The 57,671-nt window shown below is 45.2% G+C and carries 49 protein-coding genes, 6 tRNA genes, 1 other RNA gene and 1 pseudogene (2 of these 57 cut by a window edge); 34 read left to right on the plus strand and 23 right to left on the minus strand.

The features are described from left to right. From hbs to DYB02_RS05935, 3 genes are all read left to right on the plus strand, one after another. Nucleotides 1-16, plus strand: the end of a protein-coding gene (gene hbs, locus DYB02_RS05925) for a non-specific DNA-binding protein Hbs (protein ID WP_005382341.1). 257 nt of this gene lie to the left of the window's left edge; the window shows 16 of its 273 coding nt (coding positions 258-273); its start codon lies off the left edge, out of view; its stop codon occupies nt 14-16. A 199-nt stretch (nt 17-215) separates the two neighbouring features. Further along, on the plus strand, nt 216-2,075 hold the full coding sequence (ppiD, locus tag DYB02_RS05930) for a peptidylprolyl isomerase (protein ID WP_005482527.1): 1,860 nt from the start codon (nt 216-218) through the stop codon (nt 2,073-2,075). 150 nt (nt 2,076-2,225) lie between these two features. Further along, a complete protein-coding gene (locus DYB02_RS05935; protein ID WP_021449594.1) occupies nt 2,226-2,510 on the plus strand; it encodes a ComEA family DNA-binding protein in 285 nt (94 codons plus the stop codon). A gap of 90 nt (nt 2,511-2,600) precedes the next feature. Here DYB02_RS05935 and rrtA read toward each other — a convergent pair whose 3' ends face one another. After that, the gene (rrtA, locus tag DYB02_RS05940) at nt 2,601-3,152 is read right to left on the minus strand and encodes a rhombosortase (RefSeq protein WP_005482515.1); all 552 of its coding nucleotides are present in this window, start codon (nt 3,150-3,152) and stop codon (nt 2,601-2,603) included. 3 nt (nt 3,153-3,155) lie between these two features. Here rrtA and DYB02_RS05945 point away from each other — a divergent pair, with 3 nt between their 5' ends. Further along, nucleotides 3,156-3,770, plus strand: a complete 615-nt coding sequence (locus DYB02_RS05945) for a tRNA-uridine aminocarboxypropyltransferase (RefSeq protein ID WP_005482520.1) — start codon at nt 3,156-3,158, stop codon at nt 3,768-3,770. 9 nt (nt 3,771-3,779) lie between these two features. Here DYB02_RS05945 and DYB02_RS05950 read toward each other — a convergent pair whose 3' ends face one another. From DYB02_RS05950 to DYB02_RS05960, 3 genes are all read right to left on the minus strand, one after another. Then, nucleotides 3,780-5,114, minus strand: coding sequence for an anti-phage deoxyguanosine triphosphatase (locus DYB02_RS05950; RefSeq protein WP_041954079.1), 1,335 nt, complete (start codon nt 5,112-5,114; stop codon nt 3,780-3,782). A gap of 12 nt (nt 5,115-5,126) precedes the next feature. Next, nucleotides 5,127-5,711: a 5'-deoxynucleotidase gene (yfbR, locus tag DYB02_RS05955; protein WP_005482513.1), complete on the minus strand. Its 585-nt coding sequence runs from the start codon at nt 5,709-5,711 to the stop codon at nt 5,127-5,129. 91 nt (nt 5,712-5,802) lie between these two features. Further along, nucleotides 5,803-7,017 carry a pyridoxal phosphate-dependent aminotransferase gene (locus DYB02_RS05960; RefSeq protein WP_005456922.1) on the minus strand — a complete coding sequence of 405 codons (1,215 nt, stop codon included), beginning with the start codon at nt 7,015-7,017 and terminating at the stop codon, nt 5,803-5,805. 216 nt (nt 7,018-7,233) lie between these two features. Between DYB02_RS05960 and DYB02_RS05965 the strand changes: the two genes are divergently transcribed. From DYB02_RS05965 to DYB02_RS25640, 7 genes and pseudogenes are all read left to right on the plus strand, one after another. Then, on the plus strand, nt 7,234-8,541 hold the full coding sequence (locus tag DYB02_RS05965) for an isochorismate synthase (RefSeq protein ID WP_017448699.1): 1,308 nt from the start codon (nt 7,234-7,236) through the stop codon (nt 8,539-8,541). Continuing rightward, nucleotides 8,538-10,254 (plus strand): annotated as a pseudogene (menD, locus tag DYB02_RS05970) (2-succinyl-5-enolpyruvyl-6-hydroxy-3-cyclohexene-1-carboxylic-acid synthase). Before DYB02_RS05965 ends, menD begins: the two are co-directional and overlap by 4 nt. Beyond that, nucleotides 10,241-11,035 carry a 2-succinyl-6-hydroxy-2,4-cyclohexadiene-1-carboxylate synthase gene (gene menH, locus DYB02_RS05975; protein WP_020904047.1) on the plus strand — a complete coding sequence of 265 codons (795 nt, stop codon included), beginning with the start codon at nt 10,241-10,243 and terminating at the stop codon, nt 11,033-11,035. Before menD ends, menH begins: the two are co-directional and overlap by 14 nt. Before the next feature lie 26 nt (nt 11,036-11,061). Continuing rightward, nucleotides 11,062-11,928 (plus strand): 1,4-dihydroxy-2-naphthoyl-CoA synthase, encoded by an 867-nt coding sequence (menB, locus tag DYB02_RS05980; protein WP_005482536.1) that lies wholly within the window; start codon nt 11,062-11,064, stop codon nt 11,926-11,928. Nucleotides 11,929-12,054: 126 nt separating this feature from the next. Next, a complete protein-coding gene (gene menC / locus DYB02_RS05985) occupies nt 12,055-13,044 on the plus strand; it encodes an o-succinylbenzoate synthase (protein ID WP_005456942.1) in 990 nt (329 codons plus the stop codon). Then, nucleotides 13,029-14,471 carry an o-succinylbenzoate--CoA ligase gene (gene menE / locus DYB02_RS05990; RefSeq protein WP_029804603.1) on the plus strand — a complete coding sequence of 481 codons (1,443 nt, stop codon included), beginning with the start codon at nt 13,029-13,031 and terminating at the stop codon, nt 14,469-14,471. Before menC ends, menE begins: the two co-directional genes overlap by 16 nt. Before the next feature lie 144 nt (nt 14,472-14,615). Further along, entirely contained in the window at nt 14,616-14,804 is a 189-nt protein-coding gene (locus DYB02_RS25640) for a hypothetical protein (protein ID WP_020904044.1), read from the plus strand. On the opposite strand, the gene DYB02_RS06000 is transcribed toward DYB02_RS25640, so the two are convergent. From DYB02_RS06000 to DYB02_RS06010, 3 genes are all read right to left on the minus strand, one after another. After that, nucleotides 14,797-15,729 carry a YeiH family protein gene (locus tag DYB02_RS06000; RefSeq protein ID WP_005486366.1) on the minus strand — a complete coding sequence of 311 codons (933 nt, stop codon included), beginning with the start codon at nt 15,727-15,729 and terminating at the stop codon, nt 14,797-14,799. The two genes, DYB02_RS25640 and DYB02_RS06000, sit on opposite strands and share 8 nt — an antisense overlap. 128 nt (nt 15,730-15,857) lie before the next feature. Next, nucleotides 15,858-17,732, minus strand: a complete 1,875-nt coding sequence (locus DYB02_RS06005; protein WP_029804604.1) for an MFS transporter — start codon at nt 17,730-17,732, stop codon at nt 15,858-15,860. A 17-nt stretch (nt 17,733-17,749) separates the two neighbouring features. Next, complete coding sequence (locus tag DYB02_RS06010) at nt 17,750-18,340, minus strand: TetR/AcrR family transcriptional regulator (RefSeq protein WP_005456899.1); 591 nt, start codon at nt 18,338-18,340, stop codon at nt 17,750-17,752. 289 nt (nt 18,341-18,629) lie between these two features. Here DYB02_RS06010 and DYB02_RS06015 point away from each other — a divergent pair, with 289 nt between their 5' ends. Next, nucleotides 18,630-19,502, plus strand: coding sequence for a Tim44 domain-containing protein (locus DYB02_RS06015; RefSeq protein ID WP_005495957.1), 873 nt, complete (start codon nt 18,630-18,632; stop codon nt 19,500-19,502). A gap of 473 nt (nt 19,503-19,975) precedes the next feature. Here the strand turns inward: DYB02_RS06015 and DYB02_RS06020 are convergent. The 6 genes from DYB02_RS06020 to DYB02_RS06045 form a co-directional block, all read right to left on the minus strand. Beyond that, nucleotides 19,976-20,060, minus strand: a tRNA-Tyr gene (locus DYB02_RS06020). 81 nt (nt 20,061-20,141) lie between these two features. Beyond that, nucleotides 20,142-20,226 (minus strand) — tRNA-Tyr (locus tag DYB02_RS06025). A gap of 81 nt (nt 20,227-20,307) precedes the next feature. After that, nucleotides 20,308-20,392 (minus strand) — tRNA-Tyr (locus tag DYB02_RS06030). An 81-nt stretch (nt 20,393-20,473) separates the two neighbouring features. After that, nucleotides 20,474-20,558: transfer RNA gene (locus tag DYB02_RS06035), tRNA-Tyr, on the minus strand. An 81-nt stretch (nt 20,559-20,639) separates the two neighbouring features. Then, nucleotides 20,640-20,724, minus strand: a tRNA-Tyr gene (locus DYB02_RS06040). An 81-nt stretch (nt 20,725-20,805) separates the two neighbouring features. Further along, nucleotides 20,806-20,890: transfer RNA gene (locus tag DYB02_RS06045), tRNA-Tyr, on the minus strand. A 282-nt stretch (nt 20,891-21,172) separates the two neighbouring features. Here DYB02_RS06045 and vmeE point away from each other — a divergent pair. The 3 genes from vmeE (at nt 21,173) to DYB02_RS06060 (ending at nt 25,799) form a co-directional block, all read left to right on the plus strand. Next, complete coding sequence (gene vmeE / locus DYB02_RS06050) at nt 21,173-22,267, plus strand: multidrug efflux RND transporter periplasmic adaptor subunit VmeE (protein ID WP_021453753.1); 1,095 nt, start codon at nt 21,173-21,175, stop codon at nt 22,265-22,267. Next, nucleotides 22,267-25,380, plus strand: a complete 3,114-nt coding sequence (vmeF, locus tag DYB02_RS06055; protein WP_025526759.1) for a multidrug efflux RND transporter permease subunit VmeF — start codon at nt 22,267-22,269, stop codon at nt 25,378-25,380. Before vmeE ends, vmeF begins: the two co-directional genes overlap by 1 nt. 221 nt (nt 25,381-25,601) lie before the next feature. Further along, nucleotides 25,602-25,799, plus strand: coding sequence for a type II secretion system protein (locus DYB02_RS06060; RefSeq protein ID WP_005461161.1), 198 nt, complete (start codon nt 25,602-25,604; stop codon nt 25,797-25,799). A gap of 90 nt (nt 25,800-25,889) precedes the next feature. Here DYB02_RS06060 and DYB02_RS06070 read toward each other — a convergent pair whose 3' ends face one another. After that, a complete protein-coding gene (locus DYB02_RS06070) occupies nt 25,890-26,465 on the minus strand; it encodes a porin family protein (RefSeq protein WP_005495951.1) in 576 nt (191 codons plus the stop codon). 215 nt (nt 26,466-26,680) lie between these two features. Here DYB02_RS06070 and DYB02_RS06075 point away from each other — a divergent pair, with 215 nt between their 5' ends. Further along, nucleotides 26,681-26,998: a DUF1244 domain-containing protein gene (locus tag DYB02_RS06075; protein WP_021449582.1), complete on the plus strand. Its 318-nt coding sequence runs from the start codon at nt 26,681-26,683 to the stop codon at nt 26,996-26,998. Between the two features lie 63 nt (nt 26,999-27,061). Here DYB02_RS06075 and DYB02_RS06080 read toward each other — a convergent pair whose 3' ends face one another. Further along, on the minus strand, nt 27,062-28,156 hold the full coding sequence (locus DYB02_RS06080; protein ID WP_021823471.1) for a PLP-dependent cysteine synthase family protein: 1,095 nt from the start codon (nt 28,154-28,156) through the stop codon (nt 27,062-27,064). 139 nt (nt 28,157-28,295) lie between these two features. On the opposite strand from DYB02_RS06080, the gene DYB02_RS06085 reads away from it, so the two are divergent. Beyond that, a complete protein-coding gene (locus DYB02_RS06085; protein WP_005481879.1) occupies nt 28,296-28,760 on the plus strand; it encodes an Lrp/AsnC family transcriptional regulator in 465 nt (154 codons plus the stop codon). 456 nt (nt 28,761-29,216) lie between these two features. Next, the gene (locus DYB02_RS06090) at nt 29,217-32,261 is read left to right on the plus strand and encodes a hypothetical protein (RefSeq protein WP_029806186.1); all 3,045 of its coding nucleotides are present in this window, start codon (nt 29,217-29,219) and stop codon (nt 32,259-32,261) included. 64 nt (nt 32,262-32,325) lie between these two features. Here DYB02_RS06090 and tesB read toward each other — a convergent pair whose 3' ends face one another. After that, nucleotides 32,326-33,186, minus strand: coding sequence for an acyl-CoA thioesterase II (gene tesB / locus DYB02_RS06095; RefSeq protein ID WP_005461165.1), 861 nt, complete (start codon nt 33,184-33,186; stop codon nt 32,326-32,328). Between the two features lie 310 nt (nt 33,187-33,496). On the opposite strand from tesB, the gene DYB02_RS06100 reads away from it, so the two are divergent. After that, complete coding sequence (locus tag DYB02_RS06100) at nt 33,497-33,931, plus strand: YbaY family lipoprotein (RefSeq protein ID WP_005461146.1); 435 nt, start codon at nt 33,497-33,499, stop codon at nt 33,929-33,931. Nucleotides 33,932-33,960: 29 nt separating this feature from the next. Here DYB02_RS06100 and DYB02_RS06105 read toward each other — a convergent pair whose 3' ends face one another. After that, nucleotides 33,961-34,263, minus strand: coding sequence for a DNA base-flipping protein (locus DYB02_RS06105; RefSeq protein ID WP_005461131.1), 303 nt, complete (start codon nt 34,261-34,263; stop codon nt 33,961-33,963). A gap of 280 nt (nt 34,264-34,543) precedes the next feature. Between DYB02_RS06105 and DYB02_RS06110 the strand changes: the two genes are divergently transcribed. From DYB02_RS06110 to DYB02_RS06125, 4 genes are all read left to right on the plus strand, one after another. Then, nucleotides 34,544-35,287, plus strand: a complete 744-nt coding sequence (locus DYB02_RS06110; RefSeq protein WP_005461144.1) for a VP0952 family biofilm-associated protein — start codon at nt 34,544-34,546, stop codon at nt 35,285-35,287. Nucleotides 35,288-35,447: 160 nt separating this feature from the next. Then, complete coding sequence (locus tag DYB02_RS06115) at nt 35,448-37,451, plus strand: GGDEF domain-containing protein (RefSeq protein ID WP_023624111.1); 2,004 nt, start codon at nt 35,448-35,450, stop codon at nt 37,449-37,451. A 137-nt stretch (nt 37,452-37,588) separates the two neighbouring features. After that, nucleotides 37,589-37,685, plus strand: an RNA gene (ffs, locus tag DYB02_RS06120) — signal recognition particle sRNA small type. Nucleotides 37,686-37,817: 132 nt separating this feature from the next. Then, complete coding sequence (locus DYB02_RS06125; protein ID WP_005495942.1) at nt 37,818-38,552, plus strand: RNA methyltransferase; 735 nt, start codon at nt 37,818-37,820, stop codon at nt 38,550-38,552. 94 nt (nt 38,553-38,646) lie between these two features. Here DYB02_RS06125 and fdxA read toward each other — a convergent pair whose 3' ends face one another. Continuing rightward, nucleotides 38,647-38,970 (minus strand): ferredoxin FdxA, encoded by a 324-nt coding sequence (gene fdxA / locus DYB02_RS06130; protein ID WP_005461160.1) that lies wholly within the window; start codon nt 38,968-38,970, stop codon nt 38,647-38,649. Between the two features lie 205 nt (nt 38,971-39,175). Here fdxA and DYB02_RS06135 point away from each other — a divergent pair, with 205 nt between their 5' ends. From DYB02_RS06135 to udp, 4 genes are all read left to right on the plus strand, one after another. Beyond that, entirely contained in the window at nt 39,176-40,795 is a 1,620-nt protein-coding gene (locus DYB02_RS06135; RefSeq protein WP_005461132.1) for an NAD(P)/FAD-dependent oxidoreductase, read from the plus strand. A gap of 343 nt (nt 40,796-41,138) precedes the next feature. Then, on the plus strand, nt 41,139-41,558 hold the full coding sequence (locus DYB02_RS06145; RefSeq protein ID WP_005461138.1) for a CBS domain-containing protein: 420 nt from the start codon (nt 41,139-41,141) through the stop codon (nt 41,556-41,558). Between the two features lie 182 nt (nt 41,559-41,740). Continuing rightward, nucleotides 41,741-44,047, plus strand: coding sequence for a zinc/cadmium/mercury/lead-transporting ATPase (locus DYB02_RS06150; RefSeq protein WP_029806678.1), 2,307 nt, complete (start codon nt 41,741-41,743; stop codon nt 44,045-44,047). 310 nt (nt 44,048-44,357) lie between these two features. Beyond that, the gene (gene udp / locus DYB02_RS06155; protein ID WP_005461152.1) at nt 44,358-45,116 is read left to right on the plus strand and encodes a uridine phosphorylase; all 759 of its coding nucleotides are present in this window, start codon (nt 44,358-44,360) and stop codon (nt 45,114-45,116) included. 191 nt (nt 45,117-45,307) lie between these two features. Here the strand turns inward: udp and DYB02_RS06165 are convergent, their stop codons facing one another. After that, nucleotides 45,308-46,468 (minus strand): DUF1887 family protein, encoded by a 1,161-nt coding sequence (locus tag DYB02_RS06165; protein WP_029806203.1) that lies wholly within the window; start codon nt 46,466-46,468, stop codon nt 45,308-45,310. A gap of 153 nt (nt 46,469-46,621) precedes the next feature. Next, a complete protein-coding gene (locus DYB02_RS06170) occupies nt 46,622-48,613 on the minus strand; it encodes a methyl-accepting chemotaxis protein (RefSeq protein ID WP_005481899.1) in 1,992 nt (663 codons plus the stop codon). A gap of 236 nt (nt 48,614-48,849) precedes the next feature. Here DYB02_RS06170 and hinT point away from each other — a divergent pair, with 236 nt between their 5' ends. The 7 genes from hinT (at nt 48,850) to DYB02_RS06210 (ending at nt 55,067) form a co-directional block, all read left to right on the plus strand. Next, nucleotides 48,850-49,200: a purine nucleoside phosphoramidase gene (gene hinT, locus DYB02_RS06175; protein ID WP_005461572.1), complete on the plus strand. Its 351-nt coding sequence runs from the start codon at nt 48,850-48,852 to the stop codon at nt 49,198-49,200. A 74-nt stretch (nt 49,201-49,274) separates the two neighbouring features. Then, nucleotides 49,275-50,672 (plus strand): COG3014 family protein, encoded by a 1,398-nt coding sequence (locus DYB02_RS06180; RefSeq protein ID WP_005495934.1) that lies wholly within the window; start codon nt 49,275-49,277, stop codon nt 50,670-50,672. Beyond that, nucleotides 50,672-51,064 carry a YcfL family putative periplasmic lipoprotein gene (locus DYB02_RS06185; protein WP_005456243.1) on the plus strand — a complete coding sequence of 131 codons (393 nt, stop codon included), beginning with the start codon at nt 50,672-50,674 and terminating at the stop codon, nt 51,062-51,064. Before DYB02_RS06180 ends, DYB02_RS06185 begins: the two co-directional genes overlap by 1 nt. 66 nt (nt 51,065-51,130) lie before the next feature. Then, nucleotides 51,131-51,721 (plus strand): penicillin-binding protein activator LpoB, encoded by a 591-nt coding sequence (gene lpoB / locus DYB02_RS06190; RefSeq protein ID WP_005456187.1) that lies wholly within the window; start codon nt 51,131-51,133, stop codon nt 51,719-51,721. A 24-nt stretch (nt 51,722-51,745) separates the two neighbouring features. Continuing rightward, complete coding sequence (gene thiK, locus DYB02_RS06195) at nt 51,746-52,627, plus strand: thiamine kinase (RefSeq protein WP_029846337.1); 882 nt, start codon at nt 51,746-51,748, stop codon at nt 52,625-52,627. 74 nt (nt 52,628-52,701) lie between these two features. Then, the gene (gene ycfP, locus DYB02_RS06200; protein ID WP_005456278.1) at nt 52,702-53,241 is read left to right on the plus strand and encodes an alpha/beta hydrolase YcfP; all 540 of its coding nucleotides are present in this window, start codon (nt 52,702-52,704) and stop codon (nt 53,239-53,241) included. Between the two features lie 536 nt (nt 53,242-53,777). Further along, entirely contained in the window at nt 53,778-55,067 is a 1,290-nt protein-coding gene (locus tag DYB02_RS06210) for an NAD(P)/FAD-dependent oxidoreductase (protein ID WP_005456272.1), read from the plus strand. A gap of 129 nt (nt 55,068-55,196) precedes the next feature. Here DYB02_RS06210 and DYB02_RS06215 read toward each other — a convergent pair whose 3' ends face one another. From DYB02_RS06215 to mfd, 3 genes are all read right to left on the minus strand, one after another. Then, entirely contained in the window at nt 55,197-55,745 is a 549-nt protein-coding gene (locus DYB02_RS06215; RefSeq protein ID WP_005481806.1) for a GNAT family N-acetyltransferase, read from the minus strand. 211 nt (nt 55,746-55,956) lie between these two features. Beyond that, a complete protein-coding gene (locus DYB02_RS06220) occupies nt 55,957-56,724 on the minus strand; it encodes a peptidoglycan binding protein CsiV (protein WP_021449347.1) in 768 nt (255 codons plus the stop codon). Between the two features lie 7 nt (nt 56,725-56,731). Continuing rightward, nucleotides 56,732-57,671, minus strand: partial view of a transcription-repair coupling factor gene (mfd, locus tag DYB02_RS06225; RefSeq protein WP_029804272.1) — the end only. 2,522 nt of this gene lie beyond the right edge of the window; the window shows 940 of its 3,462 coding nt (coding positions 2,523-3,462); its start codon lies beyond the right edge, outside the window; it ends in the stop codon at nt 56,732-56,734.

The raw sequence follows: 57,671 nt of genomic DNA on the forward strand, positions 1-57,671 counted from the left end.
AGACGCTTGTAACTAATTAAAGCGTGATTCTGTTGCCGGCCATTTGAATAACTTTTGCTCAAACAATAAGTTTCGAACAAAAATTTACAAACTTCGAGCCGAACTTTTTTAAATTATGCGCATCATACTGATGCGCATTTCTTTTTCTGATATTATCGCGTCATTATATTTTCTATTAGAAGCCGTACGCTTCAATTGTGGAGAGCAGTTAAATTATGATGGATCGACTACGCGAAGGCGTGAATAGCATCGCGGTCAAAATTATCCTTGGACTTATCATCCTGTCTTTCGTATTTGCCGGTGTAGGTAGCTACCTAGTGAATGGCAGCAACAATTCAGCAGCGAAAGTAGGTAACACCGAGATTCCTCGTGGTGAGTTCGAGATGGCTTACCAAAATGAGCGCAATCGCATGCAAGCTCAATTGGGTGACTACTTCTCTCAAATGTTGGCTGACCCTGCATACGTTGAATCTTTCCGCAAATCAGTGCTTGATCGTATGATTAATGACGTATTGCTTGACCAACAAGCTGAAGCACTTGGCTTACGAATCAGCGATGCTCAAGTTCGTAGCATGATTCTTGAAATGCCTCAGTTCCAATCTAACGGTCAGTTTGATCAAGAAATTTACCAAGCATCGCTACGTCGTGCAGGTTTCTCTCCTGATTCTTTTGCTGAGTACATGCGCCGTGAATTGGTGCGTGAGCAGCTTCTAACAGCGCTTCAAAGCAGTGAGTTTACTCTTCCAGGCGAAGTTCAATCTCAGGGTAAACTGTTTACCCAAACACGCGACATCCGCACTGTAACCATCGATTTGGCAGAGTTTGCGAAGAAAGTTGAGTTAACTGACGAAGAAATTCAAGCTTACTACAAAGCAAACCCAGATAACTTCACTCGTCCAGAGCAAGTGAAAGTGTCTTACGTTGAGTTGTCTGCTGAAGCACTTAAGAAGCAGATTCAAGTAACAGATGAAGACGTTAAGAAATACTACGACGAGCATCTAGACAAATACTCTTCAGAAGAGCAACGCCGAGTGGCGCACATTCTTGTTGAAGGTGATGATGAAGCAAAAGCACAAGCTATCTTAGATGAATTGAACGCAGGTGCAGATTTTGCTGCGGTAGCGCAAGAGAAATCTGATGATTTCGGTAGTGCTGAAAACGGCGGTGACTTAGGTTGGATCGAACGTGATGTTATGGATCCTGCTTTTGAAGAAGCTGCGTTTGCACTTAAGAACCCAGGTGACATGTCTGGTCTAGTAAAATCTGACTTTGGCTACCATATTATCAAGCTAGAAGAGCTGAAAGATGCTGTTGCAAAACCATTTGATGAAGTGGCTGCTGAGATTAAGCAAGAGCTAGTAGACCAAAAAGCGGTGGATCAATTCTACGAGCTTCAAAACGAGCTTGAGCGTGTTGCTTTTGAGTACCCTGATTCACTAGATGATGCTTCTAAAGCTATTAACCAAGAAGTGAAGACAACAGACTTCATCTCTCAAGTTGATGCACCTGAGGTTCTACGTAACCAAGCCGTTATGCAAGCACTACTGAGCCCAGAAGTGAAAGAAGACGGTCTGAACTCTGAAGCGATTGAAGTTGCGCCTGAGCACATTATTGTTGTTCGTGTTGAAGATTCTCGTGACGAAACAGTGCTTCCATTAGCTGAAGTGAAAGACCAAGTTGTGGCGGAACTATCTCGCGTTAAAGGTGAGCAAGGTGCCCTAGAGCTAGGTACAAAAGTGGTAGCTGCTCTGAATGAAGGCAATACGGCTGTTCTTGCGGAAAACAACCTAACATTTGGTGAGCAAGAGACCGTTGACCGTCGTTCGCCACTAGCAACTACCGTCTTTGCAATGGCGAAGCCAGTAGATGGCAAACCTGTCTACGGTCAGTCGAAAGACCTTGAAGGCAACATCGTAGTGATTGAACTGGATGCTGTGAAAGCGGAACTAGATAGTTCGCTAGAAGATCAAGTTGCGATGCAAATGCAACGTGCATCATCTCAGCAGGATCTATCTTCTGTTCTCGCTGTATTGCGTGCTAACACAGACATTGAGTACTTTGTTGTGAGCAACTAAGCACTAATTATGTAATTTGCATGTTAACTAAAACGGGTCGCGTAAGCGGCCCGTTTTATTTTTGTTTAAACAAACTTCAATGACGATGAGTGTTTGCCTACATTAGGGCGGATTATTTCAGAGCGTTAATTTGGAGTGTATATGTTCAATATGAAATGGATTTTAACCTTGTGTTTAGTGGTGTTCGCACCACTCAGTTTGGCCGCTGATACCAAGGCTGATAAATATGAAGGAATTGAAATTACGGTCAATATCAATACTGCTTCTGCAGAAGAGATAGCAACGATGCTGAAAGGTATTGGCGAAAAGAAAGCGCAAAGCATAGTTGACTACCGTACCGAGCACGGCCCATTTAAAACAGCAGCTGATTTAACCAATGTGAAAGGAATTGGTGAAGCAACCATCAAGAAAAACGAAGACCGCATTCTTCTATAAACGCGGGCTTCGACCATTGTATTCTTACTGAGTTTTCGTTTCCGGTTACTGCTTTCCCGAACCAAACCCTCTTTCGTGGTTCGGGATTTTTTATCCAAATATACGGCGATGGAATCCTTTCTCTACTAATGCCATACCTAAGCCTCCCATTGCACCAAACAGGTGTGCATCAACAGCAACACGAGCGCCTATCATTGCAGCAGTGCTGGTTGAAGGGCCATAAAATTGCTCCCATGCAATTTTCGCAATAAGTCCGGCGACTAAGAGTAGGCTACTTCTTCTGTTTTCAAACACTTCTCTGAGAGCCCAAAAACCAAACAAACCGTGTAAGACGCCAGACAAGCCGACATAGACTGACATGCTAGTCAGTAAGTTCATTGCGCCGACAAAGGCACAAAGCAAAAGAAAAACAATCGAGAAGTTGCGTGCACTAGGACGGAATATAAACGCGATAACCCATAATCCTGCCAAGTTCATTCCAAGGTGGGCAAAGTTGGTATGCGTGAAATTTCCTGTTACGATTCGCCACCATTCACCATGACGTATGTTGTAAGCGTGCCATTCGGTGAGGCTCGCCATTGGTTCGAATTGTAGTACTAAGCAGATAACGCTGATGATGGTCAGCAATGTATAAAGGTTCACTCTATGTCTCGTTATTGTTCTCAGTGTGGAAAATCGCGCAAAGCCTGTATTTGCCAATGGATCGTACCGCTAGCAAGCGGGGTTGAACTTATCATTCTTCAGCATACGAGTGAAGCGCATCGTCCACTTGGTACGGCACGGATTCTCAATTTGAGTTTAAAGAACTGTACTTGTTTGATTGGCGAGGATTTTTCTGACGACGCACAGTTAAACGCGTTACTCACCGATGAAGCGTATCAGCATTTTATCCTTTATCCGTCGGAGCAATCACAGTGCCTTTCAGACATTGCGTGTACCGAGAGCGAGCGCACAAGAAAAACACGCTTGATTTTGCTCGATGGCACGTGGAAAAAAGCCTATAAAATGTGGCAGCTTTCCACCAACTTGCACACTTTAACCACAGTAAAGCTTCCCGAGGATTTACAAGGTCACTATACAATTCGTAAAGCGCCTTCAGACAACAGTCTTTCGACAGTGGAAGCAGGGTTTTATGCGTTGAGTTTATTGGAGCCGGATAACGACTTCTCGCCGCTACTTAATGCTTTTGACAGGATGATTGAATTTCAAATCGCCCAGATGCCTCCGGGCGTATTTGAAAAAAATTATTTGAACAAGTAGAACAACGTTCTACAACACAATCGAAGAGAACAATTGGCGGTGTAGCTTTTGCGCATGACCATCGGTCATTGCGGATATGTAATCGGCAATGACTCGCATTTTGCCACTATCGCTAGTTGCACTCTGCCAAAGCTCTTTTGTGTGTATTGGCAACAATCGTTCAGGATCGGCACTTAGTGCTTCGAATATATCCATGATGATTTGTTGCCCTTTGTATTCGACAATCTGTACCTGCGGCACTTGAATGACATACTGACTGACGAAATGTTTAAGCACATCTAGCGCTTTCGCCATATGCGGTTCTAAACAAGCATTCCATGCCAGTAAAGGGTTTTGGAATGGTTCATCAACCACTTTAATAGAGATGCTTGTAAGTAGGGCATTGACCATACCGCCAATCGCATCTTTGCGTTGGTGATGTTTACCGCTAAACAGCATTTGTCCAATAGAGCCGATATGTTCTTCAAACCAAGGATCACCGCAATCGGCTAACTGACTTGCTGCACCTTCTTGCCATTGCTGACGTGTGACCATACCCAGCACAATGGCATCTTCTAAGTCGTGCACGCCATACGCAATATCATCGGCGAGCTCCATAATGGAGCAGTCGAGGGATTTAAAGCGCGTTTTGCTGTGCTCTAAATCGGAGTCTGGTCGATAGCGCATTTGGCTCAACAGGCTTTTGTCATTCTCGCTGAGTGGAGCGATAACCCAATCAAACAGATCTTTATCACAATCGTAGATGCCTTTCGCTGGGCTCCATTCTTTGGCTTTTAATCGGCGTTGATGTTCTGCAGGGTTTGGCAGCTTGACTGAACGAGTCTGACTGATGAGTGCTGGGTATTTGATCAAACCTAACAAAGTTCGGCGCGATAGATTCATCCCGAAGTGCTCAGTGTATGGCTCCAATTTGGTCACAATACGAAAAGTCTGCGCATTGCCTTCAAAGCCACCATGGTCACGCATCATATAGTTCAATGCGACTTCGCCACCGTGTCCGTATGGTGGGTGGCCGATATCGTGCGCGAGACACAGAGAGTCAATCAAACTGTCCGAGGGCAATAGTTCTTTAAATTCAGACTGTTTCTTTTTAAGTTGCGCGACAATACCCGTGCCTAATTGGGCCGCTTCTAACGAGTGAGTAAGTCGACTTCTATGAAAGTCTTCCAAGCTGTTGCCATGAACTTGAGTTTTCGCTTGTAGGCGTCGAAATGCCGCAGAGTGCAGGATTCTCGCTCTATCACGTTGATAGGGGCTGCGGTGGTCATCACGGCGGATTTTATGCTCATCGTCGTGGCGCTCTTGCCACAAAGAGTGTAATTCAAACGACACGTTTATCTCCATAAACTAAACTGGCTAACTGATTTCATCCAGCGATAGCTCAAAGCTTGGGGCGAATGTATTAAGGAAGTATTCCATTTCTGGCGTTTTACGTTCTTGTAAAGTGACGTCTAAGCGCTTTTTCGCTAAGGCAAACTCATGGTTACCTGCGCTTAGTTCTTCCAAACATTTTAAGTACGCACAGATGGAGTCGGCCTGTTTTACTATCTGAGAGTCTTCTTCGTGAGACGAATGAGAAAGTAGAAATGGGGCAAAATCTTCCTGAAATTCTTCCGGCAACATAGAAAGTAATTTGTGCTCGGCAGCGGCTTCTATCTTCTTATATTCTTTTGCGATTTCGGGATTGTAGTACTTAACGGGAGTTGGCAAATCGCCAGTGAGCACTTCACTTGAATCGTGATACATCGCGAGAAGAGCAATGCGTTCAGGATTAAGCGTGCCGCCGAACTTTTTGTTTTTAATTAACGCGAGTGCGTGAGCGACAAATGCGACTTGTAAGCTGTGTTCCGAAACGTTTTCTGGTGATACAGAGCGCATCAAAGGCCAGCGTTGGATAAGCTTCATTCGTGCCAAGTGGGCGAAAAAATGGCTTTCTTTCATGGCTTTCTCCGTTTCTGGTATAAAAAAAGGAACTCACTAGGAGTTCCTCTAAGCATATGAGAGATCAACACTAATTACTACCAGTGATTCTTTACTGGCTGTAGGTTGATAGGAATCGCTCGAAGCGTCCGATTGCGGTTTCCAGATCTTCAACGTGTGGCAAAGTCACAATGCGGAAATGGTCTGGTTTTGGCCAGTTAAAACCTGAGCCTTGTACTAGCAGTACTTTTTCCTGTTTCAAGAAATCGAGCACCATCTGTTGGTCATTCTTGATGTTGTACATCTTGGTATCGATTTTAGGGAATAAATACATGGCACCTTTGGGTTTCACACAAGATACCCCTGGGATCTGGTTGATCAGCTCGAACGCGCGATTACGTTGCTCTAGTAATCGACCACCAGGTAAGATCAACTCATTGATACTTTGGTAGCCACCTAGCGCGGTTTGAATCGCATGTTGCATCGGCACGTTGGCACAAAGACGCATAGAAGAGAGCAACTCTAGACCGTTAACGTAGCCTTGTGCTAAGTGTTTTGGACCAGTTAAGAACATCCACCCACCGCGGAAACCACATACACGGTAAGCTTTCGACAACCCGTTGAAGGTCATCACAAGTACGTCTTCCGTTAGCGTCGCAACAGAAGTGTGTGTTGCGCCATCGTAAAGCACTTTGTCGTAAATCTCGTCAGCGAAAATGATCAGCTTGTGCTGGCGAGCAATCTCAATCACTTCAAGCAAGAAGTCACGACTATATACAGCACCTGTTGGATTGTTCGGGTTGATCAGAACAATACCGCGGGTCTTCGGCGTGATTTTCTTTTTGATGTCATCAAGGTCTGGATACCAATCCGATTGTTCATCACACAGATAATGAACGGGGTTGCCACCAGACAACGCTACTGATGCCGTCCACAATGGGTAGTCAGGCGCAGGGATGAGCATTTCATCGCCGTTGTTTAGCAACGCTTGCATTGCCATCACGATCAGCTCAGACACGCCATTACCGACGTACACATCTTCTACGTCTAAAGAACGAATGCCTTTGCGTTGGTAATGTTGAACCACCGCTTTACGCGCAGAGTAAATGCCTTTGGAATCACAGTAGCCTTGAGAGGTCGGTAGATTACGAATTACATCTACAAGAATCTCATCAGGGGCGTCAAAACCAAATGGGGCAGGGTTACCAATGTTCAACTTTAGGATTTTATGCCCTTCTTCCTCCATGCGCTTAGCATGTTTGAGTACAGGACCCCTAATGTCGTAGCAGACATTGTCGAGTTTTGACGACATCCCGATATTTTGCATTGTATAATTCCTAAAAATTCGTTAATTTCTTTATTAAAATACAATAATTTGTTTTTTATTAGAATATAAATCTGTAAATTATCCGTTTGCAGGCTAACTTTTGCTCGCTTGCTATCACAGGATTTTGCAAAAGATCGCATACGACCTTGATTTGCTTTGGGTCTAAACTTAGAGTAGCCGTCAGTTACCTTTATCCTCACATACTTCGAGGTTGATTTGTCAGAGTTCCATCAAGCCGTAAAAAGAATTATCGAGCGAGTTCAGCACACGGAAGGCAATCAAGTACGTCTGGTCGAGCCCCTCAGCGAAAAACCGAATTTCGCATTTATTGATTGGCTTGATGCACAACCACTTTTCCCCAAGTTTTATTGGCAATCCCGTGATACTCGTGAAGAGGTCGTCGCGCTAGGACAGCTGCACTCTTTTGTTGAGCCGGGTCCTGCCTATACCATTCTTGGTGAAGGGCAGCGAGTATGGGGCGGGCGATCGTTTGATGGCCAGCACGAAAAAAATCGCCGTTGCATGCCTTCTTTTTTCTTTTTGCCTCAAATTGAACTGATTCGATTTGATCAGCAGTGGTCACTCGCGGTTAACCTAACTGAAGACAAAGCGCGCACGCTTGCAGGCTTGAGAAAGCTTATTTGCGATGTCGCCGCTTTACCTCCGATCTCGTCACACATTCGCTCGATTGTTCATACTCCTATCAAATCTGAGTGGGATGCGCTGGTACATAAAGTTCTGACTGGGATAGAGAATGATGAGTTTAAAAAAGTTGTGTTGGCTCGCCGTTCTACTGTCCAACTGGATAACACGTTGAGCGCTGCACAACTGCTTAAAGCGAGCTATTTGAACAACCATCACAGCTTTCATTTCTTGCTGAGTTTAGACAGCAAACACAGTTTTATGGGTTCTACGCCAGAGCGTTTGTATTCTCGTGTTGGACATGAACTTCATACCGAGGCTTTAGCGGGCACTATTGGCCGCGGCGACAATGCCACTCATGATATGGAATTGGCGAATTGGTTATCTCAGGATTCAAAAAACTTAAACGAAAACCAGTACGTCGTGGACGATATCGTAGAACGCCTTTCTCCTCATTCTGAAATAGTAGAAGTAGAAACCGAACCGAGATTGGTGCGTTTACGTAAGGTGCAGCACCTCAAACGTAATATTCATGCAAGCTTAAAAACAGGCACAAATGGCGTACAACTGCTTTCTGCATTGCAGCCGACGGCCGCAGTGGCAGGTTTGCCTCGTAAAGAGTCGATGCAGTTCATCCTTGATAACGAGCCGTTTGCTCGTGGCTGGTATGCCGGCTCTATGGGTTACATCAGCCATGAACGCGCAGAGTTTTGTGTGGCAATAAGAAGTGCATTGGTGCTTGGCGATCAAGTTCAGCTGTTTGCTGGAGCGGGTATTGTTCCTGGATCAGTTGCTGAACACGAATGGGCCGAGTTAGATAAAAAGATGTCGACGCTGTTAACGTTGATTTCCGATCATCCGCCGCTTGGAGTGGCATCATGAGTTACGATCAAGCGGTTCTCAATCGAATTTGGTCAGAGACCATTTTGACTGAGCTTCACCGATTTGGTGTGAAGCATGTTTGTATCGCGCCGGGGTCGCGTTCGACTCCTTTGACTTTAGAAGCGGCGGAACAGCCAAATTTTTCCATTCATACTCATTTTGATGAGCGTGGATTAGGTTTTATGGCGCTTGGTTTGGCGAAAGCGAGCCAAGAGCCGGTAGCCGTTATCGTGACTTCTGGCACTGCGGTCGCAAACTTGTTGCCTGCGGTAGCAGAAGCTAAATTAACGGGCGAAAAACTGGTTTTGCTTACCGCTGATCGCCCTGTTGAACTCGTCGGTTGTGGCGCAAACCAAGCAATTAATCAGCTTGGGATTTTTTCTCATCATGTATCGGCAAATTTGAACTTGCCAAGTCCGAGTTTAAATACGCCGCTCAACTGGTTACTCACTTCGGTTGATGAGGTGATGTTTAACCAGCAGTTACATGGCAGCGCGGTTCACATTAACTGCGCCTTTCCTGAGCCGCTGTATTCTGACGGGGAAAAAAGCGCTTACCAAAGCTACCTGAACAGTGTCGAAGCGTGGCGCAAAGGCGGTCAAACATATACTCAACGATTCGTCAGTCCATCATTCCGTGACATTCCATTTTGTGCTGATAGAAAAGGAGTGGTTGTCATTGGCAGCTTACCTGCTGATCACGCGCAAGCGGCAAAAGCGTTTGCACAGCAAATGGGGTGGCCTGTATTGGCGGATCCGCAAAGTGGAGTTAGCTCCGATTGGTCACATTATGATTTGTGGTTACAACAGCCTAAGTTGGCTAGCCAACTCGACGAATGTGATTTGGTGCTCCAGTTTGGTAGCCGCATCATATCTAAGCGATTGAACCAATGGATTAATAAACAGGTGTCGCAAAGCCAACAAGGCCGAGATGTTCAGTACTGGTTTATCTCGCCAAGTTTAAGCCGAGATAACCAAACACACCTTCCGCAATTGCATTGGGCTGCATCACCTAAAAGTTGGGTCGAGCGTGTTGATGTTAAGAGCTCAAGTACTCAAGGGTGGGCTGATGGATTGCTGACCGATATAGCCCATGTTCGCGCTCACATTCGCGATGAGTTTCTGTCTTCATCAGCTTCAACGCTTAATGAAATCGCGTTAGCGGCTGACATTGAAGAGCGAACGCAGAGCGTCGATGTCTTTCTCGGTAACAGCTTGTTTGTTCGATTAGTCGATATGTTTGGCCGATTAAATACTGAGGTGTTTACCAATCGCGGAGCGTCGGGTATTGATGGTCTATTTGCCACAGCTTCGGGTGTGCAGCGCTCACGAGGCAAGCCGCTATTGATGTACATCGGAGATACATCGGCGCTTTATGACCTCAACTCGCTCGCGCTGTTTTCTCGTAATGATCTGCCGTCAGTACTTGTGGTCACAAACAATGATGGTGGTGCGATTTTCGATATGTTGCCAGTGCCTCAGGAGCATCGCACTGCGTACTACCAAATGCCCCACGGTTATCAGTTTGAACATGCAGCTAAGCAGTTTGGCTTAAAGTATGAAAAGCCAACTACATTACAAATGTATCAAGCAGTGGTTGCCGAGCACTTGTCGAGCGGCCAAGGCACAATGCTGGTGGAAGTTCAAACCCCACCAAGCCAAGCCGCAGAGTTGATAAAGGCATTTTAATAAGAGCCTGCATGCTTCACTCTGAGCGTCTCTCTCCAACTGAAAAACACCAAAGTGGTGATCTTCCCACTCTGGTGTTTTTGCATGGTCTTTTAGGAAGTGGTGCTGATTGGCAAGCTTGTTTGGATGAGCTGACTCAGTTTGAACGAGTCGTTATCGACCTTCCTGGTCATGGTCGCAGCCAGTTTACAAAGTGCAACGATCTCGATGATTGCTGCAAACTTCTTAATTCCACACTATCTTTATTATTTCCTCCGCAACAACCACTTATTTTGATTGGCTACTCAATGGGTGGAAGAATCGCAATGCACGGTCTTGCTGGTGAGTGCTTCTCAGATCTCAATATTGTCGGCGCGATTGTGGAAGGGGGAAACTTCGGGCTTCAAACAGAGTCAGAGATACAGTCAAGATTGCACAACGACCAAAAATGGGCACTGCGCTTCGAGAGTGAACCACTTGAACGTGTTTTGAGCGATTGGTATCAACAAGCGGTGTTTTCTTCACTAAACCATGAGCAAAGACAAACATTAATTGCCAAGCGAAGTGCTAATCTTGGCTCGGCAATTGCGAACATGTTGATGGCAACATCGTTAGCCAAGCAGGCGTATTTACTGCCCGCACTGCAACAACAGCGCATACCCATTTATTATGTGTGTGGCGCGAAAGACAAAAAATTTAGCCAACTGGCACAAACAAGCGGGTTGGCGTATCGACAAATTGAAGGCGCAGGACATAACGTTCATCAAGAGCAGCCAAAGCAGTTTGCGATGCACATTAAGCAAATAATTCATTCTCACTTTCAGTGAGAGCAACGAGAACAATGGGAATCACCATGGCTAAAACAGTAGGCATTTCTGAAGAAGAACTTTACGCTCCGGTTCAATGGAAAGATTGCGGCGAGAAATACGAGGATATTCATTACCACAAGTCTGAAGATGGTATCGCGAAAATTACCATTGCACGCCCTCAAGTGCGTAACGCGTTCCGCCCTCAAACGGTAAAAGAGATGATTGATGCGTTGGCAGATGCACGCTACGACTCAGGTGTTGGCGTTATCATCCTAACTGGCTTGGGTGAAGATGCATTCTGTTCTGGTGGTGACCAGAAGATTCGTGGCGACTACGGCGGTTACAAAGATGACCAAGGTACGCATCACCTAAACGTATTGGACTTCCAACGTGATATTCGTACGTGTCCAAAACCTGTTATTGCTTCCGTAGCGGGTTGGGCTGTTGGCGGCGGTCATGTACTGCACATGATGTGTGACCTAACAATTGCAGCGGACAACGCGCAGTTTGGTCAAACGGGTCCTAAAGTGGGTTCATTTGATGGTGGTTGGGGCGCGTCTTACATGGCTCGTATCGTAGGCCAGAAGAAAGCACGCGAAATCTGGTTCCTATGTCGTTTCTACAACGCGCAAGAAGCGTTAGACATGGGCTTGGTCAACACGGTTGTGCCTCTAGAAGATCTAGAGAAAGAAACCGTTCGTTGGTGTCGTGAAGTTCTTCAGCATAGCCCAATGGCGCTACGCTGCCTGAAAGCGGCATTGAACGCGGATTGTGATGGTCAAGCTGGTCTTCAAGAGCTTGCGGGTAACGCAACGATGATGTTCTACATGACAGATGAAGGACAAGAAGGTCGTAACGCATTCAACGAGAAACGTCGCCCAGACTTCGACAAGTTCCCTCGTAACCCATAATCCGTAAATAAAGAGGAGCCAGAGTGCTCCTCTGCTTCGTTTTTAGTCCCGAGCGCCTCGCCCTCAGGGAGGATGGTTCGTTCTTATAGCCAGCAAGCTTGGGTTGTACGTAATAGGACAGGAATTATGCGTAAAGCAAAGATTTACCGTTACTGCCTTCCAATGGACAGTGGCGTAATACTGCGTGATAACAAGCTGACGGAACGCATCGGCTACATTGTTGAGCTATCTGATGGCGAGAACACGGGATTAGGTGAAGTCGCACCGCTTTTTGGTTTTAGCTTGGAAAGTACCGAAGAGGCTGGCATTCAGTTACAAGAACAGGCTGAACGCTGGGTCGCGGGTATACCGGTTGATTATGCCAATATGTATCCTTCGGTTGCGTTTGGCTTATCTATGGCTCAATTGGAGTTAGAAGGTGGTTTGCCGACGCAAGGCAAATATCAAACTGCTCCACTGTGTACGGGCGATCCCGATGAGTTGATTCCAAAACTCAACGAGATGGAAGGCGAGAAAGTGGCAAAAGTGAAAGTGGGTCTGTATGAGCCCATTCGCGACGGCATGCTTGTGAATCTCTTCCTTGAATCTATCCCTCAATTAACGCTTCGACTGGATGCGAACCGCGCTTGGACTCCCGAAAAAGCGCAGCAGTTTGCTAAGTACATTACACCGTCTCTTCGCCAACGAATTACGTTTTTGGAAGAGCCATGCCGAGCTCCAGGCGACAGCATGTCTTTTGCCATTAATACTGGTATCGCGATTGCTTGGGATGAAACGCTGCAAGATGCCGTTCGTCGAGAAGACTTTAGCCTTGAAGATCTGACAGGCGTGAAAGCGATCATTATCAAACCGACATTAATCGGCTCCGTCGATTTCTGCATTAAATTGATCGAAAAAGCAAAAGCGTTAGGAATGAAAGCGGTGATCAGCTCAAGCATTGAGTCGAGCCTTGGCTTGAACCAATTAGCACGTTTGGCGCAATGGCAGTTGCCTGATGAAGTTCCTGGTTTGGACACTATCGGGTTGTTCAAAGCGCAGCTAGAGCAAGGTTGGCCAAAGTGCGAACTTCCTGTGCTTCCTTTGTCTGAGCAGGAGTTAGTGTGGCATTCAGCATAGAGCCATTCTCTACAGAACATAGTGCGATTCCACCTTGGAAGTATTGGGCTCAAACGAGCCCTTTTTCTATTGCACTCGCAACACCTCAAGAAACATTGAATTGGCAACAGCTCTCGCTTCGTGTTACTCAATACGCGCAATCGCTCTTGCAGCAAGGTGTTACGCGCGATGATGTGGTGACTCTGGTAGGGAAGAACCAAGTTGAAACAGTATTGTTTTATTTAGCTGCGCAACAGTTAGGCGCTATCACCGCCTTGACTATGCCTCAGCCGATCGAGGCGCTACAAGGTAAGCTCTGCACACTGTACGGCGATCATCAAACGCGTTTTGTTTGGTTAACTCCGGAGTGTGAGTTCGCTTACTCTAGCGAAGAGAAAGCAGCATTAAATGCGATTTTTCTCATTTTGCCTACGGTAGATACCGTGGTTGAAAACACTGAGGACGACTATCAGCATGACAGGTTGGCTTCGATCGTGTTTACCTCAGGCTCAACGGGGGCGCCGAAAGCGGTGGTTCATACGCATCGACAGCACCTCGCTTCGGCAGAGGGATTACTTTGTGAGTTCACCTTCCATCAACAAGACACTTGGTTGTTGTCGCTTCCACTTTATCATGTTTCCGGCCTTGCGATTGTCTATCGCTGGTTGTTTGTTGGCGCAACATTGAAAATCGGCACGGGAAGACTGGCAGACGATATCCTCGCGGTTTCACACGCCTCTTTAGTGGCGACTCAACTTAAACGCTTGCTAGATGATGATGTTGAACTGTCACTGACGCACGTTTTGCTGGGGGGCAGTCATGTGGCTCATGAGTTGGCGGTAAGAGCCACAGAAAAAGGCATCGAAACGTGGTTAGGTTATGGTATGACCGAGGCTGCATCTACCGTTACGGCAAAACAGATCAATGACGTAAGCAATGCTGGGCATTTACTAAAAAATCGTAAGATTAAGTTGGTTGATGAGCGCATTTACATTGGTGGACAAACGCTAGCTTCAGGCTATTTTCACCAAGGTCAAGTGACGGCATTCGTGGACGAGGATGGTTGGTTCGACAGTAAGGATCTCGGTGCTTGGCAAGGAGATGAGTTAAAGATCATCGGTCGGGCCGATAATCAATTTATCTCAGGTGGAGAAAACGTTCACTGTGAGGAAATAGAAGCAGTATTGAACCAAATCCCAAGCGTCATTCAGAGCATTGTCGTGCCAGTCGAAGATGCTGAGTTCGGTCATCGTCCTATAGCCGTTATTCAATCAGAAGCGTTAGTGAGCCAACAGGAATTCGAGCAATACTTGCGGAAAAAGCTTGAGAAGTTTAAATGGCCAATCGCTTACTATTTGATGCCACAAGCCTTGTTAGAAGGTGGGATTAAAGTCTCGCGTAAAGCGGTAAAAGAGTGGCTGCTGTATGAGTTAGATAATCAACGTTAAATAGCTGGCGCTCATTTGCCCTGCTGAAATGAGGCGAAGATTAGTCAATTTTGCTATGTGTTAGTCGGAAAGGGAATTTCGTAACCTTATAACTCTGAATCATAATTATGTCTCAACGTAGAGCAGAAAGGCATAAGCTTCAGAATGGTGAAATTGGTTTTATTGATAGCAGTGGTATTACAAATTGGCATTGCAATTAGCAGTGAAGGGCTCACTCGCTCGTTAGCGGAATTGACGGCGTTTTTAATCGCTATCGCGTTGGTGTTTGCGCTCAAGAGTGACAAACCAGAGTCAACCTCCGACCAACGCGATAAGTCGACAACGATTATCTAAGTACTAGCCAGCTTAGTGACGTGGTGGAAATTAATACCCATAAAGTCACACCAAACAACAGCGGTTTAGGGCCCGAAGATTTCAGTTTCGAAATCGAAATACTACATCCTATCAAGAATAAGCACACCACCAGAGCTTGCTTCGCAATGGTAAAAATACCGTGATACACCACCTCAAGTTGTGGGAAGAAATCACTAAAGGCGATGGCTGCGCAATACCAGAAAATGAAGTAAGGAATCACTAACTTTTTCGAACCGTTCTCTTTGTTCCCACGTGAGAAAATCACGGCGCTAATCAAAGCAACAGGAATGATCCACAAGGCTCGCGCCAGTTTGAGCGTGGTTGCAGTTGTCAGTGCCTCTTCACCGTAGGCAGAGGCAGCGCCAACAACAGACGAAGTATCATGAATCGCAATTGCCGCCCACGTCCCAAAGGTGTGTTGGTCTAGGTTTAACGCATGACCAATGACGGGGAAGATGAACAACGCTAGAGAGTTGAGTACAAAAACGGTAGCGAGTGCCAAACCTATTTGTTCATCTTTGGCTCTGATTGCTGGTGCGACCGCAGCAATTGCGCTGCCACCACATATCGCAGTTCCGGATGAAATGAGATACGCAGTCGTCGTTTCGAGTTTGATTACTTTGGCGATGAGTGAGCCAATGACGAGTGTGCCGACAATCGTAGCGATAATTAGCCCGATACCATCTGACGTGACAGACAATGCCTGTTCAAAATTGATACCAAACCCTAAACCGATAATAGAATAAGAAAGCAGTTTTTTGGTGAAAGAGGCGATGGGTAACTCAGTAGGAACTAAGCCAAAGCTGGCAAGTAAGAAGCCAATAACAAGTGCAATAGGGGATGACACAAAAGGAGTTAAGCAAAAAAGCAGTGCCAGTCCAAAGGGGATGTACTTTCTGTTCAAGATTTATGATTCATTGTCGTTAGTGAAAGCGAGAGTATATCGCACTGTATCTGGTCAGTTTGTCTTAATGATTTGAACACACGTTCAGATAATCTAAACGTGTGCTCAAATAATTCTCAACGTTTTGTTTATCGCCAATCTCCGCGCAATGCGTGTACTTTTTCGAACATAGTTTGTGCGGTGGCTGAGCTAGGATCTACCGGTTCGCCAGCTTCAATTTCCAATTTGGACCAGAAGCGAGTCGGGAGCCCTCTGCATGCTCGTCCTTTAGCGCGGCTAAAATAACTACCCCACAATCCTTTCAATGCCATCGGAATCACAGGTACTGGGCTTCGACGCAGAATAATGTCGATGCCACGCATGAAGTCGTTCATTTCGCCATCGGAGGTCAATCGCCCTTCAGGGAAGATACAGACAATATGGCCTTCATTGAGAGCTTTTTCGACGTCGTTAAATGCTCGACGAATAGAACTTCGGTTGCTAGCAGAAATTGGTATCACGCCAGCACGGCGTAAAAAGCGTCTTAGCGGCGGCAGGTTGGCGTAATCTTCTTCCATCACAAAGCGAATCAAACGAGGGCATACGGCACTCAGTAACAGGGCATCCATGTAGCTCACATGATTGCACACAATCAATGCACCACCATGCTCAGGTAAGTTGTGCAGATTTTTGTGTTTAACACGATAGATGGTGTGCGTGAGCATCCACATTGCAAAGCGAACCACAAAAATCGGGATTTGTAGAAAGATATATGCCGCGACTAAGAAATTAAGCACTGCAAGAAGCGCAAACAATTGTGGAATACTCATCTCTACTACGCTTAGGCATATAATGCCAAGGATCGCGCTGCCCACCATAAATAGCGAGTTAAAGATATTCAGACCTGCTATCACTTGCGCTCGTTCAGTCTCCTTCGCTCGGTGCTGCATTAAGGCATACAGTGGGACGATAAATAATCCGCCCGATGCTCCTATCATGAGCAGATAGAAAAACAGTGGCCAGAAAGGCTCGAAACGAACAAATTCAATGAAGTTTGCGAACTCAGGTAGCTCAGTTGGTACTGATGTCGCCATTAAGTAACCGAAGATGGTGATGCCTAAGGCACCGATTGGCACGATGCCCACTTCGATTCGATGATTTGAGATCCAGTTGCAAGCCAGTGAGCCTAGAGCAATCCCTACTGAGAAGAGGGCAAGTAAGAAAGATACGGCGCTTTCTGTACCGTTCAGATAGACCTTGGTGAAGTTTGGGAACTGAGTAAGATATGCAGCACCGAGAAACCAAAACCAACTGATGGCCATGATGCATTGAAATACGATGCGATCGGATTTCGCGATCGCCAGCGTGTGCTTAGTTTGCTGATAAGGTCGCCAACGGAATTTAAGTTCAGGGGCACTTGCCGCAGCAAATGGAATCGAGCGACTGGATAAGTAACCGAGCAGGGCAAATAGAACCACGCAGAAAGCGGCCAGATATTTCGCGTTGTCAGCAGAAGCAATAATGCCTGCACCGAGCGTGCCGATAAGAATGGCGATAAATGTCCCGGCTTCAACCAAGGCATTGCCCGGTACCAGTTCCTTAGCGTTTAATTCCTGAGGAAGAAGCGCGTACTTGACGGGGCCGAAGAACGCGGATTGCGTACCCATTAAGAAAAGCAGCAGAAGTAAGACACCATAGCTTTCTGTTATAAAGCCAACGGCGCCTAGCAGCATGATAGCGATTTCAAACAGTTTTACTTTGCGAATAAACCACGATTTCTCGTATTTATCCGCCAAAACTCCAGCAGAGGCAGAAAAAAGGAAGAATGGAAGAATGAATAAGCCAGCTGCTAAGTTTATGAATAAGTTACTAGAAATGGGTAATGCGCTAGAACCAGCGAAAGCGACAAACAGCAACAAAACGTTTTTAAAAATGTTGTCGTTGAAAGCGCCAAAAAACTGAGTAACAAAATAGGGCAGGAACTTTCTTTGCGTAAGCAAGGACGGCTGTCTGTCGGATGACATGGATAATCCTTTGTTTGTTACCAGTTCATGATGTAGTTAGAAAGCAAGTTACTGATTAACTCTTTACCATCTACGGGCTCACTTGAGAAAAACTTGTCATCAACGCTAAGAAGAGTAATGCCGTGTACGCCAGCCCATAGTACGCGACTCGCTTGAATGACTTCGGACTCTGTACGTTGAGGAGCGATTTGTGCGAGTAATGATTCGAGCATGCCTGTCATGCCATCAATACGTTTCGCATGCCATTCTGGAAGTTCGGCACCGTTCATGTTGTGTTCGAAAACCAATTGCCAACGGTAAGGATGTTTTTGCGCGAAATCGTGGTAGCAGTATGCAAGTTCAAAAAGTGCTTGATGAGCATCTTTACTGCTTTTTGTTGCATTTAGCGCTTCTTGCGATAACTCATCTAAAGTTTGAGCCACGGCATGAAGTAGCAACAAATTATAGTTACCAAAAATATTCACCAAGGTGCTTGGCACGTAACCAATCATGTTAGCGATCTTGCGAAGGCTAAGTTCGTGGTAAGAGTTCTCATCTAAAAAATTTTTGACCGTCGTTAAGGTCAAGTTAATCAACTCTTCTCTGGTGTGATCGTTTCTGCGCGCCATACTCTCAAACTGCTTTATTGAACAACGTTCAATATGATAGACAGCTACTTAATGAGCGTCAACCGCGCAATCACGTCAGAAGGCGACATGTTTGGCAATATTCTGATACATGTCAGACTCTTTAGATTGTTTTCATAAGGTGACATACGGAGTATGATGAACCAACAATCATCTTTGGCGTGCTACTGCTTGTATGTACAAGGTTTGGAGCACAATCTGAGATGTACCCAAACGGCTTCTTTTACCTGAGGTTGCGTGGGTATAACAATCGTCAACTTTAAGGATAACGATGAAACGTTTATTTTCTATTGTTGCTCTATTAATGTTTACCGTTGCTGTCACTCCTATCGCAGAAGCGAAGAAGTTTGGTGGCGGTAAGTCTTTTGGTAAGAGCTACAAAACAGCACCTGCACCTAAACAGCAGCAACAAAACACCAATACGATCGGTAAAGAGCAAACGACCAAATCTTCTAGCAAGAAAGGTTTGATGGGCGGTCTATTAGGTGGCCTTCTAGCTGGTGGTCTACTTGCTGCGTTCTTCGGTGGTGCTTTTGAAGGTATCCAGTTTATGGATATCCTAATCATTGGTTTAATTGCCTTTATTATCTTTAAGCTTATGCGCGGAATGTTAGGTGCGAAGCAGGGCAGTATGAACCAGCAACGTCAACAACCGGCATTTGGTGGTAACGCGTCAAAGTTTGAACAACCAAACATGCAGAACTTTGAACAACAACCAAATACAAACGCAGGCGGTTTCACCGGTTTTGGTGCTCAAACAGATGTTCCGCACAATTACCCACCGGGTTTCGATCAAGCTGCGTTTATTAACGGTTCTCGTGAGCACTACCGCATTTTGCAAGGTGCGTGGAACCACAACCAACTAGACACTATTGAAGAATATGTTTCTCCAAGTCTATTTGAAGATCTGAAAGCTGAGCGCGCGAAGTTAGAAGGTGAGCAGCACACTGATGTGATGTATGTTGATGCAGAGATCGTTCGTGCTGAATACGATGCGAACAAAGCACAATTAAGTTTGCAATTTAGTGGCCGTTACCGTGATGCTGCAGAAGGTGTCGAGGAAGATATTGAAGATATCTGGCACCTAGAGCGCGACCTAACAGTACCGAATGCACCTTGGTTGATTGTTGGTATTCAAGGTTAATTACCAACGTCGTTCAATTTAGTATTAATAAAATCCCGCTATTTAGCGGGATTTTTTTGTATCTGTTAATTGTTAGATGAGTGGAGAGAGCTCTACAAGTAAAAGCGAAAGGCAATGCTCCGTAGCTAAGCACAATACAACTCAGTCGTTTTATGATTTAGCAGTCTAATAACTTAGCCATTTGGTATCTGGGATAGCTCAGTTAGTATTTTGTTGTGGTTATTCTTGAGAGATTTAGAAAGTTAATACTACTCAGTGTCTTGTCGAAGAACTCTTACCTGTTAAAAGATCGGTTCTAAAGTTGAGTTTGGCCTAAAGCAATGTGTCGGTATTGGTTGAAGATCTTAGCTACATTAGGAGTTCGTAGAACATGAATGCGACACTATGGGGTGAGCGAGAGATTGTTAGAATGGGTGTTGATCTTACGATGTATAGAACGAAAAAAGCCAGCTCGATGAGCTGGCTTTTCAATATGGTGGAGGGGGACGGATTCGAACCATCGAAGGCGGAGCCGGCAGATTTACAGTCTGCTCCCTTTGGCCACTCGGGAACCCCTCCAGGGTGTTTTTATACTTAGAAAGTGTTTTCCCAACACAGCTTTCCAAGTGTTTTCTTATGACATAATCACAAGAAAGAATATGGTGGAGGGGGACGGATTCGAACCATCGAAGGCGGAGCCGGCAGATTTACAGTCTGCTCCCTTTGGCCACTCGGGAACCCCTCCAGGGTGTTTTTATACTTAGAAAGTGTTTTCCCAACACGGCTTTCCAAGTGTTTTCTCATGAAAAAATCACAAGAAAGAATATGGTGGAGGGGGACGGATTCGAACCATCGAAGGCGGAGCCGGCAGATTTACAGTCTGCTCCCTTTGGCCACTCGGGAACCCCTCCAGGGTGTTTTTATACTTAGAAAGTGTTTTCCCAACACAGCTTTCCAAGTGTTTTCTTATGATAAAATCACAAGAAAGAATATGGTGGAGGGGGACGGATTCGAACCATCGAAGGCGGAGCCGGCAGATTTACAGTCTGCTCCCTTTGGCCACTCGGGAACCCCTCCAGGGTGTTTTTATACTTAGAAAGTGTTTTCCCAACACAGCTTTCCAAGTGTTTTCTTATGATAAAATCACAAGAAAGAATATGGTGGAGGGGGACGGATTCGAACCATCGAAGGCGGAGCCGGCAGATTTACAGTCTGCTCCCTTTGGCCACTCGGGAACCCCTCCAGGGTGTTTTTATACTTAGAAAGTGTTTTCCCAACACGGCTTTCCAAGTGTGTTCTCATGACATAATCACAAGAAAGAATATGGTGGAGGGGGACGGATTCGAACCATCGAAGGCGGAGCCGGCAGATTTACAGTCTGCTCCCTTTGGCCACTCGGGAACCCCTCCAGGGTGTTTTATACTTGAAAAATGTTTTCCCAACGCATCTCTCAAGTGCGGAGCGCATCATAGCAAACTCGCTCCGGCTGTAAAGCGTTTTTCTAGCGTTTTTACGTTGAATGCTGCCTTTTTGGGCAAAGATGGTAGAAAGTCAGCGTTTTGTATGTCCTTTATACAGAACGAAAATATACTTTTTACTGGAATTTACACTACTTGACGTTAAAAGACGTATCTATTGATAAACTGTAAGCAGTTTAATGACATAAGTTTATTCGTTTAGTAGTCAAGATCATGAGCATGAAAGCCACTTTATCCTTATCTGTTTTAACGCTTTCTATATTAATGGCTTCCCCTAGCGCTTTTGCAGCAAAGCGAGGTCCGTCTGCGGTCACGGTTGTGACTGAGCAAGTAGAAACGCACGAAATTAATCAATCTTTATCCCTTATCGGCAAATTGAAGGCGGCAGAGTCTGTGGTTGTCGCTTCAGAAGTTGCAGGTAAGGTCAAACAAATTGCGGTAAAAGCAAACCAGAACGTGCAACAAAACCAACTGTTAATTCAATTGGATGATGATAAAGCGCAAGCAGCGCTGGTTGAGGCAAAAGCTTACTTAAAAGATGAAGAACGTAAGTTAAAAGAATTTCAGCGTTTAGTTAAACGAAACGCAATTACTCAAACCGAAATTGATGCACAAAAAGCAAGCGTGGAGATTGCTCAGGCTCGACTTGATGCTGCGAAAGCGAATCTCGCCGATCTGCATATCACCGCGCCCTTTTCTGGAACGGTTGGATTTATCGATTTCAGCCGCGGGAAAATGGTTAGCGCAGGAACTGAGCTTCTGACATTAGACGATCTGTCGGTCATGGAGTTGGATTTACAAATTCCAGAACGTTATTTGTCGATGTTGTCAGTTGGAATGGAAGTTGCCGCGAAGACCAGTGCTTGGGGTGAACAACGTTTTTCTGGGAAAGTGACTGGTATTGATACCAGAATCAGTGCAGAGACATTGAATTTGCGCGTGCGCATTGAGTTTGATAACCCAGAAAACCAATTGAAACCGGGCATGTTGATGAACGCTTCACTGGCATTTCCTGCTATTAAAGCGCCGATCATTCCTGTTCAAGCACTTGAATACTCAGGCACCAAACGCTTTGTATATGTAATTGATGAAAACAACAAAGCGACTCGCCAAGAGGTGTTGCTGGGTGCTCGTGTCGACAACGAAGTAGTGATTGAATCTGGCGTTGAGATTGGTGACAAGATCGTTGTTCAAGGCATTGTTAACATGCGTGATGGCGTTGAAGTGAAAGAAATTGTCGCGCCACTCAAAGCGAACACCACGGATGTGACAGGCAATGACAGTGAATCGGCTGAGGAAGAAAACTAATGTTACTTTCCGACGTTTCAGTTAAACGCCCTGTCGCGGCGTTAGTTCTGAGTATGCTGTTGTGTGTATTTGGCTTTGTGTCATTCACCAAATTAGCCGTTCGTGAAATGCCTGATATTGAGAGCCCAGTCGTTTCTATCAGCACGCGTTATGAAGGCGCGTCGGCAACCATTATTGAAAGCCAAATTACCTCCGTACTGGAAGATCAGCTTTCTGGGATCAGTGGAATTGATGAAATCAGTTCTACCACTCGTAACAGCATGTCACGCATCACGATCACCTTTGAGTTAGGTTACGATCTGAATACTGGGGTGAGTGATGTGCGTGACGCCGTTGCTCGTGCTCAGCGCTCGTTACCTGATGAAGCAGATGACCCAATTGTTTACAAGAACAATGGTTCGGGTGAAGCGTCCCTTTACATCAATCTAAGTTCTTCTGAAATGGACCGTACACAGCTGACGGATTATGCCGAGCGTGTTCTGATGGATCGTTTCAGTTTGATCACGGGTGTGAGTTCTATCGATCTCTCTGGCGGTTTGTACAAAGTCATGTACGTGAAACTCAAACCAGAGCTTATGGCTGGTCGTGCGGTCACGGCATCGGATATTACATCAGCTTTACGAAGTGAGAACCTAGAAAGCCCGGGTGGTGAAGTTCGCAACGACTCGACGGTGATGTCGGTGCGTACAGCTCGTACTTATAACACGCCTGAGGACTTCCAATATCTTGTCATTAAACGTGCAAGCGACAACACGCCTATCTACCTAAAAGATGTGGCGGATGTCTTTATTGGTGCAGAAAACGAGAACTCGACCTTCAAAAGTGACGGTGTTGTAAACATCAGCCTTGGTGTGGTACCGCAGTCAGACGCAAACCCGCTAGAAGTGGCGAAGCTGGTTCGTTCTGAAGTCGATAACATTCAGAAGTTCTTACCAGAAGGAACACGTCTCGCGATTGATTACGACGCGACAGTATTTATCGAGCGTTCAATCGAAGAGGTGTACAGCACGCTGTTTATTACAGGTGGCTTGGTGATCTTGGTGTTGTATATTTTCATCGGACAAGCCCGTGCGACTCTAATCCCAGCGGTTACGGTGCCCGTTTCTCTGATCTCTTCGTTCATTGCCGCGTACTACTTTGGCTTTTCTATCAACTTGATCACTTTGATGGCGTTGATCCTGTCTATTGGTTTAGTGGTGGACGACGCGATTGTGGTTGTTGAAAACATCTTCCACCATATTGAACGTGGTGAATCGCCTCTGCTTGCCGCGTACAAAGGCACTCGAGAGGTTGGTTTTGCGGTTATCGCGACAACGTTGGTGCTGGTGATGGTGTTTCTGCCGATTTCCTTTATGGATGGCATGGTAGGGCTGCTATTTACAGAGTTTTCTGTATTGCTGGCTATGTCGGTAATTTTCTCCTCTTTGATTGCACTGACACTTACACCTGTGTTGGGCAGCCAGATCCTAAAGGCAAATGTAAAACCAAATCGATTCAACGAAGTGGTCGATCGTCTGTTTAGCAAGCTGGAGAATGGCTACCGCTCATTATTGAAAGGAGCATTGAAAGCTCGTTTGGCTGCGCCTTTGGTGATTCTGGCTTGTATGGGCGGCAGTTATTTCCTAATGAATCAAGTACCAGCTCAATTGACGCCACAAGAAGATCGCGGTGTGATTTTTGCGTTTGTGCGCGGCGCAGATGCTACGTCGTACAACCGAATGTCAGCCAATATGGATATTGTCGAAGACCGATTGATGCCATTGCTAGGGCAAGGTTATCTGAAGTCATTCAGCATCCAAACGCCAGCGTTTGGTGGTCAGGCAGGTGACCAAACTGGCTTTGTGATCATGATTCTAGAAGATTGGAATGAACGTGATGTAACGGCTCAGGAAGCGCTCAACAAAGTACGTGGTGCATTGGCGGGTATCCCTGATGTTCGAGTGTTCCCATTTATGCCAGGTTTCCAAGGTGGTTCGAGTGAGCCAGTTCAGTTCGTATTAGGTGGTTCGGATTACGATGAACTTCTCGTCTGGGCTGAACTGTTGAAGAACAAAGCCGAAGAATCACCAATGATGGAAGGCGCTGAGATAGACTACTCCGAGAAAACACCAGAGCTGTTAGTTACGGTCGACAAACAACGCGCGGCTGAACTCGGTGTGAGCGTAAAAGACATTTCTGACACGTTAGAAATCATGCTCGGCGGTAAAAGCGAAACGACTTATGTTGAGCGTGGCGAAGAGTATGATGTTTACCTTCGCGGTGATGAAAATAGCTTCAATAATGCTGCCGATTTGAGTCAGATTTATCTGCGTACCAATAGCGGCGATCTAGTGACATTAGACACGGTCACTAAAATAGAAGAAGTGGCAGCATCTATCCGTCTGTCTCACTACAACAAACAGAAGTCCATCACCATTACTGCAAATCTTTCCGAAGGTTATACATTGGGTGAAGCGCTGAATTACCTCGATCAGCAAGCCATCGACAACTTGCCGGGTGACATTTCTGTGAGTTATTCGGGTGAGTCGAAAGACTTTAAAGAGAACCAAGCGAGTGTCGCAGTTGTGTTTGCACTGGCATTACTGGTGGCGTATCTCGTGTTGGCGGCTCAGTTTGAAAGCTTCGTGAACCCGCTAGTAGTGATGTTCACTGTACCAATGGGTGTGTTTGGTGGTTTCCTTGGTTTGGTCGTGATGGGGCAAGGGATGAACATTTACAGCCAGATTGGCATGATCATGTTGATCGGTATGGTAACGAAAAACGGCATTTTGATCGTAGAATTTGCCAACCAGCTACGTGACCGTGGCGTTGAGTTTGAAAAAGCGATCATTGATGCCGCCGCGCGACGTCTACGCCCAATTTTGATGACTGCGTTTACCACACTTGCAGGTGCAATCCCGTTGATCGTATCAACAGGTGCTGGTTATGAGAGCCGTATTGCTGTGGGTACGGTTATCTTTTTCGGGATGGGATTTGCTACATTGGTGACCTTGTTTGTTATCCCCGCGATGTACCGACTGATTTCTGCGAAAACACAAGCTCCAGGCCACGTAGAAGCAGAACTGAACAAGGCGCTCAGCCACGATTCGAAAGGCCGCACAGTGCATCCTTAACGACAACATGTAACGCTTTGATTAAAAACGCCGAACCATTTTTGTTCGGCGTTTTTTTATATTTCTAGTGATTATTTATAGATCTAATCATTAATTGTGGTTATTATTTCGCCACCTCTTCGAGGGGCACAGGACTCGCTCATCGTTTATGACTGAATGTCGAGTCTTGCTAGGTATAAAGCCAGGAAGGTGGCTATACCTATGATTATTGAGGTGTTCCCTTGAAAAAAGTTCGTGGTAGTTACATGGTAGAAATGGTTCTGGTTGCGGGTATTATGGCGTTGTTAGTCACCACTGCACTTCCAACGTTTACGAATGCGCTAAAAGGTCATCAAGATGGTATTTTGGCGTCACTTGATACTGTTCAACCTAGCAGTCATGTAAACAAAGAGACCGCAGAAAAATTTTCTGCTCAATAAGCAAAGCTACTTTTTAGATTGATAAAAGAAGCCGAGGCATTTGCCTCGGCTTCTTTACATTTAACTTCAAATTCTGGGTTCAACGTCGCGCTAGAAGCGTTTTCCTAAGCTTATTTGTAGACCTTCATAGCTGTCGTAAAAGTCTTCAAAACCCATATCTGCGACATTGTAAATGTACTCTGCGCGTAACCAGATATCTTTACTCATATCCCAATGAACTCCAGCTCCTACGTTAAACAGTGCGCCAGAGTCGTCAGTCACTTTCTGGGCATTTGGAACATACATTTCTGCTTGAGTCCCCAAAGCGGTCACGCGGCCAAACAAAGAGAGTGGTGTGTCGCCTAGGTTGTCACTGGTCAATACCGCTGACATGCCCGCTTGGTAATAGTGCAAATCCAAATCTGTTTTTAGCGTGTCGTTCTTAAGCTCGTTTTGGGAGTAACGAAGTACACCTTCAAACGCAAGGTATTGATTAACATGATAGCCCCAGCCAACAGTGATATGCGGTGTGGACCACTCATTGTCTCTGTCTGATCCAAAATACGGCGTATCGAAACCAACGTTACCAGTACCTAGATAAAAATAAGATTGATGAGTTTGTTCTTGAGCAGCAAAAGTCGGCACACTGATGGTCAAGGCAGACAATAATAGGATGGCGTTTTTCATAACTTGACGATAACCTTTGTAAAAGACCGTTGTAATGATTTGTGTTAATATTAATTTAATCAATAAGATAGATGGCGCTTATCATATCAGTTTTTGTTCAAAGGTAGTGATTTTCGAATGGGAATTGTTGCGCTAAAGCATACTTCCTACTTATGAAAGTGGACTAACTGGATATGGTGACGAAAGCCAATCAAATAAGAGAGAAGGAAAGTAAAGTGGCTGAATTCAAATATAAAAATCTGACTCAAGAAGAACAAGACAAGTTAGACGCAGCGACATTTCGTCGTTTATTGGCGCATTTAGATGCAAACAAAGATGTGCAAAACATCGACCTGATGATCCTTGCGGGCTTCTGTCGTAACTGCTTTAGCAAATGGTACAAAGCAGAGGCTGAAAATCTCGGTTTGGATTTAGATATTGATGACGCTCGCGAACGTGTTTACGGCATGACTTATGATGAGTGGAAACAAAACCATCAACCAGCAGCAACGCCAGAACAATTGGCCGCGTTTGAAGCGCGTCAGAAAAAGTAATCCCAATCAATAAAAAACAGCCCGCACATAAGCGGGCTGTTTTTTTACATTCGAATTTGCATCTTAAGCGGTAATTGGACCGCAACATGCCGGCTCAACACAGCCTTTCGCTTGAATGACTTCAAGTTGCGCGAGGTAAGGTTGAATATCACCGATGTTCTCTTTTACCCATGCTAAGTCGTAATACGTATCTAAGTAACGCTCACCAGAGTCACATAGAAGTGTCACGATAGAGCCTGTTTCACCGCGTTGTTTCATTTCGCAGGCCAGTTGAAGTACACCGTAGAGGTTCGTCCCCGTAGATGCACCGACTTTACGTCCAATCAGCTGAGAAACCCAATGCGCGGTCGCGACACTTGCCGCATCAGGAATTTTTCGCATCTCATCAACAACACCGGCGATAAAGCTTGGCTCAACACGTGGTCGGCCTATGCCTTCAATTTTGCTGCCAGTATTGCCTTTTAATTCATTGTTGCCGGATTGGAAGGCATCGTAAAACACTGAGTTTTCGGGGTCTACTACACACAGTTTGGTGTCGTATTTTTGGTAACGAATAAAGCGGCCAATGGTTGCTGATGTGCCACCAGTTCCTGGACTCATCACTACCCAACTCGGAATTGGGTGATCTTCTAACTGCATTTGGCTGAAGATCGAGTTCGCGATGTTGTTGTTGCCGCGCCAGTCAGTTGCACGTTCAGCATAAGTAAACTGATCCATGTAGTGACCATTTAACTCTTGAGCCAAACGTCGAGACTCGTCATAAATCTGATCTGAGCGTTCAACAAGGTGTGCTTTGCCACCGTAAAACTCAATTTGTTCAATCTTTTTACGCGCGGTGGTTTTTGGCATAACGGCAATGAAAGGTAAGCCAAGTAAGCGAGCAAAATACGCTTCTGAAACGGCTGTGCTGCCTGAGGATGCTTCAATTACAGTGGTTTCAGGACCAATCCACCCATTACAAATCGCATAAAGAAATAACGAACGCGCCAATCGGTGTTTGAGAGAGCCTGTTGGATGCGTGCTCTCATCTTTTAGGTAGATATCGATACCATCAAGAGAAGGCAGTTCGAGTTTAAATAAATGAGTATCAGCAGAGCGTTGAAAATCTGCTTCAATTTTACGCACTGCATTGTTGATCCAGTTGTGGTCAGTACACATGGCGTCTCTCCTTGGAAATCGATAGATAAGCATTAGATAGGGATAATTTACCTATAAGGTGAGAGAAAAACTTTGCTATAGTTGCTCTTGATGGGTATTGGTATAGAAAAATTTTCTACATTTTATGGTCTTTATGGAAATGAAATTAGATCGCGTCGATAAACAGTTGCTTGCTTTGCTACAAACCGACAGCACCTTGTCATTAAATGACTTAGCAGAGCGAGTCAATCTGACAACAACACCATGCTGGAAGCGTTTAAAAAGGTTGGAAGAGGAAGGCTACATTGAAAAGCGCGTCGCGTTACTGAGCGCAGAAAAACTCGACTTGTCTTTTATCGCTTTTGTTCAGCTAAAAACAATCGATCACTCCGAAGATTGGTATCACCATTTTGTCACAACAGTGAGTGATTTCCCTGAGGTGATGGAGTTTTATCGTATGGCCGGCGAGTATGACTACATGATGAAAGTGCTGGTGAAAGATATGAAGTGCTTTGACGAGTTTTATAAGCGCTTAGTGAATAGTGTAAAGGGGCTCTCTAACGTGACTTCAACATTTGCAATGGAGTCGATTAAATATACCACTGAGTTGCCAATTCGAAGCTAATCTAAGTTTACAGTTACTGGAATAATAGTTGTTACTGACGAGACATTAAAATGGAATGTAAGAGTGACATTATTCCAGTTTTAAAATACATATCTCTTTTATTAAATATAAACGAGATTCGTTCTTGCTTTTATTTGTGCATTAGATAATTATGTTTTTCTAATCTGTTAATGTCCATACAGCATAACCCGCCAAAAATTAACGCAATTTTTCTTCATTATTTTTCCTGTTTTATTTTGTTGAATATTCACTCTTTCTAAATTAATTAATTACATTAATTTAAACGTTTGCTTCGCGTTTTTTCGGGTAATTTTCTCGCCATTTATCAGAATTTATTTTTACCCTTAATATAGTAGTAAATACTTAAGTAATAAAGTCATCAACAATAGGGATAGCGATTAATAAAACATCGTATTATTATCTCGTCCCTTGAGATGTAACAAATTATTACTAAAAATGAACAGAAATTATTATTTGATTTTTCTTGCTGCTTTACTTGCTGGTTGCGGTGGAGGAGGTGACTCCAAGCCGAGCAATACAAGCTCTCCAACTTCTATCACGAAGCAGAGTCGTCCACAGCTGATTGTTGAAGATGCCTCGTTGCAGTTTGAGGGTGTGGGAACCATCACTCAGACACTACTGAGCAACGTTCGCGGCTCAGTATCTTACCAAGTCATTGATTCAAATCCGCCGAATGTGGTGAGGGTGAATGATTCGGGAGTATTTCAAATCCTGCGTCCAGGCACCGCGATAATTCGTGCAACAGATACCAGTTCTGTGTATGAATCTTCTGAAACGACGTTTTCAGTCACGGTTGAACGAGGTTTTAACAATGATCTTTCTGCCAGTGATTTAAGCCTAGTAGCACTCGATCCTGACGGGAAAGCTCTGACCGTGCGCGGGCAGAAAGGTAAACTGAGTTATCAAGTCGAAAGCGGGCAGAACCTCATTCAAGTTGATGATAACGGCGTTGTTTATTCACTTGGTTCTGCGGGGCAGGCTTCTGTACTGATTTCCGATTCAGGTAACGACTTATATCTACCTAAGCAAGTTCGTGCAACCGTGACATTGTATGCAATAGGTGCTGAGCAACTTAAATTTGCCTTAATCGAAGATGAGTATCGAGACGGTTTAACCTTAGCGCCTTCACGTTTGGATAAAGTTGAAACGCAAAATATCACTTACAAAATTCTGCGCAGCGAACCAGACAACGAGGTTGCCGAGTTACTAAACCCAGAAACGGGTTTGCTTTTGATCCACAACGTTGGTCAGGTAACCGTTGAGGCGACAGCAACATACAGCGATGCTTTCTTAAACAAGCAGCAAGTCGCTCAGTTTGTGGTCGATGTGAAACCGGGTCAACGTCAAGCCATCAGTATTGCGAATATCGCTAAGACGTATGAAGACGGTGGACGCATCTTCCCTCAAGTTGCGCACGCTCGCGGCGATTATGGATATCGCATCATCAATGGTGAAGACGTTGTCGCTAAAACTACGGATGGTGAAGCGTTGCTGATCAAAGGCGTTGGTAGTGCAGAAGTTGAAGCCTACGAATACGACTTGCGTAATTATCCAGCAAGTAAAACCCGCTTCAACATTGAAATCGAACGCGCACCTCATCCGGTAATGAAAGACGTGGAAATGTCTCTCACTTATCAGCCTAAACTGGCTATTCCAATGGCGTTTGCTGGTCAGAAAGGCAAAGTCAGTCTGATTGGTGGGTTGCCTGAAGGTCTTCGAATGAAGGATGGCAACTTAGAAGTGGATACCGCGGGCGAATATCGTCTTAAGTTTGAAGATGATGGCGGTGACTTTTACCAACCAATTCAATTCAATGTTGTGATCAAAGTTGCGAAAGCGCAAGGCCAAGCGATGACGACGCAAGATTATGAAATGGTATACAGCAAAGACTACGATTTTAACTTGCAGCGTGATTTTGGTTTAACGGCCAGCAATGATCATTTGGAAGTCGTTGACAATACTTCTCCAGGTGTTGCAGATGTTATTGGTGACGGTCTTATTCGTGTCTACAAAGCGGGTCAAACGACGTTAACGGTTCGCAGGAAAGAGAGTGCAAATTACACGGCCGGTCCAGATCAAAAAGTTCGCTTCAACATTCTGAGTGCGCCAAGCCGAATTGCTATCCAGTCAGGCGTAGTAGAAGGTACGTGGAACATCAACCAACCTTATGTCCAAAAACCATCGATTCTCGGTACGGTTGGCGAAGTGAGCTACCGATTTGCGACGGATTCTGCAACCGATGTGGTTTCCTTAGATCGCAAAACGGGTGATATGCGCATTCTGAATGCGGGCAGCACCAGAGTTATTGTGTCGGACGCAGGCAACGATAAGTTTACTCCAGGTGAAAGTAGTTTTGCTGTAACGATTAAACAAGGTAGCAACCCGGTTTCTATTACTTATCCAACTCTGGACTTTTCTGCTGGTGCGGTTATCACACCTGTGATGAGTGGGGGAGAAGCCAAAGCAAGCTACCGTCTGATTAACCAAGCTGAGCCGGTGGTTGAGTTGTTATCTTCAGATTCTGGTCGTTTGAAAGTGCTGCATGCTGGCGACTACCAAGTGGAAGTGACGTTAACTGCACGTAACTATACAACTAAAACAGTATTGGTTAACGGCACCATTAATAAAGCGGATCATCCAGGTCTTACGACGAAGCTTCAAACTGTGGAATTTACGCCATTTAAGACGATTAGTTTGGACTTTGGTAAAACGGTAGGCACTCGCACTTACTCATTTGCTGATACCGTGAGCGAAGAGCTTGCCACGTTAGACAATGCGAAAGCTGAGTTGACGCTAACTAATTACTCTCAATATCATTCTATTGCGTTGGATATTTCTGAGAGTGAATCGCGAGATTACAAAGCGTTACCAAGAACAAGAGTCACGGTTAATGTCGATTTGGCGGAATCGGGTGTTGCAGATAAATACACACAACTTGATAGCGAACAAACCGTCATCGTAAGTACCCTCAGTGCCCCACAGTTTTCCAATTTAGAAGAAAGTGAGTTTGGCATCATGGGGTCGCGTTCGGTGCGTGAACCGACGGATGATGAGCTGCAAAAACTTGGCAAAGGTAAGGTCGCGCTGTTCTTGTTAAAACCAGTGGGTAGCGATGACCTAACCCAACAAAAGGCAGTCTGGGTACATGTTGCTCGATTTGATGGCTGTACTGCGGATCTGTTTTCTGATGATCTAAAACCATTCGATGCAATTGATTATGATGCAGCAGGCTATTGTGCGAACGGTAGTACGATTCGTATGACTCGCTTTTTAGTGATTGACGACTCTAAACTAGAAAATATTGAGTATGAGTTGGCAGCGCCAATCGTGTACTACCGTCGCGGTCAACGTGAGTTCTTAGCGAGTGATGACGGCGGTTTTTATGCCAAGCCAAATGTGGTGTACGGCAAAAGCAAGTATGGCTATCCGAAATCACTTTATGAGTGGTCAGTGGTCACCATGAAGTATCAACCGAATTAATCATCGTTTGATACCCACGAAAAAGGAGTGCTGAGCACTCCTTTTTGCGTCTTATACGCACGGATTACTTCGTGTAGCGCATGACTCCTTCTTGTACGGCAGTCGCCACCAAATGACCTTGCTGGTTATAAATTTCGCCACGCACTAAGCCACGAGTATTACTCGCCGTTGGGCTTTCTATTGCGTACAAAAGCCACTCATCCATCTTGAAGGGACGATGGAACCAGATTGAATGGTCAATCGTCGCGACTTGGAAATTCGGCGTCATTAACGACACTTCATGTGGATGCATCGCCGTGACCAAAAATCCCCAATCTGACGCGTAAGCCAGCAAGTATTGATGAATCAGTTGGTTATCTGGCATCTCACCGTTAGCACGAATCCAAAGGTACTGTTTTGGCTCCGCTTTTTTGGGTTTTAGAGGATTGATCACCGTGACAGGGCGAGTCTCAATCGGTTTTTCTCCGCAGAATGTTTTACGCAAGCGCTCTGGCAGAAACTCCGCGATATGACTTGCGAGTTCACTCTCTGAGGCGAAGTTTTCAGGCCCCGGAATATCTGGCATGGCTTTCTGGTGATCGAACCCCGGTTGATCGCCGTGATAAGAAGCCGTTAGGTAAAAAATAGGTCGTCCATTTTGCACTGCTTTAACGCGTCTGGTGCTAAAGCTACGTCCATCTCTTAAATTTTCCACATCGTAAATGATCGGCTTTTCAGGGTCTCCAGGGTAGAGAAAATAGCTATGGAAGGAGTGTACAGTGCGTGTTTCTTCTACTGTATAACGCGCCGCTGAGAGGGCTTGTCCAATCACTTGGCCGCCGTAGACTTGAGGTAAACCTAGGTTTTCACTTTGTCCACGAAACAAGCCTTCTTCTAATTTTTCGAGTTGTAGTAGGCTGAGCAATTCTCGTAATGGTTTACTCATTGTGTCTCCTCACCGATGTGTTTTTTCTTCACGTTACCCAAGATCTTATGATCTGTGAAGTGACTTTGTTTAGAACTGTTGAGTGACTTAATAGTAGTCTCATCCTTAAACCTACGAATAAGACAAAAGGAATGCTAACAACGTTTCTGCTTTGCAGGAAAAGTCCGGCTAGTCCTAATTATGAAACGAAATCAATTGTTTGAAAAATTCTAACTTAGTCAAACTATTGTCAAATAAACGAAAGGAAACAAGACAGTTTTATATTCCAACCCTATACTTATCCCGATTTAATACTCTTCTTGAGGAATATATGAAAAAAACACTACTACTTGTTACTTCTTTACTTTTTGGCGCTGCGTTAGTGGGTTGCCAAACTTCTCAAACAACAGAAATGGAATCTGCTGAGGCGTCAATGAAGACAATTACAGGTACAGTGGCTTACCGTGAACGTATTGCTCTACCACCAAATGCTGTGGTTACGGTAACACTAGAAGATGTGTCTTTGGCTGATGCGCCATCTAAACTTCTAGCAAAACAAACGTTCGAAACAGAAGGTAAGCAAGTTCCTCTTTCGTTTGAGCTGAGTTACGACAGCAACGAAATTAAACCGAATCACACTTACAGCGTGCGCGCGCGTATTGAAGTGGATGGTAAATTGCGTTTCATCAGTGATACGCATAACGGTGTGATCACAGATGAAGCACAAACTCACCAGTTGGATATTCGTCTAGTTGGTACGCGTTAATACCAAACATAGCGAACAAAAATGGCAGCCTAAGGCTGCCATTTGTATTTTCTGAGGGCGATTTTCCCTATCTCAGACACTTCGATCCCTTCAGCTTCTAATTTCTGCTTTTGCCTGTCTAAGTCTCTGCCTTTCAGCGATATCTTTCCTTGGCTATTGATGACTCGAAACCAAGGCAATTTGCTACCTTCTGGCAAATTCCCAAGAGCTTTTCCTACGTGTCTGGCGTATCCCGGATAGCCTGCCATTTTGGCAATTTCGCCGTAGGTCGATACTTTTCCTTTTGGAATTTGGTGAATTACAGCAAAGATTTGCACTAAAAATTGGTCCATACTGAAACTGTCCGTTGTGGCTTGCTAAGGAATGGTAATACACACGACTTGTATTTCGCTAACAGTTCTTGTGCATGGTTAACATTTGTTGCTAGTGAGTTAGATGCCTTTTTAAATGCCTTTTTAAAGCCCTTTTAACTAAAGACAAATTGGAGCATCAAGCGCACGAAATACAAATTAACGATAAGCTAAGCTTGAATCTAGACCCACTCAACGACTTTAGATACCCAGTTTTATTTGCCGTTGAGTTACCAAGTTGGTGGGGAAGCCAGGAGGCGCTATGATTTTTTCAACACTTCAATTTTTCATCACAACTTTTCTTGCCGTTGTGTGTGCCCGAGCGATGAGTTTGAGTGAGGGCGAAATCCCAGTACTCGCACTCATGATCCCGGCATTATGGCTGTTGCCTCAAGGTGGCCTTGCTGGCTTAGTGTTGCTCGGCGCTATGATGGTGTTTGGTGCGACGCTTTCGATGCAGCCCATTGCGTTGTCTGTTGGCGTGCTGATTCTATTCCCGTTACTTATGGTGGTGTTCTCACATCGCAGCTCTCTTGGCGTTCTCCTTACCACCGGTTTGATTGTGATTACCTTACAAGTAGGGCTGATGGTCACGCAACAAGGCGGTAAGCTTGATGGTTCAGCTTGGGTGACCGTGGTTCAAACGTTGTCTGTTGTGGTCATGTGGTGGGCAGCAACGCATTGGAAACGCTCAGAAAAACACAGTTGGTGGCCTTTGCTTTTACTATTGCCTCTCTGGATTGCCGATCTTCATTACGCGGTGCTGGTGGCGTTGAGCATTACTGGGATGTTGGCTTCGATGGAAACACTCGCCAAATTAAAAGACTCGATTCGCTGGAGTAAGTTGCTTTGTTGGACACTACCAACCGTCGGTTTTGCAGCGTTGGTGGTGAGCCCTAATACGGATGTACCAAATCCTGTATTTGTGGTCTGGATCTGTTTGTTGGGTACTGCTTGGATGACGGACTACATCTTGCGTAGTAGTGACGAGCAGGCGGAGTTATAAAATAGTTGTAGGCGTTCAGAGGAAAAAGTGACCCGTGCGGCAGACTGTTGAATTGATTGTGAAACAATAAGTGAATTAGTATATGTTCATCATTTCATAATTATTCTACTTTCCATAATAATAACCACACTGTAAGTGGTTAATTTTAGATAAGTTTGTCATGATCACACTTGCTCGAACGCTGCTGCTTTTCGCTTGTCTGTTGCCAAGCCTTCATGTAAAGGCCGAACCTTCATTACAGCCTCACTATAAAATCGCGACGGAAGCGGATGATGTTGTCACTCGCGTTTTATTTGATGCGGTATCCACTGAATTTGGTGTGAGTGTTGAGTACATCAACTACGCGAGTTTTGATGCCATTTTAGATGCAGTCGCGAATGAAGACGCGGACTTTGCTGCCAACATTACCTATACCGATACTCGCGCCGAGCGTTTCAGCTATTCCCGACCAACAAACATTGAATACACATACCTATATGGGCTGAGCGACTCGACATTAGATGATATTTCGCGTGTTGGTGTGCCTCAAAACACCATCTACTCAGAACTGATCAAACAGTATCATCCAGAGTTAAAACAAGTTCCTTATAAAGGTCATAACGAAGCAGTACGTTTGTTACAAACTGGTTTAGTGGATGGCGTGGTTGATGCGATTAACCAACTCAAACCAATGTTGTTGGAAGGGTTTGATGCCAAAATGCTCAACGATCAGATCTCCATCAAACCTGTTTCTATCATTAGTAAAAAAGGTCACCACTTAGAAGAGTTGGATACCTTTGCCTCGTTTATTCATGGTGAAGCGGTACAAAAGCAACTTCGTGAGCAAATCGCGTTGTATCAATTTGAGTTGAGACGTTCAGCCCTGCGAGATGCGATCAAGTTACTGCCTGTCGATTTAAAAGAGCCAATTCGAATCAAAATGGAATCCATCTTTCCTTATGTGGTGTACAACCCTGATGGCACCGTACAAGGGATGACAGCCGATATCGTTCTACAAAGCTGTGAAATTCTGGATTTAAACTGTGTGATCATCAGTGAGCCTAACGAAAGTTGGGAGTCGATGTATCGCCAGTTTATGAAAGGTGAATTTGATATTTTGGCACCATTAACGGTGAGCAGAGAACGGCATGAATTCAGCTATTTCCCAAGACCGCACTATTCACCAGCTTCAGTGATGGTCAAGCGATTGGGCTACAAGCCAAACACCTATTCCCATGTGTCACAATTGATCTCTGAAAGAATCGGTGTAGTCAAAGACGATTTCTTCGATCAAATGATGACTCAGCTTTTACCGTTGAAAGAGCTTGAGCGTTTTAACACGCAGCACGATCTTATTGAAGCATTGCTTAAAGGGGAGGTGGATTACATCCCGATGGATACGGCAATGCTCAACCATTTCCTTCGTTTGAGCGAGCTTGTGCCCATCGAGCAAGATACCGCGATAGGGGAGTTTTACAGTTCGCAGTTGTCTATCGGTCTCGTCGCGAATGAACGCGGTGCAATGTTAGCGCCATATTTTAGCCGCGCGATTGCGATGTTGGGCGTTGACAAAATTGTGGCTCAATACGATTTGCGTCCAGATTGGCGCACGGCGTTAGAGTATGAGGTGCGATTGGCAACACAAACCCAAGCGGTATTTCTATTCGTACTTGTATTAGCAATTTGTGTTTCTCTCTATCTGTATCGTCAATCCAACACCGATAATTTAACTGGGTTGAGGAATCGTCGCTCTTTGCAAGTTAAGTATCGCCAAGGGGTGAATAAGGATTTGGCGATTCTTTATTTAGATATTAATCACTTCAAACAAATCAACGATACCTACGGTCATTTAGCGGGTGATGAAGTGCTGCAATTGCTTTCGCTGAAGATACATCGAGTGTGGTCTGGGCGAAGCTATCGTATTGGAGGTGACGAATTTATTTTGCTCGGATACCCAACACAAATAGAGCTTTCGCGAGCCGTTCAGGAACTGAGTCGATTGGATGTTACTGATAAATTGTGCGCGGAGCTGAAAACCGTCACGATTTCAGTTGGTGTTTCTGAGAAACGAAAGCAGCACATGAGTTTGGAACAAGCGCTGCATTTAGCGGATGAAGACATGTACGTCAGCAAACATTCTTCTCGTCATTATTCTGGTTCTAGCAACTATCTTGTTCAGTCTTAAATGGATGAATTGATCGAGTTTTGTCCAAACGAATGAAGAATAGTGGATTTAGCGGTTTTTGCCCTTGCATTATGAAGGCCGATACTGAATAATCCCCAACATCATTTGAGGCAAGCCCTCAAAAAAGAATTATGGGGCTCTGGTCCTCTCGCAACAATAGCTCGTGAACTCGGTCAGGTCCGGAAGGAAGCAGCCGCAGCGTGTGACTTGTGTGCCGGGATGTGGCTGGGGTCCCACCCTTTAAAAGCCCCGCTTATATAGCGGGGCTTTTTCGTTTTTAACATCTCTTTTTGCCTTGAGCACTTTACTTTATAATCACGCTTGTTTTAATTCGCCAAGTATTCACTTTCCACCTGAGATATTGTCATGATTTCAAAAAACCAACTAAAACTGCTTCGTGCTTTGGGCCAAAAGAAACAGCGTAAAGCGCATGGTTTGTTTCTTGTTCAAGGTGAAAAGAACGTATTAGAGTTGGCGAGCAGCTCATTGGTTGTGAAGCAAATTTTTGCTACGGCAGACTTTTTGGAAAGTCACCGCCAAGAGCTAAGTGGTTTTGAGTGCGTTGAAGCGTCGCTTGATGATCTAACCAAAGCAAGTACGCTTGTGAGCAACAACGCCGCCATTGCTGTGGTAGAGATTCCAAACGTAAAAGAACCACAGGCAAAGGGCTTGATGATTGCTCTGGATGGTGTTTCAGACCCTGGTAACCTAGGTACGATTATCCGTGTAGCTGACTGGTATGGCATTAAGCACATTATTGCGAGCACTGACTGTGCAGACCCGTATAACCCAAAAACCATCAGCGCGACAATGGGCAGTTTTGGGCGTGTGCAAGTGAGTTTGGTTGATTTGCCAAGCTACTTAGCTGAAGCAAACTTGCCAGTGTATGGTGCTTTCCTTGAAGGTGAGAGCGTGCATAAAACTGATTTTTCAGCAGAAGGTATTTTGTTGATGGGCAGCGAGTCACACGGTGTGCGAGAAGAAGCGTCCAAGTTCGTGACAGATAAGATCACGATTCCTGCTTTCGGTGGCGCAGAATCTTTAAACGTAGCAATGGCGACGGGCATCATTTTAGACAACATGCGTCGTCAGCACAGCTAATCGTATCAACGAATTTTAGATACAAAAAAAAAAGCGTAACGGCCCAGGCGATGTCAAGCTGAGGTTCATTACGCTTTTTTCGTTTTGAATGCGGTTATTTTTCTAACATATCCAACTTGTTTGGCACGCCATTCCATTTTTCCGCTTCATCCATCGCTGGTTTCACTTCAGTTTGTACCGGCCAGATTTCTGCGAGTTCGGCGTTGAGCTCTTTGTAGATGGTTTGATCTTCAGGCAGCTCGTCTTCTTGGAAGATTGCCGCTGCGGCACACTCGTCAACACACAAGCCACAGTCGATACATTCTATTGGGTTGATTACCATGAAGTTTGGACCTTCGTGGAAGGCGTCAGCCGGGCACACCGCGACACAGTCGGTGTATTTACATTGGATACAGTTATCGGTTACGACAAACGCCATGATAATCAGCTCTTAAGTTAGTCAAAATCAAAGAAGGGGGATAATACTCATCCCAAGGCAAAATTCAACATTCACCAAGTTAAATCCGTCGTCCAACCTTGATTTAGTATGACAGACAATTCAATTTCTCGTAAAATGCGCGCCATTGTGAGCTGGGGGCCGTTAGGTTTTTTGGCTAAGACACCTACTATAACGAGACATCGATATGATTCGTATTAATGAAATTAAGCTTCCTCTTGATCATGAGGAAGGCGCGCTATTAGACGCGATCACTAAAAAACTTGGCATTCCTGCTGAGAAAGTTATCTCTTTTAACGTCTTTAGACGCGGCTACGATGCTCGTAAGAAAACCAATATTCATCTTATTTACACGCTAGACATCATCGTTGAAGGCGATGAAACCGCGTTGCTAGCGAAGTTCGCAAACGATCCTCACGTTCGCCAAACGCCAGACATGGAATACAAGTTTGTTGCGAAAGCACCTGAGAACCTAACAGAGCGCCCAATCGTCATCGGTTTTGGTCCATGTGGTCTGTTTGCTGGTTTGGTGTTGGCTCAAATGGGTTTCAACCCAATCATCGTTGAACGTGGTAAAGAAGTTCGTGAACGTACTAAAGATACTTTCGGTTTCTGGCGTAAACGCACGCTAAACCCAGAATCAAACGTACAGTTTGGTGAGGGCGGTGCGGGTACGTTCTCTGACGGTAAGCTGTACAGCCAAGTGAAAGATCCAAACTTCTACGGTCGCAAAGTGATCACTGAATTTGTTGAGGCTGGCGCACCAGAAGAAATTCTATACGTAAGTAAACCTCACATCGGTACTTTCAAGCTGGTGACGATGATCGAGAAAATGCGTGCGACTATCATCGAGCTAGGTGGTGAAATTCGTTTCAGTACTCGTGTTGATGATCTTCATATGGAAGACGGTCAAATCACAGGCGTGACATTGTCAAACGGTGAAGAGATCAAATCTCGTCACGTGGTATTGGCCGTTGGTCACAGTGCGCGTGATACATTTGAAATGTTGCACGAGCGCGGTGTGTACATGGAGGCGAAACCATTCTCGGTTGGCTTCCGTATCGAGCACAAGCAATCGATGATCGACGAAGCGCGTTTTGGTCCAAATGCGGGTCACCCAATTCTTGGTGCTGCGGATTATAAACTGGTTCATCATTGTAAAAATGGTCGTACCGTGTACAGCTTCTGTATGTGTCCAGGCGGCACTGTTGTTGCGGCGACATCTGAAGAAGGTCGCGTAGTGACGAACGGCATGAGCCAATACTCTCGTGCAGAACGTAACGCAAACAGTGCGATTGTTGTGGGTATCTCTCCTGAGGTGGATTACCCGGGTGATCCTCTAGCGGGTATCCGTTTCCAACGTGAACTTGAATCTAACGCTTACAAACTAGGCGGCGAAAACTACGATGCGCCAGCACAGAAAATCGGTGACTTCCTGAAAGGTCGCGATCCAAGTCAACTTGGTGATGTTGAGCCATCTTTCACGCCGGGCATTAAGCTCACAGACTTATCGAAAGCGCTGCCTCCATTTGCGGTAGAAGCGATTCGTGAAGCCATTCCAGCTTTCGATCGTAAGATCAAAGGTTTTGCATCTGAAGATGGCCTGTTGACTGGCGTTGAGACTCGTACCTCTTCACCAGTTTGCATTAAGCGCGGTAAAGATTTCCAAAGTGTAAACTTAAAAGGCTTCTACCCTGCGGGTGAAGGTGCAGGTTACGCTGGTGGTATTCTTTCTGCTGGTATCGATGGTATTAAAGTCGCAGAGGCGGTTGCGCGTGACATCGTTGCAGCAATGGAAAATGCATAATTAAATCACTTTTTGATTTGATGAAAGCCAGTCAGTTTTGCTGACTGGCTTTTTTGTATGTGCTGCATAGCTAATTAGGATTAGTGAGCATTTTCTGCGCGACATTTGAGACGTTTCCTCGTCATGTCTCTGGCTTTTGTTGGTGTTTACTTCTGCAGATAAATTGTTCTTACTGGGATAAATATGCAACAAGATTTAGCTTGAGAGCAGTAGATAAATGAATTTTGATAGAGATCAATAGACTACGCCTATGAACAAAATTGCTAATTTCCATTTAGTAAAATCAAGAAAGTAGACGACACTTATCTTAAGGCCGCAATAAAATGCCGCTAAGGAGATAAGAATGCATTCATTAAAAGTAAAAGATTACATGACGTTGCAAGCGGTGACTTTCACTAAAGACATGTCACTCACAGCCGCTTTGAACAAAGTGATGCAGAGCGTGACGCTTGGTGGTCCAGTCATTGATGAAAACGAAAAAGTAGTGGGGTTCTTATCTGAACAAGATTTGTTAGATAAGTTGGTGAAAGCCAGCTACCACTGCCAAGATACACATACTGTGCAAGAGTGTATGCATGAAGATGTGTTGTCCGTCTCGCCAGAAATGTCGGTCATTGAATTGGCGGATATGATGAAAGTCGGTAAGCCAAAAATGTACCCAGTAGTTGACGACCGAGGAAAGCTTGTTGGCATCATCACTCGCCGTGATGTTCTGCGCGCTATTGGGATGACGTTAAACGAATGCTTTAAACATCCAGTTTGATGACGACATCGACATGACTACTTCGAAAGGCGCTGCGGCGTCTTTCTTTTTTCGGAAGAGGCTGAGGTTGAGCGAAGTGGTTATTTTTCTCTTTTAACAAAATTCGTCTTGACCTTGGAGCTAGCTCCAAGGTTTATCCTTAGTGGTAGATGAACAGTCTCAGCCAATAAGGAAAATAAACTATGTGTACAAAACATCAAGGTTGCCAGTCAGGCAAAATCAAAACTGCGGTGCCACTCAGCGCCCATGACTCTTGCTGCGCGCCAACTAAACCGACGCTAAATATTGCTCAAGCGGGTGTTGATACTGTTGAAAGCTCTTGCTGTAGTGGAGGCAGTTGCAGTTCGGACACCGCCGATGAAGAAGGCCCCGCGGAACAGCGAGAATCCTCGATTCGTAGCAGTTGGATCGTGTCCGATATGGACTGCCCGTCTTGCGCGAAAAAGCTTGAAAAAGCCATCATGTCATTGCAAGGCGTTACGAATGCCAAAGTCCTTTTTGCTACAGAAAAGTTAGTTGTCGATTTTGATGACCATTCTCTAAGTTCGATCATTGAACAAACTGCGCGCCAAACTGGTTTCCCGCTTTCTGCGCTGGATAAACCAAAGCAAAAGAAAGAGAACAAAGGCTGGTCCGGTTTTGTTCAAGACAATCTACAGATTTTATCGATCGCAGGTGCTATGGCATTTGCGGGCCTAGTCGCAAGCATCAACCCTCAGCTTAGTAGCTGGATTTTTACTTTAACCTGTTTGCTGGGTTTGTATCCTATTGCCCGTAAGGCCGTCAAACTGGCTCGTGGTGGCACACCATTTGCCATTGAAACACTGATGAGTGTTGCTGCATTAGGTGCGTTGTACTTAGGTGAAACCGCAGAAGCCGCGATGGTGTTATTGCTCTTCCTTATTGGTGAAAAGCTAGAAGCATACGCATCGTCACGAGCTCGAAGTGGCGTTCAGGCATTAATGGATTTGGTGCCAGAAAACACCACGCTGATCATTGATGGTGTACGCAAAGAAGTGCCAGCGTCTCAGCTTCAACCTGGGGACGTCATTGAAGTGGCACCTGGCGGTCGTTTGCCTGCTGATGGTGTATTGATGACGACGTTAGCCAGCTTTGATGAAAGTGCATTGACCGGTGAATCAGTTCCTGTTGAGCATGAAGAGGGCGGGAAAATCATGGCGGGGGCGGTGGTAGTCGATAAAGTAGTGCAGGTGCAAGTGACCTCCCGCCAAGGTGAAAATGCCATTGACCGCATCCTTCATTTGATTGAAGAAGCTGAATCGCGCAAAGCGCCGTTAGAACGATTCCTCGATAAATTCAGTCGCTGGTACACGCCACTTATGATGCTGGTGTCTCTTGCTGTCATCGTTACGCCACCATTACTGTTCGCTCAACCTTGGGAAACATGGGTGTACCGTGGTTTAGCATTGCTCTTAATCGCTTGTCCTTGTGCCTTGGTTATTTCAACGCCTGCTGCGATTACGTCGGGTCTGGCTGCTGCGGCACGCCGTGGTGCATTGATCAAAGGTGGGGCAGCGCTTGAGTTGCTTGGCAAAGTGGAGTCGGTCGCGTTTGATAAAACAGGTACGTTGACACAAGGTAAACCGCAAGTAACGGACGTGGTGACTTATGATGTAACAGAAGAAACACTACTGAGTTTAACGGCTTCTATCGAGATGGGGTCAAGCCATCCTTTAGCGGTTTCATTAGTGAAGCGGGCTGAAGAACAAGGCGTTTCGATTCCTGAGGCAAGTGATAAAACTGCTCAAGTCGGCTCTGGTGTAACAGGTTTGGTGAACGGTAAATTAGTGCAAGTTATTGCGCCATCAAAAGCGGACTTCCCTGTTTCTTCGAAAGTTGAACAACGTGTTATTGAACTGGAAGAACAAGGCAAAACCGTGGTTATCGTTCGTCACGATTACGAAGTTATTGGCGTGATCGCGTGGCAAGATACTCTTCGTCAAGATGCTCAACAGGCAATCGCCACGTTGAAAATGTTTGGCGTGAGTTCTGTGATGTTGACGGGGGACAACCCACGCAGTGCGGAAGCGATAGCCCATCAAATTGGTTTGGATTACAAAGCGAGCTTGTTGCCTGCCGATAAAGTGCGTTATGTGGAACAACTTTCTACTGAGCACACGGTTGCGATGGTTGGTGATGGTATTAACGACGCACCTGCGATGAAAGCGTCTAGCATTGGTATCGCGATGGGCGGAGGTACTGACGTCGCATTAGAAACTGCTGATGCGGCACTAACGCACAACCGCTTGGTTGAATTGCCAGCAATGATTGAATTATCACGTGCGACGCTAAACAACATTCGTCAAAACGTGGCATTGGCGCTTGGCTTAAAAGGCGTGTTCTTAGTCACCAGTTTATTGGGTATCACTGGGCTTTGGGTTGCGGTCTTGGCAGACAGTGGGGCGACTGCGTTAGTGACACTCAATGCGCTACGACTTCTGCGGTTTGAATCTAAACAAGTGCAATAACGCTATTCTCAAAGTTGCTCTATATTTAACCCGAGGCGTTTCTCGTCTCGGGTTTTTATGTTTCTGTGAGCACTATAAGTTTTGTGAATGCAATCTGAGCCGTCGGACTTGTTGTTATGCAACGAAATGATAAGTTTGCCCGAATAATGTGATCAAAACCGTTTTAATTTGAAATTGTAGATTTATTACATTTTATCAATGTGATTGTGATCACTCTATGTTGATGCAAGGTTCGCTACAGTGCTCCTGTACCCAACAACTTACTAATGAGCTTATTGTTTACAAAATAAGCCACAATAAGGAGCGACATATGTCTCAAGCTGTATTCCATTTAGGTGTTACTGAAGCTGATCTTAATGGTGCAACTCTAGCCATCATTCCAGGTGATCCAGCGCGTGTTCAAAAAATCGCAGAACAAATGGAAAACCCTGTATTCCTAGCAAGTCACCGCGAATACACGCTTTACCGCGCAGAACTAGACGGTAAGCCAGTTGTGGTTTGTTCAACAGGTATCGGTGGTCCATCTACCTCTATCGCAGTAGAAGAGCTAGCACAGCTTGGTGTTCGCACATTCCTACGTGTAGGTACGACTGGTGCAATTCAACCACACGTAAACGTAGGCGATATGATCGTGACAACGGGTTCTGTTCGTCTAGATGGTGCAAGCCTACACTTCGCTCCAATGGAATTCCCAGCAGTTGCAGACTTTGATGTTGCAACCGCGATGAAAGCAGCAGTTGAAGAATCTGGTGCAACAGTTCATATGGGTGTGACTGCTTCAAGTGACACTTTCTACCCAGGTCAAGAGCGTTACGACACATTCACTGGTCGTGTTGTGAAGCGTTTCCAAGGCTCTATGAAAGAGTGGCAAGACATGGGCGTGCTGAACTTCGAAATGGAATCAGCAACGCTACTTACCATGTGTGCAAGCTCTGGCCTGAAAGCAGGTTGTGTGGCGGGTGTAATCATTAACCGTACACAAAAAGAGATTCCAGATCATTCAACACTGAAAGAAACGGAAGCTCGCTCAATTAAAGTTGTAGTAGAAGCAGCACGTAAAATGCTTTAAGCGCTCACTTTAGTTGGCATTTAAACAAACAGAAAAACCCAGAGGCTTGCCTCTGGGTTTTTCTATGTGCCTTGTTCAAGGTGCGATTTTCTAGATTCTGAAACGCAAAGTGATTGAAGCTAGGATAGGCACTAAAAACAGGCATTAAAAAAGCAGCTCCAGTGAGCTGCTTTCGTGGTTTTAGAGGGCGACTAAATTTCGTCAGAACCGCCAGCGGCTTCAAACCATTTCGCAAGATGCGTTTTGAGATCTTTCAGCTCTTCAGGGCCGATAAGCGCAAGGCCAAGATCCTCTGCACGAGTAATATCATTGTGACGAAGAGGGCGGAAGCTCACCAGCATAGCGCGAGCTTGTAGACCACCTAGCAGGTCACGCAAAGATTCCAGCTTGTACAGCGTATCGTCACCATCATCGCGCATGCCTTTTGTTTTACACTCAATGATGTGCAGCTTGTTATTTACAACCGTTGCTACGTCTAGCTCGTTACGTACTTCACTTTCACCCAGCTTACGATAAACCTGAACATTCAAAGAGCGGTCTTGAATCGTTGGCATGGTGTCTTGGATTTGCTTCACAGTGCTGTGAACCAGGGTCTCCAACCATTCGCCGTTAGAGAATCGACGTGCGTCTTCGTTCGCGAAGGTCAAAATGCCATTTTCGTAAGTCGCGATCTGTGCTTCGACAAGATCCGACAGCAGCATGTTGAGTTCACGGTAGCCTTGTTGCTTCTCTGAGAGCTCCACATCCAGCTTCTGTTCCTTACGGCAGGTTGTCGCAAGGTAGTTAAGTGTCGCCAAGCCTGGGCCCAATTCAAGCGCATTTGACGCCCAGCGTTCGCCAAGCTCATACAGTTTTTGATCAAGAAGAGGAGGAAGGTCTACGTGGTGGAACTCGCCGCGCGCACCGAAAATGGTTAGGTAGTCGGAGATAGTAATGTGGTCTTCAACTTGCGTATCTTCTTTGCCATCTGGGTAAAGCCAGCAAAGTTTGTCACTGTTTGGTTCAACTACGAAGATAGGCCAGCAATAAGTACGGAAAACCTCGTAAACCGACAACAATCGATGACGAAGGCCACAGCTTGCGTTCAGTTTGACGTCTTCTCCACGGTCGTGAAGATCTTTCGCGAGCTTTTGAATCGATTGTTTAATCAGGGTTGTATTGACAGCCGACGGAATTTCAAAAAATTCAGAAGTAATCTCTCGCTGCTCTAACACGCTACTCAGTCGGTCAAACATATCTACCTGTGTTTTGTCACCAATGAATACGATATGTGTGCTTAAAGTGCGATTATCCAATAGAGGAGTGACCAATCTCACTGGGTCTTGGTCGATAATACCAACATGAACAGCCATAGATTTTCCTTTTTGTGTGGCCGCTCGAAAAGAGAAGTGCAAGGGATGAGCAGGCCATATTACCCATATGTAGACAAGGCCGAGAAAAAACAAGGGCGACTTCATAAAAAGTCGCCCTTATACAGCTGGTTGCAGCAACTATTGCATAAAAATTTACAATTTAAAGCGATGGACTAATTCATTTTGCTGATGAGCAAGCTGAGTGAGAGATTCACTCGTATGAGTGATGCTCGACATCGCGTGGTAACTTTCATCCGCAATATTGTTGATGTCTTCAATATTGCGCGCAATATCTGCTGAGGTTTCGCTTTGCTCTGCTGCCGCTTGAGAAATGTGCGTACTCATTTGGCTGATTTCGATAATGAGTGCTTGGATCTCTTCCATTGAACTGTTCGCTTTCGAGGCTTGCTCAACCGACATTTCCATATCACTCATGCAGCTTTGAATCACTTGGTTGGCTGACTGAGAGCTCGATTGCAGATTGCTGATCATCGATTCGATTTCTGTGGTGGATTGTGTGGTTTTTGATGCCAGCACACGCACCTCATCGGCTACCACGGCAAATCCGCGTCCTTGCTCTCCTGCACGTGCTGCTTCAATCGCGGCATTGAGAGCCAACAAGTTGGTTTGCTCAGCAATGTTGCGGATGACATCCAAAATTGAGCCAATTTGACCACTCATCTTTTGCAGTTCAGAAACGGCAGACACAGACTCGTGAAGGCGCGTTTCTAGCTGATTGATAGTCGAAATGTTACTACTCATGACATTTCGGCCTTCTTCGGATGCAGACTCAACACGTTGAACCATTTCCAAAGAGCCTTGAGCGCTTTGCGCAACTTCTTGAACCGAGTGAGACATCTCGGTCATAGCCGTTGCCACGTTGGCGGTCTGCTCACGTTGTGCATTCAGCTTAGATTGCGCTTGAGAAGACGTTCGTTCGTTGGTTGTCGCGGTCGAGGCTAAGTTTTCTGATGCTTCATTTAGCTTCACTAGAATGTCGTGCAAGCTGTCCGCTAACGTGTTGATATGGCCACTAACGCGGCTGAACTCGTTGTTAAAGCGAATATCAATACGTTGCGTCATATCGCCTTTAGTCAGGCTCTCTAGCGCATTGAGAATACGTGTTAATGGCTCACGCACACTTTGCGCGATGTGATAGCCGATAGCCGCCGCAAACAAAACCACAACTACACCAATCACAATCGCTTTCGTCACGCCAGCAGAGTAAATGTCACCGGCATCATCAAGAGATTCGTTTAGTTTGTCTGTTGCTGTCGTTGTAAATTGCTCAAGGATAGCCATCGTAGAATCGACTTTGTTAGCTAAGTTCGCAATGTTGTCGTACAGAGCTGCGCGAGCGTTGAGGTAGTTGTTGTGTTGGTCTAGCACACCACCACGCATACCTACGTCACGGGTAAATTGTTCTACGGATTCGCCAAAAGCTTTTTCTAGCTCAGGAAGTTGAGTGACCAACCCACGGAATGCGTAGTTCAAATGCGTTACTGCTTTACGGTTTTTCGTTACCGCTTGCGTAACAAACTCAGGATTGGAGCTAGCCAGCGCATCAGAGGTGATCACTTCGGCATCTTTGAGTTTGATGAAGTAGCTTTTCGCCATAACTTTCACTGAAATACTCGATTGGTCTGCAACGTATTCTTTCAGGCCAACAGAAAGTTCAGTGTTGAGTTTTTGAAAGCGGCGCGATGACTTCTGCACTTCTTCTTGTGCTGAAAACATTGCTTCATAGTTGTCCATTGCTTCGAGCGCTTCGGTAAAGTAGCTTTGCTCTAGTGTCTTCAGTTGAGAAAAAGGTTCGGCAAGAGAAGGGTAGATCTGGCTTGCTGATTCGAGCTGCGCCAAAGTGGATTCAAAACGTTGTTGAGATCTCGCAAACTCCTGACGCATTTCTTCCATGCGCTGTTTATTCTCAGTGGTCAGAAAATCTTTAAAAGACTTGTCGGCAGAAAGCAGTTCCACACTGGTTTGGTTAGATAACGATACAAGGGGCAACGATGATTTAGAGACGGTTTCAAATTTACCGTGAATATCATGCATTCCCCCCATCATAATGGCAATTGTGACAGCAAACAGGATGATGATCAGCGCAAAGCCCGCATACATCCTTTTAATAACTGAACCTCGCATAAGTGAGCTTCCTCTCCCAAAAATAGACAACATAAATAAGAATTGTCTTAAAAAAGTAACAAAATTCATTGGATTGTATTGAGTTCGTGACGCACGTTTTATGACGCATACGACAAAAAAAGCTTCGTTTATTAGCATTAGATTGATAATGTTAAGTGAACACTGTTTTTTATTGAGCTCAGCTTTGGGTTGGAGCATACTAAATGGGTTACACACCTTTATAAAATGGAGTCCCCATGGCGGAAGAAACTATCTTTAGTAAAATTATTCGTAAGGAAATCCCAGCAGACATTCTTTACCAAGATGATTTAGTGACCGCGTTTCGCGATATTAACCCTCGCGCGCCAAGCCACATTCTTATCATCCCGAACAAGTTGATTCCGACAACGAACGACGTGGAAGCAGAAGACGAAGCAATGATGGGACGCCTATTCACTGTGGCGAAGAAGCTTGCGAAAGAAGAAGGTATTGCTGAAGACGGTTACCGTTTGATCCTTAATTGCAACCCTCATGGTGGCCAAGAGGTTTACCATATCCACATGCACCTACTAGGCGGTCGTCCTTTAGGTCCAATGGTATTGAGCTAAGCTAATTTGAAAAGGGTGGTGCCTATGCCACCCTATTTATATTCTTTTCTGAGCACACATTTGCGGAGATAAATGTGAAATTAGGTGTGAAGCTGTTTGGACTAATTAGCTGGGTCTTGATGGCGTCTGGCTGCGCTAATTTGTCTGCGGGCAATTTGTTTAGCCACTACAGCGACCAGAATCAAGAAGTTTATCAGGCAGTTGTTGCTGGCAATTATGCCAACGCTGAGCAACTCCAATCGAGCGACGTCGGTGGCGAGATCCTTGGCAATTTCGAAAAGGGTCGTATTTCATTCCTTGCGAAAGATTATCCAACCAGCCTCAAAGCTCTCGAAGAGAGCGACCGCGCGGTACGTGTTCAACAAGACCGAGCAACCATTTCTGTTTCTGAAACAGCGACGAGCGTAGGTTCACTTGCTGTAAACGACAATCTTAACGAATACCAACCTGCAGACTATGAACTCGGCTTTTTGCATTTATACCTTGGTCTGAACTATCTACAAAAAAATGATTTAGAAGGCGCACTCGTCGAAGTTCGTCGTGCTAACCAAGTTCAGGAAGCGGCGAGAAAAGCGCGTGAAAAAGAGCTGAAGTCGGCAGAAAAAGATCTTAAAAACCAAGGTATGTCAGCCAACTTAGGCAGCGTGCTCGCGAGTTATCCAGACGCAGGGAAAAAACTCAGCGCGGTGCAAAACGGTTATCTCTTCTATCTTTCTGGTTTGTTGTACGAAGCGTCACGTGATCTTAACAGCGCTTATGTGGATTACCGTCGCGCTTTGGCTGTGATGCCAGATAACAAACAGGTTATTGAAAGCACGATGTACGCCGCGAAAAAGCTCGGTATGCGTGAAGACTTACGTCTGCTTGAAAAACGCTATGGCAAGGCACCGACAGGGTTAAATAAGTCACAAGGACGCGTCATTGTGATTGACGAGCAAGGTGTGGTTGAGGCTTTGCAAGGTTGGCGTATTGATTTACCTATTTTTGACAGTCGCGGCAATGGCGCAATCTACTCATTGGCACTACCTTATTATCCGAAACGTGGGGCACCACGCTTTAGTGATGTGGCTTTGAATGGAACAAAACTGCCTTCTAGTACGTTGGCTGACGTTAATGCCATGGCTCAGAATGATTTGAATGAACGCTTAACGACAATAGTGATTCGCCAAGCCATTCGCGTTTGGGCGAAAGACCGAATCAGAAAAGAAGCAGCGAAAAAAGGCGATGACGTGGGCAATATTCTTTTCAACGTTTGGAATACGTTAACAGAACAACCAGATACTCGAAGCTGGCAAACGCTGCCAGCGCAAGTGAAGACGGCCTCACAAATTGTGAAGCCGGGTACACAGCAGCTAAATTTAGGCGATCAAGTCTATCAATTTGACGTACCAGCGCAGCAAACCACACTGGTGTGGGTTTCTCGTCAGGGAGCGCATTCGACGGTATGGCATAAACAATTAGGGAGATTGTAATGAGAGCATGGCTTATTGGCTTAGCAGTCATTATCGGTTTGGCAGGTTGTGCGGACAACACTGCTGGGATCCGAGTTGATGGCCAAACACAAAACGTATTTTTTAACGATAACGTATTGGGCAGCCGACTGTTGGTTGACAACATCACCACGACTTACGTCGATGATCGACCACGTGGTGTGGTGCAGTTAAGCAGTAACTACAAAGGTGACCAGCACATTCTTTATCGCTTCTACTGGTACGACAACAATGGTTTGGAAGTGAACACCAAACCGGGGCCTTGGCGCAAAATGATCGTGCGTGGATTTGAATCTGTGACGCTTTCGGAGGTCACGGTCAATCCAAATGGCACACATTTCCGTGTTCAAATTAGAGAAGCACAAGACGATTAATCTGAACGGCTTTGCCGTAGCTGCCGCGCCAACATGCGCTGGTATTGATATAACTAAGGAACTCTCATGAAAAAAAGTATTATTGCTCTTTTAGGTCTAGCCGTTATTTTGGGTGGTTGTTCTAACAAAGTCTCTTACGGTGATTCACAAGCGACTGAAACCACAACCATCGATTTCGGTTCGACGGACCTACAAAAAATTGCTGGCGAGATGGTAGACAGCATGATGATGTCAGGTTCAGTAGCTGCAATTACTCGTGACCAACGTCCAATCGTGTTTGTTGAGCGAATCAAGAACAAAACCAGTGAGCACATCGACACTGAATCGATCACTGATACCATCTCAACTAAAATGCTGAACTCAGGCAAATTCCGCTTTGTTGATATGGACCGCGTAGAATCGGTTCGTGAGCAACTTAACTTCCAAAATACGGACGAGCTTGTTAACCAAAGTACAGCAATTCAGTTTGGTAAAATGGTCGGTGCGCAATACATGCTTTACGGTAACCTTTCTAGCATCGTGAAAAATGCAGGTAGCGATAAAGATGTATACTACAAAATGACAATGCGTTTGATGGATTTGGAAACAGGCCTAATCGAATGGGCTGATGAAACAGAAATCCGCAAAGAGCAATCTAAGAGCCTATTTGGCCTTTAATTGACCATAATGGAGAAGTCATCAATGGCGTGGTTTTCTTGGCAACAAGCAAAACAATTAGATCCGAGCTTAAATGCGTTAGATGGCTTCTTTTCAGAACCACCGGTGAAGGTGCAAACCGTCACCGGCGGGCTCACCAACCGCTGTTGGCGGTTGGAATCTTCTCAAGGCCTTGCTTATGTCTGGCGACCGACCAGCAACGTATGCAAGGCTTTTTCTATCTCTCGTCATAACGAGTATCAAGTTCTTCATGCGATCGAGCCGCTAAATCTCGGGCCAAAGCCGATCTTCGTTCATGAGCAAGGGCTGTTAGTGGAGTGGATCTATGGGATCACGCTGACAAAAGATGGCATCGAGTTGGAAGAGCTCTTACCCATCGCGGCGACCATTCATCAATACCATTCGAGCTCCATACCTGTTGTGCCATTTTCTTACATCTCGCGAATTGATCATTATTGGTTGGAGTTAGAAGGAAAGTACGTCGGTTCGGAATTTGAAACCCTGTACAAACAGTGGCGTTCTGAACCTAGTGTTGAGCAAATTCCGTTAGCGCTGTGTCACTTTGATTTGGGGTGTTACAACCTAGTTCGGGGAGAGCAGGGCGTGAAAGTCATTGATTGGGAGTACGCAAGCCTTGCAGATCCAAGATTAGATTTAACGCTCATTTTGCAAATTACCGATTCGCCAATAGAAGAGTCGGTTGAACGCTATTGCCAGATTCGAAATATTGAAAATACCTCAGTTTGGCTTGAAGGAGTAAAAGCGTGGCAACCCCGCACTTTAGTGATGGCAATGCTTTGGTACTTGCTTGCTTATAAATTGTGGGGAGATGAACAATACTTAAACAGTGCGCAAGAGTTTAAAGATTTATTGTGTTTAGAAGATCACTGTTTTGAGAACTCGTGACGTTTTCCCCTTTATCAGTAAGGAAATAGTGGTAGTTTTAAAAAAAGTACCAGATTTTACAGGGAGAGGTACACATGATTATTTACTTGCACGGCTTTGATAGTACAAGCCCAGGTAACCACGAAAAAGTTCTTCAACTACAGTTCATCGATGACGATGTTCGTTTCATTAATTACAGCACGCTTCATCCTAAACATGACATGCAGCACCTGCTAAAAGAAGTGTCGAAGGTTATCGATCAATCTGATGATCCTAATCCACTTATCTGTGGGGTTGGCCTGGGTGGGTATTGGTCTGAACGTATTGGTTTCTTGTGTGGTATTAAGCAAGTGATGTTCAATCCGAACTTACATCCAGAAAACACCATGGCTGGTCGCATCGATCGCCCAGAAGAATACGAAGATATTGCAACGAAGTGTGTAGATCAGTTCAGAGCTAAAAACCAAGGGCGCTGTTTAGTGATTTTGTCGAAAGAAGATGAAATTCATGACAATACAAAAACGGCTTCTGAGTTAGAAAAGCACTACGACATCATCTGGGATGAATCGCAGTCACATAAGTTCAAGAAAATCTCTCAGCATCTTCAAGCGATGAAAGAGTTCAAAAATACCTAGTATGCAAAACTCATTGTTTACGATTTAAACAGCACTGCTTGCAGTGCTGTTTTTCTATCTGTCCCATTTCGCTTTTTGCTGGATTACTCCAGCTCACATTTTCAGCCGTTTAAAGGCAAGAATATTGTGTTCTTTCTATGGTTTTCTTACTGATGAACTATGTGGCACGAATACCTTGTTGTAGAGTAGTCGAAAAGTAGTCAATCCGCATCCAGAGTAAGGATTTTGGTTGCCTTCAAAGGATGGCTCTATATAATGAACCAGACTAAAATAATTTGATAAATATCAAAAAAAATTGAGAGCGAGTGAGAAACTTGCCCACTTTTGTCTGGAATCGTATGTTTCAGGCGATGTAAATGATGCCCAATGAACAAACAGTAATAACAACGAAAAACATAGGCATCCGTTTTAATCCAAACAAGCTGAGACACCTCTAAGAACCAAGAATTCATCGGTTGGATGTTTTACTGCAGATTTGCTGTAAGTGAGACATCGGGCTGAACCCCATATATTCATTTTTGTAGAGGAAAATCATTGTGACACGCATTATCGTTGTAGGCGGCGGTGCTGGTGGCCTTGAGTTGGCGACTAAGCTTGGCCGTACTCTTGGTCGTAAGAACCGTGCGCAAATTACGCTAGTAGACCGTAAAGCGAGCCACTTGTGGAAACCACTGTTGCATGAAGTTGCAACGGGTTCTTTGGACGAAGGTGTTGACGCTTTGAGCTACCGTGCTCATGCGAAAAACCATAGCTTCGATTTCCAAATGGGTAGCCTTCAAGACATCGACCGTGAACGTAAAGTGATCATTTTAAGTGAGCTGAAAGACGAGCACGGTGAACTTCTTATGCCAAGCCGCGAGCTAGAATACGATCTTCTAGTGATGGCGATTGGTTCAACATCGAACGATTTCAACACTCCAGGCGTTCGAGAAAACTGTATTTTCCTAGATAGCCCAGAACAAGCGCACCGTTTCCGTACAGAAATGAACAATGAGTTCCTAAAGCTGCATGCGAAAAACGGTAATGGTACAGTGGATATCGCGATCGTTGGTGCTGGTGCAACGGGCGTTGAGCTATCGGCTGAGCTGCACAATGCCGTGAAAGAACTTCGCACTTACGGATTTGGTGATCTAGATTCAAGCAAGCTGAATGTTAACCTGATTGAAGCGGGCGAGCGCATTCTTCCTGCATTGCCACCACGTATTTCGTCTGCGGCGCATCAAGAGCTTGTTAAGCTGGGTGTAAACGTTCGTACAGCAACGATGGTGACTAAGGCGGAGAAAGACGGCCTAACTACCAAAGATGGCGAAAAGATTCCTGCGCAAATCATGGTTTGGGCTGCGGGTATCAAAGCACCTGATTTCATCAAAGACATTGCAGGTCTAGAAACAAACCGTATTAACCAATTGGTTGTGAAAGGAACACTGCAAACAACGCGCGATGACGATATTTTTGTTATCGGCGACTTGGCGCAATGCACACAACCAGACGGCTCATTTGTGCCACCTCGTGCGCAAGCTGCGCACCAAATGGCTAGCCAAGCGTTCAGCAACATTGTGGCGAAGCTAAATGGTCGTGAGTTGAAAAACTATGTGTACAAAGACCATGGTTCTTTAGTGTCTCTAAGCCGCTTCTCTACAGTAGGTAGCTTGATGGGCAACTTAACCAAAGGGTCGATGATGGTTGAAGGCCGTATTGCACGTGTTGTTTATATCTCACTATACCGCATGCACTTGATGGCACTTCACGGCGTGTTCAAAACAGGCTTGATGATGCTGGTTGGCCGCATTAACCGTGTATTGCGTCCAAACCTTAAGCTTCACTAATATCGGCGATTCAGCCAGTTTCAGTGTTGAAACCATAGAATAGAAAAAGCCACCGCAAGTCGGTGGCTTTTTATTTCTATTTTGTCCCGTCCCAAATAAGACTGACACCTTCCAACGCTTACCGCTGTCTTACAGCAAATCAGTTGGCAGAAGTGAATACACGACGCCATCTTTTGGTTTGCCATGGAAAATAAATCGATTTCTGGCGATGGCTTCTTTTTTGGCTCCAACGGATTCGATCAAAGCTTGGCTGGCGTTGTTATCAGGATCACAAACGATTTCAATACGCGTTAAGCTCAGTTTCGCAAAACAAAATTCTGCCAACGCTTTAATCGCCTCTTGAGCGTAGCCTTGTCTTTGGTAACGGTCTGCCACCCAATAACCAATACTCGCCATATTAAACGTATGGTAAAGCTCATTCACGGCTGCCATTCCTAGCAAGGTATTGCTATCTCTATCATAAATACCGAAACCAAATGCTTCCGTTTTGACCCAATTTAAACGTGTTGCTAGTAGAAAGTCTTGGGCATCTTTTAGCGAGACTTCTGCGTCACACCAATCAAGCCAAGTATGCAAAGAGGGGGATTGGGAGAGCAATCGTTGTAGCGAGTGAGCGTCATCTGCTGGGATAAGACGAAGGGCTAGGCGAGGGGTGATGATTTCAAAATCTGGGCTCATGAACAAATACGACTTCCATTGCTGATTTTAGAGATATGACCTTTCGTTCCTTAGGTCGTTGTAGTTGTTGGCTTGGGTTTACTTCGCTCAAAGGCTAAGGCTTCAAACCGAGTGACTACTGGCATGGTTGTGATTAAATGAGTTTAGGTGATATGAAGTGGTAGATAAAACAAAGCGCAGCGATTGCTGCGCTTTGTAGAACTGTCGAAGTTTAGTTAACTCGACGCACTTGGATGATCATTCCCATTAGAGGGTTGTCTAAGTAGTGCGTTTCGCTGCTTTTCATGCGGCGTTTTTGATCCAATCGGTAGCTCTTTAAGAAGGTTTCTTCAGTCACCGTTGGTGAGATTTCTGCGAGGTTACCCACTTGAACGTTGCCGTCAACATCACCGAGTTCATCATTCAACTGGTCAGTTGATTTAGACTCAAAGCGAACTTCACGAACGCTTGGTTCACGCAAATCCAGCGTGGTTTCTGCAAACAAGTAATGCTGCACGTAAATTTGGAATTTGCCATCTAACTCATACAGTGGGCCGTTGATGGTTTCTTCGTTATAGCCGTCGCTAGAGTAGCTGTTATTGCCATTAATCGGGCTACCGTCTGCATTGTAAGAGCCAGAGAAATCACGACCACCTACAATTCGAAAGATTGGCGCGCTTGCTTTCCCTCGATCACCTTGACGCCATGCTACGTGTTTTAGCACTTTAAATCCGGCGTGATTGTTCAGCGCCGCTTCTTGTGCGTTTAAGCGGAAAGAAGAGCGAGGTAACAGAGTTACGCCTTTAGAGCGGCGGTAGGCTTCGCTGTCCAAACTGCCGACATTTTCCATGTCGATTTTAGGCAGTTGGTTTGGCCAAGATTCAGTAGTGCTTTCAGCGTCGACTGCTCGCTTGAAAATAATTACTTCAATATCAAATTGACGCGCAGCCCAAGAAGGCATTGAGACACATAGAAGCAATAACGGGATCAATATTCTCATTCGACTATTAGCTCGTTGGTAATAAATTCTGTTTAAAATCATTCAGTAAGTCTTGTACAAACTGAATGCGTTTACGTCGGTCCGCCAATGGTACGCTAAACTTGAACTTAGTTGGACCTTCCATTGCAAATTTTTGCGGCTGTGATTGCAGGAGTTTAACTAAATACGCTGGATTTATGTCAGCATCAGGGTAAAACTCGATAAATCCACCTTTATCATGGGCTTCTATCTTCTTCGCTTTAATACTACCTGCGGCAAATTTCAATTCTGAGACAGCCAGCAAGTTCTTCGCGGCATCAGGAAGTAAGCCAAAGCGGTCGATCAGCTCAACTTTTAATTCGGATAGCTCATCGCTGTCGCTCACACTCGCAATTCGTTTGTACATCGACAGACGCGTATTGACGTCTGGAATGTAATCATCAGGCAGTAGCGCAGGGATTCTCAGTTCCACTTCTGTTTGTTCACGAAGCAGATCATCCAATGATGGCTCTTTACCTTCTTTCAACGCTTCGACTGCTTGTTCAAGCATTTCCATATACAGTGTAAAACCAACCGATTGAATTTGACCACTTTGTTCGTCACCAAGCAGTTCACCAGCGCCACGAATTTCCAAATCGTGCGTTGCCAGAGTAAAGCCCGCGCCTAAGTCTTCCAGTGAAGCAATGGCATCGAGACGTTTAATGGCATCTTTGGTCATTGCTTTTGGATGTGGCGTTAACAAATAAGCATAGGCTTGATGGTGAGAGCGACCAACACGGCCACGCAATTGATGCAGTTGCGCCAAGCCAAGGTTGTCTGCACGATCCATAATGATTGTGTTGGCCGTCGGAACGTCGATACCCGTTTCAATGATGGTGGTACACACCAAGACGTTAAAGCGCTGGTGGTAGAAATCATTCATGATACGTTCTAGTTCGCGTTCACGCATTTGACCGTGTGCCACGGTA

The sequence above is a fragment of the Vibrio parahaemolyticus genome, from assembly GCF_900460535.1.
GTDB lineage: Bacteria > Pseudomonadota > Gammaproteobacteria > Enterobacterales > Vibrionaceae > Vibrio > Vibrio parahaemolyticus.

Bases quoted from the DNA above. Each gene is read 5' to 3' on its own strand.
- DYB02_RS05935 (WP_021449594.1), top strand. From the start codon at position 2,226: ATGAAATGGATTTTAACCTTGTGTTTAGTGGTGTTCGCACCACTCAGT.
- udp (WP_005461152.1), top strand. From the start codon at position 44,358: ATGTCTCAAGCTGTATTCCATTTAGGTGTTACTGAAGCTGATCTTAAT.
- DYB02_RS05960 (WP_005456922.1), bottom strand. From the start codon at position 7,017: ATGCAAAATATCGGGATGTCGTCAAAACTCGACAATGTCTGCTACGAC.
- lpoB (WP_005456187.1), top strand. From the start codon at position 51,131: ATGAAAAAAAGTATTATTGCTCTTTTAGGTCTAGCCGTTATTTTGGGT.
- DYB02_RS06215 (WP_005481806.1), bottom strand. From the start codon at position 55,745: ATGAGCCCAGATTTTGAAATCATCACCCCTCGCCTAGCCCTTCGTCTT.
- DYB02_RS06005 (WP_029804604.1), bottom strand. From the start codon at position 17,732: ATGTCATCCGACAGACAGCCGTCCTTGCTTACGCAAAGAAAGTTCCTG.
- DYB02_RS06165 (WP_029806203.1), bottom strand. From the start codon at position 46,468: ATGGCTGTTCATGTTGGTATTATCGACCAAGACCCAGTGAGATTGGTC.
- DYB02_RS05945 (WP_005482520.1), top strand. From the start codon at position 3,156: ATGTCTCGTTATTGTTCTCAGTGTGGAAAATCGCGCAAAGCCTGTATT.
- thiK (WP_029846337.1), top strand. From the start codon at position 51,746: ATGGCGTGGTTTTCTTGGCAACAAGCAAAACAATTAGATCCGAGCTTA.
- DYB02_RS06110 (WP_005461144.1), top strand. From the start codon at position 34,544: ATGATTTTTTCAACACTTCAATTTTTCATCACAACTTTTCTTGCCGTT.
- DYB02_RS06070 (WP_005495951.1), bottom strand. From the start codon at position 26,465: ATGAAAAACGCCATCCTATTATTGTCTGCCTTGACCATCAGTGTGCCG.
- DYB02_RS06150 (WP_029806678.1), top strand. From the start codon at position 41,741: ATGTGTACAAAACATCAAGGTTGCCAGTCAGGCAAAATCAAAACTGCG.
- DYB02_RS06115 (WP_023624111.1), top strand. From the start codon at position 35,448: ATGATCACACTTGCTCGAACGCTGCTGCTTTTCGCTTGTCTGTTGCCA.
- yfbR (WP_005482513.1), bottom strand. From the start codon at position 5,711: ATGAAAGAAAGCCATTTTTTCGCCCACTTGGCACGAATGAAGCTTATC.
- DYB02_RS25640 (WP_020904044.1), top strand. From the start codon at position 14,616: ATGGTGAAATTGGTTTTATTGATAGCAGTGGTATTACAAATTGGCATT.
- menB (WP_005482536.1), top strand. From the start codon at position 11,062: ATGGCTAAAACAGTAGGCATTTCTGAAGAAGAACTTTACGCTCCGGTT.
- DYB02_RS06170 (WP_005481899.1), bottom strand. From the start codon at position 48,613: ATGCGAGGTTCAGTTATTAAAAGGATGTATGCGGGCTTTGCGCTGATC.
- DYB02_RS06085 (WP_005481879.1), top strand. From the start codon at position 28,296: ATGAAATTAGATCGCGTCGATAAACAGTTGCTTGCTTTGCTACAAACC.
- DYB02_RS06105 (WP_005461131.1), bottom strand. From the start codon at position 34,263: ATGGACCAATTTTTAGTGCAAATCTTTGCTGTAATTCACCAAATTCCA.
- DYB02_RS06135 (WP_005461132.1), top strand. From the start codon at position 39,176: ATGATTCGTATTAATGAAATTAAGCTTCCTCTTGATCATGAGGAAGGC.
- vmeE (WP_021453753.1), top strand. From the start codon at position 21,173: ATGAGCATGAAAGCCACTTTATCCTTATCTGTTTTAACGCTTTCTATA.
- DYB02_RS06125 (WP_005495942.1), top strand. From the start codon at position 37,818: ATGATTTCAAAAAACCAACTAAAACTGCTTCGTGCTTTGGGCCAAAAG.
- DYB02_RS06015 (WP_005495957.1), top strand. From the start codon at position 18,630: ATGAAACGTTTATTTTCTATTGTTGCTCTATTAATGTTTACCGTTGCT.
- DYB02_RS06100 (WP_005461146.1), top strand. From the start codon at position 33,497: ATGAAAAAAACACTACTACTTGTTACTTCTTTACTTTTTGGCGCTGCG.
- ycfP (WP_005456278.1), top strand. From the start codon at position 52,702: ATGATTATTTACTTGCACGGCTTTGATAGTACAAGCCCAGGTAACCAC.
- menH (WP_020904047.1), top strand. From the start codon at position 10,241: ATGCTTCACTCTGAGCGTCTCTCTCCAACTGAAAAACACCAAAGTGGT.
- DYB02_RS06220 (WP_021449347.1), bottom strand. From the start codon at position 56,724: ATGAGAATATTGATCCCGTTATTGCTTCTATGTGTCTCAATGCCTTCT.
- ppiD (WP_005482527.1), top strand. From the start codon at position 216: ATGATGGATCGACTACGCGAAGGCGTGAATAGCATCGCGGTCAAAATT.
- DYB02_RS06185 (WP_005456243.1), top strand. From the start codon at position 50,672: ATGAGAGCATGGCTTATTGGCTTAGCAGTCATTATCGGTTTGGCAGGT.
- DYB02_RS06090 (WP_029806186.1), top strand. From the start codon at position 29,217: ATGAACAGAAATTATTATTTGATTTTTCTTGCTGCTTTACTTGCTGGT.
- fdxA (WP_005461160.1), bottom strand. From the start codon at position 38,970: ATGGCGTTTGTCGTAACCGATAACTGTATCCAATGTAAATACACCGAC.
- DYB02_RS05950 (WP_041954079.1), bottom strand. From the start codon at position 5,114: ATGGAGATAAACGTGTCGTTTGAATTACACTCTTTGTGGCAAGAGCGC.
- tesB (WP_005461165.1), bottom strand. From the start codon at position 33,186: ATGAGTAAACCATTACGAGAATTGCTCAGCCTACTACAACTCGAAAAA.
- DYB02_RS06080 (WP_021823471.1), bottom strand. From the start codon at position 28,156: ATGTGTACTGACCACAACTGGATCAACAATGCAGTGCGTAAAATTGAA.
- hinT (WP_005461572.1), top strand. From the start codon at position 48,850: ATGGCGGAAGAAACTATCTTTAGTAAAATTATTCGTAAGGAAATCCCA.
- DYB02_RS06010 (WP_005456899.1), bottom strand. From the start codon at position 18,340: ATGGCGCGCAGAAACGATCACACCAGAGAAGAGTTGATTAACTTGACC.
- menC (WP_005456942.1), top strand. From the start codon at position 12,055: ATGCGTAAAGCAAAGATTTACCGTTACTGCCTTCCAATGGACAGTGGC.
- vmeF (WP_025526759.1), top strand. From the start codon at position 22,267: ATGTTACTTTCCGACGTTTCAGTTAAACGCCCTGTCGCGGCGTTAGTT.
- DYB02_RS06145 (WP_005461138.1), top strand. From the start codon at position 41,139: ATGCATTCATTAAAAGTAAAAGATTACATGACGTTGCAAGCGGTGACT.